General features: G+C 53.5%; 54 protein-coding genes, 1 tRNA gene and 1 riboswitch (1 of these 56 running past the window's edge). Of the genes, 42 read left to right on the plus strand and 13 right to left on the minus strand.

From position 1 onward, the window contains the following. Positions 1 to 31 precede the first annotated feature (31 nt). Positions 32 to 105 (minus strand) — tRNA-Cys (locus TH2_RS13380). 176 nt (positions 106 to 281) lie between these two features. After that, a complete protein-coding gene (locus tag TH2_RS21890; RefSeq protein ID WP_008890968.1) occupies positions 282 to 2,723 on the minus strand; it encodes a methyl-accepting chemotaxis protein in 2,442 nt (813 codons plus the stop codon). A gap of 515 nt (positions 2,724 to 3,238) precedes the next feature. Here TH2_RS21890 and TH2_RS13390 point away from each other — a divergent pair. The 10 genes from TH2_RS13390 (at position 3,239) to ribB (ending at position 14,666) form a co-directional block, all read left to right on the plus strand. Further along, on the plus strand, positions 3,239 to 3,892 hold the full coding sequence (locus tag TH2_RS13390; protein WP_008890969.1) for a protein-L-isoaspartate O-methyltransferase family protein: 654 nt from the start codon (positions 3,239 to 3,241) through the stop codon (positions 3,890 to 3,892). Between the two features lie 13 nt (positions 3,893 to 3,905). Further along, the gene (locus TH2_RS13395; RefSeq protein WP_157194111.1) at positions 3,906 to 4,226 is read left to right on the plus strand and encodes a rhodanese-like domain-containing protein; all 321 of its coding nucleotides are present in this window, start codon (positions 3,906 to 3,908) and stop codon (positions 4,224 to 4,226) included. Positions 4,227 to 4,370: 144 nt separating this feature from the next. After that, entirely contained in the window at positions 4,371 to 5,723 is a 1,353-nt protein-coding gene (locus TH2_RS13400) for a TolC family outer membrane protein (protein ID WP_008890971.1), read from the plus strand. Positions 5,724 to 5,842: 119 nt separating this feature from the next. Further along, positions 5,843 to 6,457, plus strand: a complete 615-nt coding sequence (locus tag TH2_RS13405; protein ID WP_008890972.1) for a DUF2497 domain-containing protein — start codon at positions 5,843 to 5,845, stop codon at positions 6,455 to 6,457. A 90-nt stretch (positions 6,458 to 6,547) separates the two neighbouring features. Beyond that, on the plus strand, positions 6,548 to 9,214 hold the full coding sequence (locus tag TH2_RS13410; RefSeq protein WP_008890973.1) for a valine--tRNA ligase: 2,667 nt from the start codon (positions 6,548 to 6,550) through the stop codon (positions 9,212 to 9,214). A 206-nt stretch (positions 9,215 to 9,420) separates the two neighbouring features. Then, on the plus strand, positions 9,421 to 10,821 hold the full coding sequence (gene pabB / locus TH2_RS13415; protein WP_008890974.1) for an aminodeoxychorismate synthase component I: 1,401 nt from the start codon (positions 9,421 to 9,423) through the stop codon (positions 10,819 to 10,821). Then, on the plus strand, positions 10,818 to 11,405 hold the full coding sequence (locus TH2_RS13420; RefSeq protein ID WP_008890975.1) for an anthranilate synthase component II: 588 nt from the start codon (positions 10,818 to 10,820) through the stop codon (positions 11,403 to 11,405). The genes pabB and TH2_RS13420 overlap by 4 nt, the downstream gene beginning before the upstream one ends. Before the next feature lie 13 nt (positions 11,406 to 11,418). Beyond that, on the plus strand, positions 11,419 to 12,276 hold the full coding sequence (locus tag TH2_RS13425; protein ID WP_008890976.1) for an aminotransferase class IV: 858 nt from the start codon (positions 11,419 to 11,421) through the stop codon (positions 12,274 to 12,276). 56 nt (positions 12,277 to 12,332) lie between these two features. Next, on the plus strand, positions 12,333 to 13,610 hold the full coding sequence (locus TH2_RS13430) for an EAL domain-containing protein (RefSeq protein ID WP_008890977.1): 1,278 nt from the start codon (positions 12,333 to 12,335) through the stop codon (positions 13,608 to 13,610). 104 nt (positions 13,611 to 13,714) lie between these two features. After that, positions 13,715 to 13,865: riboswitch (FMN riboswitch) on the plus strand. Positions 13,866 to 13,997: 132 nt separating this feature from the next. After that, entirely contained in the window at positions 13,998 to 14,666 is a 669-nt protein-coding gene (ribB, locus tag TH2_RS13435; protein WP_008890978.1) for a 3,4-dihydroxy-2-butanone-4-phosphate synthase, read from the plus strand. Between the two features lie 83 nt (positions 14,667 to 14,749). Here the strand turns inward: ribB and xth are convergent, their stop codons facing one another. Both xth and erpA read right to left on the minus strand, forming a co-directional pair. Continuing rightward, on the minus strand, positions 14,750 to 15,529 hold the full coding sequence (xth, locus tag TH2_RS13440) for an exodeoxyribonuclease III (protein WP_008890979.1): 780 nt from the start codon (positions 15,527 to 15,529) through the stop codon (positions 14,750 to 14,752). A gap of 90 nt (positions 15,530 to 15,619) precedes the next feature. Further along, positions 15,620 to 15,961, minus strand: coding sequence for an iron-sulfur cluster insertion protein ErpA (gene erpA / locus TH2_RS13445; protein ID WP_008890980.1), 342 nt, complete (start codon positions 15,959 to 15,961; stop codon positions 15,620 to 15,622). Between the two features lie 233 nt (positions 15,962 to 16,194). On the opposite strand from erpA, the gene argS reads away from it, so the two are divergent. The 14 genes from argS to TH2_RS13515 all read left to right on the plus strand — a co-directional run bounded on the left by argS (position 16,195) and on the right by TH2_RS13515 (position 29,268). Beyond that, complete coding sequence (argS, locus tag TH2_RS13450; protein WP_008890981.1) at positions 16,195 to 17,946, plus strand: arginine--tRNA ligase; 1,752 nt, start codon at positions 16,195 to 16,197, stop codon at positions 17,944 to 17,946. Between the two features lie 3 nt (positions 17,947 to 17,949). Next, the gene (locus TH2_RS13455) at positions 17,950 to 18,834 is read left to right on the plus strand and encodes an SPOR domain-containing protein (RefSeq protein ID WP_008890982.1); all 885 of its coding nucleotides are present in this window, start codon (positions 17,950 to 17,952) and stop codon (positions 18,832 to 18,834) included. Then, positions 18,821 to 19,891 (plus strand): beta-N-acetylhexosaminidase, encoded by a 1,071-nt coding sequence (gene nagZ / locus TH2_RS13460; RefSeq protein WP_040824004.1) that lies wholly within the window; start codon positions 18,821 to 18,823, stop codon positions 19,889 to 19,891. Before TH2_RS13455 ends, nagZ begins: the two co-directional genes overlap by 14 nt. Then, positions 19,888 to 20,571, plus strand: a complete 684-nt coding sequence (locus tag TH2_RS13465) for a site-2 protease family protein (protein WP_008890984.1) — start codon at positions 19,888 to 19,890, stop codon at positions 20,569 to 20,571. The genes nagZ and TH2_RS13465 overlap by 4 nt, the downstream gene beginning before the upstream one ends. Positions 20,572 to 20,604: 33 nt before the next feature. After that, positions 20,605 to 21,474, plus strand: coding sequence for a segregation and condensation protein A (locus TH2_RS13470; RefSeq protein WP_008890985.1), 870 nt, complete (start codon positions 20,605 to 20,607; stop codon positions 21,472 to 21,474). Between the two features lie 18 nt (positions 21,475 to 21,492). After that, entirely contained in the window at positions 21,493 to 22,329 is an 837-nt protein-coding gene (gene scpB / locus TH2_RS13475) for an SMC-Scp complex subunit ScpB (RefSeq protein WP_008890986.1), read from the plus strand. Between the two features lie 105 nt (positions 22,330 to 22,434). Further along, positions 22,435 to 23,478 carry an ABC transporter ATP-binding protein gene (locus tag TH2_RS13480; protein WP_008890987.1) on the plus strand — a complete coding sequence of 348 codons (1,044 nt, stop codon included), beginning with the start codon at positions 22,435 to 22,437 and terminating at the stop codon, positions 23,476 to 23,478. Positions 23,479 to 23,652: 174 nt separating this feature from the next. Then, complete coding sequence (tatA, locus tag TH2_RS13485) at positions 23,653 to 23,889, plus strand: twin-arginine translocase TatA/TatE family subunit (RefSeq protein WP_008890988.1); 237 nt, start codon at positions 23,653 to 23,655, stop codon at positions 23,887 to 23,889. Positions 23,890 to 23,924: 35 nt separating this feature from the next. Continuing rightward, the gene (gene tatB, locus TH2_RS13490; RefSeq protein WP_008890989.1) at positions 23,925 to 24,323 is read left to right on the plus strand and encodes a Sec-independent protein translocase protein TatB; all 399 of its coding nucleotides are present in this window, start codon (positions 23,925 to 23,927) and stop codon (positions 24,321 to 24,323) included. Positions 24,324 to 24,325: 2 nt separating this feature from the next. After that, positions 24,326 to 25,327, plus strand: a complete 1,002-nt coding sequence (gene tatC, locus TH2_RS13495) for a twin-arginine translocase subunit TatC (protein ID WP_202949021.1) — start codon at positions 24,326 to 24,328, stop codon at positions 25,325 to 25,327. A 99-nt stretch (positions 25,328 to 25,426) separates the two neighbouring features. Beyond that, positions 25,427 to 26,701: a serine--tRNA ligase gene (gene serS / locus TH2_RS13500; protein WP_008890991.1), complete on the plus strand. Its 1,275-nt coding sequence runs from the start codon at positions 25,427 to 25,429 to the stop codon at positions 26,699 to 26,701. A 12-nt stretch (positions 26,702 to 26,713) separates the two neighbouring features. Next, entirely contained in the window at positions 26,714 to 27,481 is a 768-nt protein-coding gene (surE, locus tag TH2_RS13505) for a 5'/3'-nucleotidase SurE (RefSeq protein ID WP_008890992.1), read from the plus strand. Next, positions 27,478 to 28,131, plus strand: coding sequence for a protein-L-isoaspartate(D-aspartate) O-methyltransferase (locus TH2_RS13510; RefSeq protein WP_008890993.1), 654 nt, complete (start codon positions 27,478 to 27,480; stop codon positions 28,129 to 28,131). The genes surE and TH2_RS13510 overlap by 4 nt, the downstream gene beginning before the upstream one ends. Positions 28,132 to 28,212: 81 nt before the next feature. Beyond that, positions 28,213 to 29,268 carry a peptidoglycan DD-metalloendopeptidase family protein gene (locus tag TH2_RS13515; protein WP_238538704.1) on the plus strand — a complete coding sequence of 352 codons (1,056 nt, stop codon included), beginning with the start codon at positions 28,213 to 28,215 and terminating at the stop codon, positions 29,266 to 29,268. Between the two features lie 59 nt (positions 29,269 to 29,327). Here the strand turns inward: TH2_RS13515 and TH2_RS13520 are convergent, their stop codons facing one another. Continuing rightward, entirely contained in the window at positions 29,328 to 30,191 is an 864-nt protein-coding gene (locus tag TH2_RS13520; RefSeq protein ID WP_008890995.1) for an ATP-binding protein, read from the minus strand. Positions 30,192 to 30,426: 235 nt separating this feature from the next. Between TH2_RS13520 and yajC the strand changes: the two genes are divergently transcribed. From yajC to TH2_RS13545, 5 genes are all read left to right on the plus strand, one after another. Beyond that, a complete protein-coding gene (gene yajC / locus TH2_RS13525; protein WP_008890996.1) occupies positions 30,427 to 30,804 on the plus strand; it encodes a preprotein translocase subunit YajC in 378 nt (125 codons plus the stop codon). A gap of 142 nt (positions 30,805 to 30,946) precedes the next feature. After that, the gene (secD, locus tag TH2_RS13530) at positions 30,947 to 32,512 is read left to right on the plus strand and encodes a protein translocase subunit SecD (RefSeq protein WP_008890997.1); all 1,566 of its coding nucleotides are present in this window, start codon (positions 30,947 to 30,949) and stop codon (positions 32,510 to 32,512) included. A gap of 19 nt (positions 32,513 to 32,531) precedes the next feature. Then, positions 32,532 to 33,461, plus strand: a complete 930-nt coding sequence (gene secF / locus TH2_RS13535; protein ID WP_008890998.1) for a protein translocase subunit SecF — start codon at positions 32,532 to 32,534, stop codon at positions 33,459 to 33,461. Between the two features lie 152 nt (positions 33,462 to 33,613). Continuing rightward, a complete protein-coding gene (locus TH2_RS13540) occupies positions 33,614 to 34,525 on the plus strand; it encodes a DMT family transporter (protein WP_008890999.1) in 912 nt (303 codons plus the stop codon). A 53-nt stretch (positions 34,526 to 34,578) separates the two neighbouring features. After that, on the plus strand, positions 34,579 to 34,959 hold the full coding sequence (locus tag TH2_RS13545) for an Mth938-like domain-containing protein (RefSeq protein ID WP_008891000.1): 381 nt from the start codon (positions 34,579 to 34,581) through the stop codon (positions 34,957 to 34,959). A gap of 3 nt (positions 34,960 to 34,962) precedes the next feature. Here the strand turns inward: TH2_RS13545 and TH2_RS13550 are convergent, their stop codons facing one another. After that, a complete protein-coding gene (locus TH2_RS13550) occupies positions 34,963 to 36,312 on the minus strand; it encodes an NAD(P)-binding protein (protein WP_008891001.1) in 1,350 nt (449 codons plus the stop codon). A 108-nt stretch (positions 36,313 to 36,420) separates the two neighbouring features. On the opposite strand from TH2_RS13550, the gene TH2_RS13555 reads away from it, so the two are divergent. The 3 genes from TH2_RS13555 to TH2_RS13565 all read left to right on the plus strand — a co-directional run bounded on the left by TH2_RS13555 (position 36,421) and on the right by TH2_RS13565 (position 39,172). Then, a complete protein-coding gene (locus TH2_RS13555; protein WP_008891002.1) occupies positions 36,421 to 37,593 on the plus strand; it encodes a mechanosensitive ion channel family protein in 1,173 nt (390 codons plus the stop codon). 5 nt (positions 37,594 to 37,598) lie between these two features. Beyond that, positions 37,599 to 38,444, plus strand: coding sequence for a phytoene/squalene synthase family protein (locus TH2_RS13560; protein ID WP_008891003.1), 846 nt, complete (start codon positions 37,599 to 37,601; stop codon positions 38,442 to 38,444). A gap of 146 nt (positions 38,445 to 38,590) precedes the next feature. Then, a complete protein-coding gene (locus TH2_RS13565; RefSeq protein WP_193386507.1) occupies positions 38,591 to 39,172 on the plus strand; it encodes a hypothetical protein in 582 nt (193 codons plus the stop codon). Positions 39,173 to 39,232: 60 nt separating this feature from the next. On the opposite strand, the gene trmFO is transcribed toward TH2_RS13565, so the two are convergent. After that, positions 39,233 to 40,579, minus strand: a complete 1,347-nt coding sequence (gene trmFO / locus TH2_RS13570) for a methylenetetrahydrofolate--tRNA-(uracil(54)-C(5))-methyltransferase (FADH(2)-oxidizing) TrmFO (RefSeq protein ID WP_008891005.1) — start codon at positions 40,577 to 40,579, stop codon at positions 39,233 to 39,235. 203 nt (positions 40,580 to 40,782) lie between these two features. Here trmFO and TH2_RS13575 point away from each other — a divergent pair, with 203 nt between their 5' ends. Further along, positions 40,783 to 41,763: a hypothetical protein gene (locus tag TH2_RS13575; protein ID WP_008891006.1), complete on the plus strand. Its 981-nt coding sequence runs from the start codon at positions 40,783 to 40,785 to the stop codon at positions 41,761 to 41,763. Positions 41,764 to 41,802: 39 nt separating this feature from the next. On the opposite strand, the gene uvrA is transcribed toward TH2_RS13575, so the two are convergent. From uvrA to nagA, 3 genes are all read right to left on the minus strand, one after another. Beyond that, the gene (gene uvrA / locus TH2_RS13580; protein ID WP_008891007.1) at positions 41,803 to 44,631 is read right to left on the minus strand and encodes an excinuclease ABC subunit UvrA; all 2,829 of its coding nucleotides are present in this window, start codon (positions 44,629 to 44,631) and stop codon (positions 41,803 to 41,805) included. Between the two features lie 206 nt (positions 44,632 to 44,837). Beyond that, positions 44,838 to 45,917 (minus strand): class II fructose-bisphosphate aldolase, encoded by a 1,080-nt coding sequence (fbaA, locus tag TH2_RS13585; RefSeq protein WP_008891008.1) that lies wholly within the window; start codon positions 45,915 to 45,917, stop codon positions 44,838 to 44,840. A gap of 156 nt (positions 45,918 to 46,073) precedes the next feature. Further along, positions 46,074 to 47,222, minus strand: a complete 1,149-nt coding sequence (nagA, locus tag TH2_RS13590) for an N-acetylglucosamine-6-phosphate deacetylase (RefSeq protein WP_008891009.1) — start codon at positions 47,220 to 47,222, stop codon at positions 46,074 to 46,076. 574 nt (positions 47,223 to 47,796) lie between these two features. Here nagA and TH2_RS13600 point away from each other — a divergent pair. From TH2_RS13600 to TH2_RS13630, 7 genes are all read left to right on the plus strand, one after another. Beyond that, positions 47,797 to 49,095, plus strand: coding sequence for an extracellular solute-binding protein (locus tag TH2_RS13600; protein ID WP_008891010.1), 1,299 nt, complete (start codon positions 47,797 to 47,799; stop codon positions 49,093 to 49,095). 84 nt (positions 49,096 to 49,179) lie between these two features. Next, a complete protein-coding gene (locus TH2_RS13605) occupies positions 49,180 to 50,058 on the plus strand; it encodes an ABC transporter permease (protein ID WP_008891011.1) in 879 nt (292 codons plus the stop codon). 14 nt (positions 50,059 to 50,072) lie between these two features. Beyond that, positions 50,073 to 50,927, plus strand: a complete 855-nt coding sequence (gene ugpE, locus TH2_RS13610) for a sn-glycerol-3-phosphate ABC transporter permease UgpE (protein ID WP_008891012.1) — start codon at positions 50,073 to 50,075, stop codon at positions 50,925 to 50,927. A gap of 58 nt (positions 50,928 to 50,985) precedes the next feature. Then, entirely contained in the window at positions 50,986 to 52,056 is a 1,071-nt protein-coding gene (locus TH2_RS13615; protein ID WP_008891013.1) for a sn-glycerol-3-phosphate import ATP-binding protein UgpC, read from the plus strand. Positions 52,057 to 52,200: 144 nt separating this feature from the next. Further along, positions 52,201 to 52,674, plus strand: a complete 474-nt coding sequence (locus TH2_RS13620) for a GAF domain-containing protein (protein ID WP_008891014.1) — start codon at positions 52,201 to 52,203, stop codon at positions 52,672 to 52,674. A 59-nt stretch (positions 52,675 to 52,733) separates the two neighbouring features. Beyond that, entirely contained in the window at positions 52,734 to 53,261 is a 528-nt protein-coding gene (ssb, locus tag TH2_RS13625; protein ID WP_008891015.1) for a single-stranded DNA-binding protein, read from the plus strand. A gap of 201 nt (positions 53,262 to 53,462) precedes the next feature. Further along, complete coding sequence (locus tag TH2_RS13630; RefSeq protein WP_008891016.1) at positions 53,463 to 53,891, plus strand: NUDIX hydrolase; 429 nt, start codon at positions 53,463 to 53,465, stop codon at positions 53,889 to 53,891. Here the strand turns inward: TH2_RS13630 and TH2_RS13635 are convergent. Beyond that, positions 53,888 to 54,385 carry a YchJ family protein gene (locus TH2_RS13635; RefSeq protein ID WP_008891017.1) on the minus strand — a complete coding sequence of 166 codons (498 nt, stop codon included), beginning with the start codon at positions 54,383 to 54,385 and terminating at the stop codon, positions 53,888 to 53,890. The two genes, TH2_RS13630 and TH2_RS13635, sit on opposite strands and share 4 nt — an antisense overlap. 581 nt (positions 54,386 to 54,966) lie before the next feature. On the opposite strand from TH2_RS13635, the gene rpoH reads away from it, so the two are divergent. Continuing rightward, positions 54,967 to 55,836: an RNA polymerase sigma factor RpoH gene (gene rpoH, locus TH2_RS13640; RefSeq protein WP_008891018.1), complete on the plus strand. Its 870-nt coding sequence runs from the start codon at positions 54,967 to 54,969 to the stop codon at positions 55,834 to 55,836. Positions 55,837 to 55,926: 90 nt separating this feature from the next. Here rpoH and TH2_RS13645 read toward each other — a convergent pair whose 3' ends face one another. Next, positions 55,927 to 56,379 carry an NUDIX hydrolase gene (locus tag TH2_RS13645; protein ID WP_008891019.1) on the minus strand — a complete coding sequence of 151 codons (453 nt, stop codon included), beginning with the start codon at positions 56,377 to 56,379 and terminating at the stop codon, positions 55,927 to 55,929. Continuing rightward, complete coding sequence (locus TH2_RS13650) at positions 56,366 to 56,635, minus strand: hypothetical protein (RefSeq protein WP_008891020.1); 270 nt, start codon at positions 56,633 to 56,635, stop codon at positions 56,366 to 56,368. The genes TH2_RS13645 and TH2_RS13650 overlap by 14 nt, the downstream gene beginning before the upstream one ends. A 201-nt stretch (positions 56,636 to 56,836) precedes the next feature. Here TH2_RS13650 and TH2_RS13655 point away from each other — a divergent pair, with 201 nt between their 5' ends. Continuing rightward, a protein-coding gene (locus tag TH2_RS13655; RefSeq protein WP_008891021.1) for a DUF502 domain-containing protein crosses the window boundary here: on the plus strand, positions 56,837 to 57,671 show its 5' portion. It continues 38 nt past the right edge of the window; only the first 835 of its 873 coding nucleotides appear in the window; its start codon is at positions 56,837 to 56,839; its stop codon lies off the right edge, out of view.

Genomic DNA, 57,671 nt, shown 5'->3' on the forward strand with positions numbered 1-57,671 from the left:
TTGCTCTACCAACTGAGCTATGCCGGATCAGTGGAGGCGCGAGCCGGAATCGAACCGGCGTGCAAGGATTTGCAGTCCTCTGCGTAACCACTCCGCCATCGCGCCTTCGCGTTGGCTGGAGCGGTGTATAGCCTCAACAAACGCACCCCGTCAAGCACCCAATTTTACATTTTTCTGAAGGCTTGGGGATTAGTGCTAAGAAAAAGAACAAACCACCCGGGAAAACGTCCCGGGTGGTCGTAAAAGCTTATGGGAATGTCATCCCACAGTTGGTCGAAGGGCTAACCTTTGGCTTTGCCAAAGCGGTTTTCAAGCCACGGTTTCAATCGTTCCTCGCGGATCTTACTCGGTGCGAAATCGAGGTTTGCGATGGTATCGAGACTGTTTTCAACCTCAAACGGAATAGTGGTGTTCGGGCCTTCGATGGTGATCTCGCCCTTTGTGCCTTCCTTGATCGCCTCAACGAGCGAGACCTTTACACCGCCCGCCGATATATCGATGGTCTGACCACGGATGGACTTCCCGTTGACCTTCACTGTTACGGCGAGTTGAGCTTCGTACCGGGGATCCTTACGACGGTTTACTTCCGGGGTGGCAGTACGAACGATTCGAACGAGGCTTTTACGAAGTTCAGCGATGCTTTCATCAACTTCTTCGGCGATCTTGTTCATATCAGCCGCACGGGTGAGGTTGTCTTGCGCCTCGGAGGCAACATGGCCGATCTTTTCGGTCACTTCGTTCGATGCTTCTGCTGTCTGAACCACGTTACGGGCGATTTCCTGGGTTGCATCGTCCTGCTGGCGCACGCTGACCGCAACGTTGGAGGCGACTTCGTCAACGCGACGGATGCTTGAAGTCATTTGCTGGACAGTTTCAACCACCGAACCGGTCACATTCTGGATTTCTCCAAGTTGACGTGTGATTTCCTCGGTGGATTTGGCGGTCTGATTGGCAAGGTTTTTAACCTCCTGGGCGACAACCGCGAAACCTTTGCCCGCATCTCCGGCGCGGGCGGCCTCAATGGTTGCGTTCAACGCAAGAAGGTTGGTTTGAGCTGCAATATCACCGATCAGTTCGGCAACCTCGCCAATGCGATCGACGCTATCTTTCAGTGATTTGACCGTGTTTTCTGCGCTTTCACCAGCCCGGTTGGCTTCTGCTGTCAGGCTTGTTGCTTCTTCGATTTGTCGCGTAATTTCGCGGATTGATGCTGCCAGCTCTTCGGATGCACCAGAGACGGTTTCCGCGTTCGCCAAGGCTTCGTGTGCGGCAGCAGCAACACTCTCAGAGTTTTCGGAAACACGCTCTGAAGAGCCTGCCATATCAACAGCGGCCGCATTCAAACGCCCTGTTTGATCAATAATTGACTGAACAACCTTTTGCAGTTCTTGCTCGACGGTCTCGGCTAGGCCACGCAGCGCGCCAACGCGTTGCAGGTTGGACCTTGATTCATTCTCTTCGCGCTCGAGCTTGGCGTAGCAAAGCTTGGCGTGCAAAGCGCGCAATTGCTGTATCGCCGGTTTGAAATCGGAAACGGATGGCAATTCGATCAAATAGCTAGAATCATTGGTTTCGATGGCTTCGAAATGATTTTCCATCTGTGCAAGTGGCCGTCTGAGCTTTTTGATCAACCATCCACCGTAAATCACTGTCAAGATAATTGCGAGTGCAAGGAGAACGAGTTCAATAATCAGGGTCCGAACGAAATCTGCGCGCGCCTGTTCAACCCGTTCGCCAGCGATCAGGTTTTGAAGAACAGACAGATTGCCGATGAGCTCGGTCAGCGGATCGATTTTCTGGTAAAGCTCTTCCCTGATCAGGGCATCAAGGGCTGCGCTATCCTCGGCGACTAAAATCTGTCGCAGGCGGTCGACCAGTTCATCGGCAACGGGCAGCATGCCACGTACTTCCTGAACGATTGGCGTTTCCCGGCGGCCCAATTCACGATTGAGGTAAAGGTCAAGGTTCTCCTTGATGCGTGTCCTTGCCACATCAACGCTTTCAATACCTTCCTGCCACGAAAAGTTGCCATTACGAACCTTGTGAGAGGCATCAACAACGAAAACAGCGTAATCATCGGATATCTGTTTGAGCAGGTTCAGCGGTTTTACCCGATTGTCATAGAGGCTTATCAGCGCCTTCTCAGTGTTGTATTGGCCCCACAGTCCATATCCACCGATCAGCATCATCAGAATGACCATGGTGCCAAATGCAACGGTCAGGCTGCCTTTGATACTGGACAGGAAGTTGCCCAATTTTGCCTTGGTGCTGGTATCTACAATCTCACCATATTCAAGGCCGACATTTTTTGCCTGTCCCTTGCGCAAGTCGGCATAAATGCTCTCAGCACGCTTTTTTTCTGCGTCCGTCGGTTTGGTGCGGATCGATACATAACCTGTGACCTCACCCTTTTCCAGGGTTGGGGTAACGGTTGCGCGAACCCAGTAATGGTCACCATTTTTGGAGCGGTTCTTGACCAGACCTTGCCAGGGAAGTCCGGCTTTGATCGTTTCCCAAAGGTTTGCGAAGGCTTCTTTGGGCATATCGCTGTGGCGTACAACATTGTGCGGCGACCCGATCAGTTCGTCGTCTGTAAAGCCGCTAATATCCACAAAGGATTTGTTGGCGAACTTGATGCGTCCACCCGTATCCGTCCCGGAGACGAGAATATCATCGTCATTCATCAGGACTTCACGATTGGTTACAGGACCATTATCACGCATTATTTTCCCCTAAATCTCATGCCGAGACAATTTGCGTCAGTCACCCCAAGCGCGACAGCAGAACCCGCTGTACGAAATTAATTCGTTTTGTCGGTGTTACTGCGTGCAATGCGCGCCAAAGACTATACGTTGGGTTATGTTTAGCGCGACGGAGGTCGTTTCAAGTGACGGTTGCATAATTTTTGTTGTGTTTTGATGGACGGATTGCTGTGTAACGATCTGACAACGCAGAAACATATTTCATGTGAGTACGGAGGAGGGGACTTCGTATAGGGCTGAGTTCCCGGCATAAACAGGTGCGCAGTTGCCTTATCAAAAGAAGCTTTGCGCGGACATGCGCGCGCAAAGGTCAATCTTTTAGTGCCCTCAATGTGTTAAAATCGAAGCCACACATTGATCCGATGTTGTCAGTTGCTTATGTGCTGACTATAAACAGGGCAATTGCCGCAGCCGTCTTTGGGGACAACAAGAGGACTGTGGTCTGTTTCTCGCGAGAATTTTCAGGTCAGATAATCATGGATTACCAAATCGCGCGCCATAACATGGTGGAAAATCAGGTTCGGACCAACAAGGTTACCGATCCGCTGGTCATTGCAGCGATGGAAGGGGTTCCGCGCGAACTGTTCCTGCCGGAAGGCAAGCGCGGCGTTGCCTATATCGACGAGGATATCGCCGTGGGCGCCGGGCGTTTTGCCATGGAGCCGATGGTGATTGCGCGCCTTATGCAAAATGCCGAGATTGCTGAAACGGATGTTGCCCTGGTGATTGGTGCCGGGTACGGCTATTCCAGCGCGCTGATCTCGCGCGTGGCAGAAACCGTGGTATCTGTCGAAAGCGACAAGGATATGGCTGCCGCTGCCGAGGCGACCTTCCAGAAGCTAAACTATGACAATGTCATTGTTGTCGAAGGTGATCTTGCATCAGGGTATGCCAAACAGGCTCCTTACAACGTCATCGTCTTCGATGGTGCTGTTGCAGAAGTTCCGGCGGGTATCCTTGAACAGGTTTCCGAAGGTGGTCGTTTGCTCGCCGTGGTGCGTGAACCGGGCAAGGTAGGCGTTGCACGCCTTTACGAGCGCGAAAATGGTGTCATCGGGCATCGCGATCTGTTTGATGCGAACATTCCGTATCTTCCGGGATTTGAGCCGGCAGAAAGCTTTGTATTCTGATTGAGGTTTGACGGTGCTCGACATCAGTTGTGCTGAACTTGCGTCACGGCTTGATGCGAATGCACCGATTGCCTTGCTTGATGTCCGCGAAGATTGGGAACTTGAAATCTGCGCGATAGATCGGGCGCTCCATATTCCGCTTTCCCAACTATCGGGAAGGTTGGATGAATTGGCGCCTGATATGCCTTTGGCGATCATTTGTCATCATGGCGTTCGCAGTCGCCATGCGGGCCTGTTGCTTGAGGATCATGGATTTAAAGAGCTTTTTAATGTTCGCGGCGGTATAGATGCATGGGCGCTTGAAGTTGAGCGCGATATGAGCCGCTACGATTGAAAACGGCGATGACGGAGAAACGGGGCAAATTACTTTTTTTTGATGCAAATGCCTCTTTTCTTGGAAAATTTTCCTTCCGTCGTTACCATACGTGAAACTGCGCCGGGGTCGGGACTTGGTGTAGGATTTTACAAGGGTAGATAAATGATCAAACGGTTCTTGCTGACCTGCAGTATTCTGGCGACCGGCGGCATTGTTGCCAGCGGCGCTTCTGCAGAAAGCCTGGAAGACGCACTTATCAAGGCGTACCAGAGCAACCCGACACTCGAAGCCGGTCGTGCGGCACTTCGTTCGACCGATGAAGAAATTTCCTCGGCATTGTCAAACTGGCGGCCGAGTGTAAGCCTTTCTGGTAGCGCAGGTGTTCGTGATACCGAAACAGAAACCAACGGTACGAAAACAGATAACAGCCTGACGCCCTATACGGTTGGCCTCAACGTCACGCAGCCGCTTTATCGTGGCGGCCGTACCACGGCAGAAACCGAACGTGCAGAGGCCCGCATCAAGGCTGCCCGCGCGTCGCTGCGCTCGACCGAGCAGGATGTAATGCTTCAGGTAGCAACGGCGTATTTCAACGTTCTGCGTGATACTGCGGTTGTTGAGCTTAATCAGAACAACGTTCGTGTTCTGGAGCGTCAGCTTGAAGCGACCCGTGATCGTTTCGATGTTGGCGAGGTAACCCGTACGGACGTCTCCCAGGCCGAAGCACGCCTTGCAGGTGCAAAGGCCAATTTGATCTCGGCACAGGGTGCCTTGGCCAATACCCGGGCGCAATACGAGCGCCTTGTCGGGAATCCGCCAAGCGATCTTGAAATTCCCAATGCGCTGTCGGGACTTCCGACAAGCATTTCCGATGTTCTGACGATTGCACAGGGTCAGCACCCTGACGTCTTGCAGGCAATTTACAGCGAAGAAGCTGCTCAGTCTGACATTCGTCTGAGCGAAGGTTCGCTTTATCCGGAAGTAAGCCTTGCTGCCGGGGTTGAGCGTCAGCATGAAGCGTCAAACGATGATTTCACGTCTGATACGGCGGACATTATCGCGTCAGTCTCGATACCGCTGTACCAGCAGGGTGCTGTGTTCTCGAACGTGCGTTCTGCGAAGCAGACCGCCGGTCAGGCCCGGATCCAGATTGATGAAGCGCGCCGTTCAGTAATCGAAAACGCAACCAGTGCCTGGGAGACGCTTGTCACAGCACGTGCAAGCATCGAATCGCAGCAGGCACAGGTATCATCGGCTGAAGTCGCCCTTGATGGCGTTCAGCGTGAAGCATCGGTTGGTTCGCGTACCGTTCTTGATGTTCTTGATCAGGAACAGGAACTGTTGCAGGCACGTGTGGATCTTGTGGGTTCGCGCCGTGACGCTGCGGTTGCCGAGTTTCAGGTTAAGGCTGCCATGGGGGCGCTTAATGCGCAGGTCCTTGGTCTGCCGGTCGAAATTTATGACACTGAGTCCAACTATAACAAGGTCAAGGACCAGTGGTGGGGAACGGATTGATTGGTTGATGGTCGGGGCAGGGTGGCGACATCCTGCCTTCGAACTTGGGTCGGATCGGTCTGGTTAAATGACACTAGTGCGGAAGTTTAATTATGAGTGACGGGCAACAAGAACCTTCCATGGAGGATATCCTCCAGTCCATCCGCAAGATTCTTGCCGATGAGGGGGATGAAGAAAAACAGGAAGCTGCTCCTGAACCCGAACCGACGCCGGAACCGGAGCCAGAACCTGAGCCCGAGCCGGAACCAGAACCCGAGCCTGAAGAAGAAATCGACGAACTTGTGCTTGACGAAGAGCCTGAGGAACTTGAGTTCGAGGAAGAACCCGAGGAACTGGAGCTCGACGAGCCGGAAGAAGAGGAAGAACTCGAACTCGACGATATGCTCGATTTCGATGAAACGCCTCTGGAAGAAGAATTCGACGAGCCGGAACCGGAACCAGAGCCCGAACCGGCAATGCCAGCCCTTTACGATGATGAAGACGACGAACCGCTGATTTCGAATTTGACGGAATCGACGGCCACCGGAACCATCTCGGAACTGGCGCAAGCTGTTGCAAAGAAACGCGCAGTTGCCCTTGGCGTCAACGCGGGCCACGCAACCCTTGAGGATCTGGTGCGTGATATGCTGCGTCCGTTGCTTAAGGAATGGCTTGACGAAAACCTTCCCTATATGATCGAACGCCTTGTGAAAAAGGAAATCGAGCGGATTGTGAACCGCGCCGAAGACCTGTAGGCGAGCCGATTTTGACATTCGAGCGGCGCGCCAACGGTGCGCCGCTTTTTCTTTGGATAAACAATTAAACCCGCAGCGGATCAAAAGACCATGTTGGAGAAGACCTACAACCCGGCCGATGTTGAAGGCAGACTTTACGATAAATGGGAAAAAGCAGGGGCATTTGCCGCTGATCCGGCATCCAGTGCCGATCCCTATGTCATCATGATGCCGCCGCCCAACGTGACCGGTAGCCTCCACATGGGGCATGCACTGACCTTCACGCTTCAGGATATCCTGGTCCGCTATAACCGGATGAAGGGCAAGGATACCCTTTGGCAACCTGGTACCGACCATGCCGGCATCGCGACCCAGATGGTCGTTGAACGCCAGCTTGGCGAACAGAATGTCACGCGCCATGACCTTGGCCGTGAAAAGTTTGTCGAGAAGGTCTGGGAGTGGAAAGAAAAGTCTGGTGGCACCATCACCAATCAGCTGCGCCGTCTGGGAGCGTCGCCCGATTGGCCGCGCGAACGCTTTACCATGGATGATGGCCTGTCGGCTGCGGTGCGCAAGGTGTTCGTTAAACTGCACAAGGATGGCCTGATTTACCGTGACAAGCGTCTGGTGAACTGGGATCCGAAACTTCTGACCGCGATTTCCGACCTTGAAGTCGTTCAGAAAGAAGTCAAAGGCCATTACTGGCACTTCAAATATCCGATCGAAGGCCGTGACGGTGAGTTCATTATTATTGCGACAACGCGCCCTGAGACGCTTCTGGGGGATACTGCTGTTGCTGTTCACCCGGAAGATGACCGCTACAAGCATCTGATTGGGAAGCACTGCATTCTTCCAATCGTTGGGCGCCGCATCAAAATTGTAGCGGACGAATATGCAGACCCTGAGAAAGGTACGGGCGCAGTTAAGGTTACACCGGCCCATGACTTCAATGACTTTGAGGTCGGCAAACGTGCTGGTCTGGAAAAGATCAACATCCTTGATGATTATGCGCGCATCAATGATGAAGCGCCCGAGGAATACCGTGGCCTTGATCGCTTTGAGGCTCGCAAACTGATCGTTGAAAAGATGGACGAGCTTGGTCTGCTTGAGAAGATCGAGGATACCGTTCACATGGTTCCATACGGCGATCGTTCGAACGTCGTGATAGAGCCGTATCTGACCGATCAGTGGTTTGTAAATGCCGAGGTTCTTGCCAAACCCGCCACCGAGGCGGTTGAAGATGGCCGCATTCGCTTTGTGCCGAAGAACTGGGAAAACACCTATTTCGAATGGATGCGCAACATCCAGCCATGGTGTATCTCCCGTCAGCTTTGGTGGGGACATCGTATTCCGGCATGGTTTGGCCCCGACGGGGAATTCTTCGTTGAAGAAACCGAAGAAGAAGCCATGGCCGCCGCCAAGGCCCATTATGGCAAGGATGTCGAACTGACCCAGGAAACCGACGTTCTTGATACCTGGTTCTCATCCGGTCTGTGGCCCTATTCGACGCTGGGCTGGCCGGAAAAGACCCCGGAACTTGCCAAATACTATCCGGGCGATGTTCTCGTCACCGGGTTTGACATCATCTTCTTCTGGGTTGCCCGGATGATCATGATGAGCATGTATTTCATGGACGGCAAAGTCCCGTTCCGTGACGTGTATATTCATGCGCTGGTGCGTGACGAACACGGCCAGAAGATGTCAAAATCCAAGGGTAACGTCATTGATCCGCTTGAGATCATTGACGAATATGGCTGTGATGCGCTGCGCTTTACCCTGACGGCATTGGCAGCCCAGGGGCGCGACATCAAGCTTGCTGCCTCCCGTGTTGAGGGCTACCGCAACTTCGCGACCAAGCTTTGGAATGCGGCCCGCTTTGCCGAAATGAATGAATGCAAACCGGTTGATGGCTTTGATCCGGCAGGCGTGAAATCGACCCTTGGTCGCTGGATCGTTGGCAAAACGGTCGAAGCGGCCAAGGCCGTTGGCACTGGCATTGAAACCTATCGGTTCAACGATGCCGCCAGCAGCGCCTATCAGTTCGTTTGGGGTTCGTTCTGTGACTGGTATCTGGAACTGGCGAAACCGGTTCTGATGGGTAATGACGAGGAAGCCAAGGCGGAAATTCGCGCGGTTACCGCATGGGTTCTTGATCAGATCCTGTTGATCTTGCATCCGGTCATGCCGTTCATCACCGAGGAACTTTGGGAAAAGACCGCCGATAGTCGTGCAAAAATGCTGATCGCCGAAGGGTATCCGCAGTTTGACGAAGCCCTGATTGATCGTGAAGCAGAAGCCGAGGTCGATCTGGCCATCCGCCTGATTGGTGACATCCGTGGTGTCCGTTCTGAAATGAATGTGCCGCCGGCGGCCGAAGTTCCGATCTATCTGGTTGATGCCACCGACGCGATGAAAGCGGCTGTCACGGCACAGGAAGCACAGGTCAAGCGCCTCGCGCGCGTTGCCGATGTTTCCTTTAAGGGGCAGGGCGATGTCGAGGCGATTGCCAAAGGTGCGATCCAGACTGTGGTTGATGGCGTGACGGTCTTTGTTTCGGTTGCCGATTTCATTGATGTTGCCGCTGAGAAGGCGCGTCTTGAAAAGGAAATTCAGGACAAGACGAAATACATCAAGGCCCAGGAAGGCAAGCTTTCCAACGAGAAGTTCGTCAGCCGCGCACCTGAGCACATCGTCACAGCCGAAAAAGCCAAGCTTGAAGAAGCACGTGATACCCTTGCCAAGCTTAACGAAGCTTTCGCGCGCATTGCAGCGATGTAGGGTTTCGGACCAATCTGCGAGAAAGGCCAGCCGTCTTTGGTTGGCCTTTTTTGTTTTGGGTTCAATTGAACTGTCTTAATGTCGCAAAAATCTTCACCCGATCATGCAGAATCGCTTAGATTGGCGTCGCCCGTTCCTGTGAGCGACAAGAACCCCCATGGAATGACGATTTTCGTCGCGTCCAGTCGATAAGAATGCGCCGGCCCATGCTGATTGAAGAATGCCCCTATATCGAGCCCGTTGATGCTTATGGCGCGTTTGCGCCATTTGCCGATAGCCATTTTTTGGATTCTGGTGACCGTGACCGGTTCTCCTACATTGTCGTGTCGCCGCTGCATAAATTGACGGTGAAGAACGGGCAGGCGGTGCTGGATGGCTTTGAAGTTCCGGGAAACCCGTTTGACGTCCTTGGCGATCTGTTGGCGCGCTATCAGATTGAAGCGAAGCCAGACCTGCCGCCGTTTCAGGGCGGTGCTGTCGGCTATTTTGGCTATGAGTTGGCGCATCAGACAGAATTGTTGCCCACAGCACCGGACGACTGGCTTTCAATGCCAGACATGGCCGTCGGGATTTATGATCTGGTGATCGCATTTGATCAGATTGACCGGCGGATGTGGCTTATTTCAACCGGCATTCCAGAGACCGAAGGTCCAAAGCGCGACCAGCGCGCAAACGACCGTATGGCGTTGATCCGCAAGTATTTAAGACTTGCGCGGCCGCTGATTGATACGCCCGTTGTTCCTCATGTGCCAAACGTTTCGAACTGGCAGTCAAACTTTGATCGCGCCAGCTACGAGGCCGCCGTGCAGCGGGTAATTGATTACATATTTGCCGGTGACATCTTTCAGGCCAACCTGTCACAAAGCTTCCGCGCAGAGTACGCAAGCGATGGCATCCCAAAGCGGTTCGACCTTTATCGCCGGTTGCGTGATATCAGTTCCGCTCCCTTCGGCGCATTCCTGAATTTCGGGGATGTGGCGGTGCTGTCAAATTCGCCGGAACGGTTCCTTAGGGTCAGAAACCGCCAGATCGAAACCAAGCCGATCAAGGGCACAAGACCGCGTGGCGAAACACCGTTAAGCGATGCCGAACTGGCACAGGAATTAATGTTATCGCCAAAGGATCGCGCAGAAAACGTTATGATCGTTGATCTTTTGCGCAACGACCTGTCAAAGGTGAGTAATCCTCACAGCGTGAAAACACCGGTGATCTGCGCGTTGGAAAGCTATGCCAATGTGCATCATCTGGTGTCCACCGTGACAGGCGAACTGCGAGAAGACAAAACGGCTGTTGATGCATTGCGCGCATGCTTCCCCGGTGGGTCGATCACTGGCGCGCCCAAAATTCGCGCGATGGAGATTATTACCGAGCTCGAAAAAACAACGCGCGGTGCGTATTGCGGTGCCATTGGCTATATCGGATTTGACGGTGCGATGGACACAAACATTGCCATCAGAACGCTTAGCGTAAATGGCGGCAAGATGGCCTTCAATGTGGGCGGCGGGATTGTTGCTGACAGCGACCCGGCAGCGGAATACGAGGAAACGCTGGTTAAAGCCACCAAGATGTTTGAGTTGTTCGGATTAAGTGCCGGGGATCTGCTATGATCCTGCTGATTGATAATTATGATTCGTTCGTTTTCAATCTTGCCCGCTATCTTGAGGAACTGGGACATGTGGTCAAGGTTGTTCGAAACGATGAGGTCACGGTTGCGGGTGTGCGTGCCCTAAATCCTTTGGCGATAGTCTTTTCGCCAGGCCCCTGCGGACCGGATGAGGCGGGAAACAGTCTGGAACTGATCGACGCGCTAAAAACCGAGTTTCCGATGCTTGGCGTTTGCCTTGGGCATCAGTCTATCGCCCAAGCATTCGGTGGAACGGTCAAGCGCGCAAAACGGCCGGTTCACGGGATGACATCATCGATCCGGCATAGCGGGGAGGATTTGTTTGCCGGATTAAACAATCCTTTGCAAGTCACGCGATATCACTCGTTAATCGTTGATTTGCCAAATGATGGCACTTTGATCGAAACAGCAACAGGCCCCGACGGAGAAGTCATGGCATTTGCCCATGCGACCTTGCCGATTTACGGTGTTCAGTTCCATCCCGAGGCCGTGCTTACGGAACAGGGCCACGCGCTGTTGGCGAATTTTCTGAAACGTGCTTCCGGGCAGGGAGCCGATAACGATTAAAAGGGACCAGGCTATGCAGGTTTGGATGAATGGCAGTTTTCGTGACCTTGATGAAGCGTCCATTCCGGTAACGGATCGTGGCTTCCTGCTGGGTGATGGTTTCTTTGAAACCATGCGTGCGCACGAAGGGAAAATTGCCTGGCTGGAAGCCCATATGGGACGGCTTGACCATCATGCCGAGCTGATCGAGTTCCCGCTTGACCTGTTGCCCGAGACAGAAGAAGTCGCAGAAATCGTTGCCAAGCTGTTTGAGCAAATTCACCGCAAGGATGCGGTTGTCCGTATGACGGTGTCACGCGGCCCGGGCGAACGTGGATTGCTGCCACCGGGGTCGCCGGATCCAACCATCCTGATTACGGCAGAGCCCTTTGATCCGCTTGACCCGAATATCGGGCTGACCCTGGCGACGTCGCAGAAAGTGCGCCGAAACCCGCATTCGGTCGCGGGCAGCATCAAAAGCACCAACTATATGGACAACATCGCGGCTAAACAGGAAGTACAGAAATACGGTGCTCAAGACGCGCTTATTCTGTCGGCTGATGGCCATGTGGCGGAAACGACGGTTGCCAATCTGTTTGGGATCACCGGGGAAACCCTGTGGACGCCGGATGAGGATAGCGGGATCCTTTGTGGGCTTGCCCGCGATTACGTTCTGCAAGTTGCCGAAGAATCCGAGATTGAAGTGACTTTCGAGCCGAAGGCACCAGAAGAGCTCAAAGAGTTCGATGCCGTGTTTACCGCCAATGCGCTGCAGGGATTGCGTGTTGTTGACCGAATTGATGGCTATGTTGTGGGTGTGCCGGCAAAAACCTTCTTTACCGACCTTGCTCTAAGGGTGGAGGCGGAACTATGCGATGGTATAGTAATTTAGGTTGAATTCACCACTTTAGTGACGTATGTTCAGCTGCAATTCAAACTGGAATGCATATGAACGCGCACACCACCAAACCACCTGTCACGATCAATCGCTTTGTCGAAAGCCTGCGTAAAAACGCGGCCAAAGGCAAAGCGATTTCGTTTGGAATCCTGAATATTCCGGCCGACTTGCGTCTTGGTACTGATGACTATCAGGCCATTACCCGGGATGCTTTCCACAATCTCCCCGAGAACACCAAGGTCCATCGCCTGGAAAACGGCATGGTGGCTTTTGTGCATGCAGGATCGTGGACAAACGACGACAACACCTTTGTCGAGCACATCCGAGAAATTTTGACCGACGTGCTGGACCGTCAGGGTCTTGGCCATATTCCAACCAATCTCTGGAACCGCTTTGAATGGCCCAAAGATCAGGAGAAGTTGGCCGATTTACTCGGCATCACACTTGCAGAAAGACCAAGCAGTGACGTTTCCGTGCGCTTTGATATGGCTGATATGCTGCGTGGCGCGATCACCACAGAGGCTGTGTTTGACTCTTGCCGGCGCCAGGCCATCGTCTGTTTTGATGACACCCGACGCGAGGTGTTAGGCCACGAGATCTATTGTTCGCTTGATTACCTGCGCCAAAACCATCTTGCCAGTTTCCTGTTGGAAGGGCCGGGCGAGATTGAGATCCTGTCGCGTGTTCTCGATGAAAAAGTCATGGATGTTACGGCAGCATTGGCACCGTCCATTTTGCCAGACCGACTGCATTTGAACATGCAAATCCAGACAGTTCACAGCGACAAGTTTACCGATTTCATCGCCGAACATGACGGCAAGCTGATCGAAAACATGGCCATCGAGTTTTCCATGGAGAACGCGATCGCAAACTGGTGGGAATTTGAAGACGCGTGCGAATTCCTGCATTCCTTGGGAATACAGGTTGGTCTGGACCGTATCACGTTGCCAGCACTCGAATTTTTGTCGCCGCGCAAGATGAATGTCGATTTCATCAAGGTCATATGGGACCAGAACATTGTCGGATCGCGTCGGGCGGAAGTAGCCGAAAGACTGCGGGAGTTTGCTGTCTTGTTTGCCGACCGCAGCCTGATCCTTACACGGTGCGACAGCAGAACGGCGTTACGCATGGGCCGCAGTTTGGGGGTGGATGTCTTTGAAGGCAGCTATATTGACGCGATGCTTGGGGGCTATCTTCATCGGGAATGCAAATCCAAAAGCAGATCATCGGACAAAAAATGTGCCGTTTGCCAATGGGCGCCGCGCGAAGCCCGCAATAACGGATGTGACTTCCATTTCCGTGCAGGCAAACTTCTTTCGGATATTTAAACCACAAGGTTTTAAAGGTTTTATGGCGTTTGACAACACTGGCGCGCTTTCATAAAGTGCGCGTGTTGATCATTTGTGGTTAACGTTTGTCGTTGAAACACGGCGCTTATTCTCAGGGCAGGGTGAAAATCCCGACCGGCGGTAAACCAGTTTTGGTAAGCCCGCGAGCGCCCATAGGTCGCAAGACTTTTGGGGTCAGCAGATCCGGTGAGATTCCGGAGCCGACGGTGACAGTCCGGATGGGAGAGGATAAAGCGTGACGGTCGTGACAGGAACGCCTTGGCGTGACTGGTATGCCGTCTGCCTGCGACCGCATTGTGACATTTGTCGCAAAGCGGGCCTTTCTTTGTTGCCCTGGTTCGTAAGCCCCATCCGTAGAGGACGGTTATGAATCAGAGTATTGAAAAACAATCCGATCTTTCGATCTTTGGCGATCCGCATGCGCGCATGGAACGTGCGCTTGATGATCTGCGCCAGGGAAAAGGCGTTCTGGTTGTTGACGATGAAGATCGCGAAAATGAAGGCGATCTGATCTTTTCAGCAGAAAATCTGACCAATGAACAAATGGCGATGCTCATCCGCGATTGTAGCGGTATCGTCTGCCTTTGCCTGACCGACGAGAAGGCAACTGAACTTGAACTGCCGCCCATGGTTGCTGACAACACATCCAGCATGGGAACGGGGTTCACCGTCACCATCGAAGCCAAGGTTGGTGTCACAACCGGTGTATCGGCCGCAGATCGTGTCACCACGGTAAAAACGGCCATCGCCGATGATGCAAAACCGGACGATCTGGCGCGTCCGGGCCATGTCTTCCCGCTGCGCGCTCGCCCGGGCGGTGTTCTTGAACGTCGTGGCCATACCGAAGGCACGGTTGATCTGATGCGCCTGGCAGGGTTCAAGCCCGCTGGTGTGCTGTGTGAAGTCACCAATCCGGATGGCACAATGGCGCGGCTGCCGGAACTGATCGAATATGCCAAGACCCATGATATGGTCGTGACCAGCATCGAAGATATCGTCGCCTATCGCATGGCGATGAAGCAGGCGGCAGAATAAAGCCAATCTGTTGCCATTGATAAAAGAAAAGGGCCGCATCCTGATAGGTGCGGCCCTTTTGCTGTTTTGGTGATCGAACGCGATCAGTCGTCAATCATGCACCAGACCGGTGTGTGATCAGATGCCTTTTCCTTGCCGCGTGGCTCACGGTCGATATCCGATGCGCTCAGCCGGTCTGCCGCCGCCGGGGTCAGAAGGAGGTGGTCAATACGAAGACCGTTATCCTTGTTCCACGCACCGGCACGATAGTCCCACCAGCTATATTGATGACCTTTCGGGTTGAAGGTCCGGAACGCGTCGGTAAAGCCCATATTCATCATGGTGCGCAAACGTTTGCGTTCAACCGTCGTGCACAGCACCGTTTCACGCAGTTTCACCGGGTCATAAACGTCCATGTCGTCGGGCGCGATGTTGTAATCCCCGCCCATGACAGCGGCGTCACCACTGGCACGAATTTTCTCAAACCGGGTGATCAGGCGATCCAGGAAGTTCAGTTTGTAATCAAACTTTTCGTCGCCAACGGCTGTTCCCATTGGAACATAGATCGATGCAACCCGGACTGGACGATTTGAGCCGATGGTTGCCTCGATATAGCGGGCTTGTTCGTCATCATCATTGCCGGGCAGGCCGCGTTCGACATCTTCGATCGGGAATTTGGAAAGGATCGCAACGCCGTTATAGGTCTTTTGCCCGTGAATGGCGATGTTGTAGCCAAGGTCCTCGATCTCCATTGCCGGAAACGCATCATCAACCGTCTTGGTTTCCTGTAACAGGACCACATCGGGTTTCCCGTCCTGCAGCCAGTCAAGAATGTTTGGCAGGCGTGCCTTGATCGAGTTGACATTCCAGGTGGCGATTTTCATTCGGGCCTCGGCTTTTTGGGGTGTTTGGTCAAACAAAACGGGGTTCGCCAATAACGAACCCCGTTTTATAAATCGGTTTGTCGATCCGGATCAAATCGAGAAACTTGATCCGCAGCCACATGAAGAGGTGGCATTCGGATTGTTTACACGAAAGGCCGAGCCAACCAACTCACGCACGAAATCGATCTCTGCACCGCCGAGAAGATCCAGCGATACTTCGTCGATCACCATTTTCGCACCGTGGTTTTCAAAGATACGATCTTCGTCAGTGGTGTCTGAATCGAGCGAGAACTCATACTGGAACCCACTGCAACCGCCGCCAGACACCTGCAAACGCAGCATGGTGTTCGCAGCACCTTCGCTGGCAATCAGTTCCTGAATGCGTTTTGCAGCACTTTCAGTCATTTGAACTTGCCGAGAAGAATCGGTCATTCAACACTCCTTGGTCTTGTCCTGCCGGGGCAGGTGTGTTTGCGATCCTTGATCACATCATAGCATGATCCGAACGCAGTATTTGAGTCAGTATTTAGCGCGCATGGCTGAAATGTCAAAACCTGTAATGTCTCTAAATACGGGTGACTTGCGTTTTGAGGTGAAATGGCTCAAAACAGGCGCCAGTCAATTGACCGGTCCGGTCAGAACCAGAAATTACAAAGTTCCAAGTCATGAATGTTTTCAGCCTGTTGAAAAGCGACATCGAGAACCAGATTCTCGCCCTTGAAAAAGACGGTGTTCTCCCTGCGGGAACCGACACTTCGCGTGTCGCGGTGGAGCCGCCGCGCGATGCGTCTCATGGGGATGCCGCAACAAATGCGGCGATGTTGCTTTCAAAGGCTGCTGGCATGAAGCCACGTGATCTGGCGGAAAAGCTCGCTGAAAAACTGCGTGGCCTTGATCACATCGAAGAAGTCGAAATTGCTGGTCCGGGTTTCATCAATCTGCGTATGGCCGAGCGGTTCTGGCTTTCACAGATCAGCCAGATCCTTGAAGTCGGCACTGCCTATGGCAATAGCGACCTTGGCAAAGGCGAAAAGATCAACGTCGAATATGTTTCGGCAAACCCGACCGGCCCGATGCATGTCGGCCATTGCCGTGGTGCGGTTGTTGGTGACGTGCTTGCCAACTTGCTTGCAAAGGCGGGCTACGCCGTTACCAAGGAATATTACACCAATGATGCCGGTGCGCAGGTAGATGTCCTCGCACGGTCGCTTCATTTGCGCTATCGCGAAGCTCTTGGCGAAGAGATCAGCGAAATTCCGCAAGGCCTGTATCCAGGGGATTATCTTGTCGCGCCGGGCAAAAAGCTTGCGGAACGCGATGGTGACAAGTGGCAGAATGCCCCGGAAGATGAATGGCTTGAAGAGTTTCGTGCTTTCGCCATCGTCGAGATGATGGCCCTGATCAAGGAAGACCTTCGTCTTCTTGGCGTTTCCCATGATGTCTTCACCTCCGAAGACGGCTTGGTAAAGGCGGGCAAGGTCCAGTCGGCCTTTGAACATCTTGAGAAAAAAGGTGACATCTATGTCGGCGTTCTAGAGCCGCCAAAAGGCAAGAAGCCTGATGACTGGGAACCGCGCCCGCAAACCTTGTTCCGTGCAACAGAATTTGGCGATGATGTCGATCGGCCTTTGAAGAAGTCGGATGGCAGCTGGACCTATTTTGCGTCCGACATCGCCTATCACTTTGATAAGTATGAACGCGGCTTTAACCTGATGATCGACATCTTTGGCGCCGACCATGGTGGCTATGTCAAACGCATGAAGGCCGCAACCAAAGCGATCACACACGGCGAGGGCGACCTTGATGTCAAGCTTTGCCAGCTGGTCAGCCTGTTTGACAATGGCGAGCCGGTCAAAATGTCGAAACGTGCCGGAACGTTCGTGACATTGCGTGACGTGGTTGAACGCGTTGGCAAGGATGTCGTGCGTTTCATCATGCTGACCCGCAAGAATGACGCAGCACTTGAATTCGATTTCGCCAAGGTGACCGAACAGTCCAAGGACAACCCGGTTTTCTATGTTCAGTATGCGCATGCACGCGTGAATTCAGTCTTCCGTCAGGCGGCAGAAGCCTTCCCGGGACAGGACCTGTCGGAGAAGACGCTGGCGACCGCGGACCTGTCACTGCTGAGTTCGGAAGATGAAAAGCTTCTGGTGCGCCGCATGGCTGAATGGCCGCGGATTATCGAACAGGCGGCCGTTGCCCATGAGCCGCATCGCATTGCCTTTTTCCTGACAGAAATTGCCGCAGAATTCCATGCATTGTGGAACAAGGGACGTGACAACACCGCGCTGCGCTTCATCATTGCCGATGATTTGCCTGCGACTCTGGCACGTCTTGCGATGATCCGTGCCGTTGCCACGGTCATTGCGTCCGGTCTTGAGGTTGTGGGCGTTAAGCCTGTCGAGGAGATGTAAGAGATGAGCGAAGAACACGGTGCCGACCTTCATGCAGAGCGTGCAGATCACTATGGATCAGAAAAGCCCGCCAGCAAGAGCATGATCAAAGGGCTGGCTACCGTGTTTCTTGGCGTTGTCGTTGTTGGTGGCGCGTTGGGCGGGGCAGGTTACTGGTTTTATAATCAGGGCCAACCCATTCAGGACGATGGCAATTTGCCGATCCTGCTTCCTGATCCATCACCAATCAAAATTCGCCCGGAAGATCCGGGGGGGATGGAAGTTCCCCACCGTGAGACGACAGTCTACGACCAGCTAAGCGACGTTGATCCGGATGCAAATGTCGTGTTGCAGGAACTTCCCGATATGCCGCGTGCACCGGAAGTCTCGGCAACGCCCAAGGCAGCCCAGCCAAATCCAACGGCCGAGGCACCGGCAGGTGCGGGCGCAACCGAAACAGCGGATGCACCGCAAGCGACCGAAGCTGAAAGCAATGCAGAGCCTGCTGTTAAAGCACCGGAAATTGCAGCTCCTGAATTGACGGACGCCGAGAAAGCGGTTGCCGCCGCTGAAAACCGCACGGCCGAAGCCCCGGCCAAGGAGCAAGCATCAGCAGAACCGGCGCCAGCACCGCAAGCGACGACCGCACCAGCCGCGTCTGGCGCATTCCGTGTGCAACTGGCCTCGGTCCGCGAAGAAAGCGGCGCGGCTGCCGAATGGAAACGGTTATCTTCGAGAAACAAAGACTTGCTTGGCAATCTTGAGATGTTTGTGCAACGTATTGAGATCGAAGACAAAGGTGTCTTCTATCGGTTGCAAGCTGGTCCCCTTGGTGACGCCGGGGCTGCCGAAAAGCTTTGTGCGGATTTGAAAGAACGCAATGTGGGGTGCCTCATTGTCCGGCCTTGAAGTCAAAAAGCCACGTGCCTGCATTCTTGGTATCTCGGGAACGGAACTCAGCAATTGGGAAAAGGGCTTCTTGCGTGAAGCCGATCCGTTCGGGTTTATCCTGTTTGCCCGCAACATCGAAAACCGTAATCAGGTCCGTGCCCTGACCAACGCACTGCGCGAAACCGTTGGCAACACCAATGTGCCGATTCTGGTCGATCAGGAAGGCGGCCGCGTGATGCGTTTAAAACCGCCACATTGGCGCAGCATTGCGCCGGCAGGTGTGTTTGGTGATCTGTTTGATCGAAACCCGGATGATGCACGCGAGGCGGCCTATACCAGTGCGCGGTTGATGGCGATGGACCTGCGCGAAGCCGGTTTTAATACAACCTGCGCCCCTGTTCTTGATCTTCGTCTGCCGGGTATGAGTGACGTGATCGGTGACCGGTCATACGGGGCAGAGGTCGGCAAGGTCGTGATGCTGGCCAGTGCCGTGGCCGCAGGCCTTCTGGATGGCGGTATTGCACCGATCATCAAGCATATCCCGGGACATGGCCGCGCGACGGTAGACAGTCACAAGGACCTGCCGATTGTCACCGTCTCGCACGAGACACTGTCCGAGTTCGATTTTGCACCCTTTGCCCAAATGAAGGACGTGCTGGCGGCAATGTCGGCCCACCTGCTGTTTACCGCCATCGATGATCAACGGCCCGGCACAGTTTCCTCGACTGTTATTCAGGACATTATTCGTGGCGAGATCGGCTTTGAGAACCTGCTGATCAGTGATGATCTGTCCATGGAGGCGCTGGGTGGCTCTATCGCCAGCCGGACGCATGAATGTCTGCGTGCCGGGTGTGATATTGCGCTTCATTGCAATGGCAAACGCACCGAAATGGAAGAGGTGGTCTCAATGGCAACGCTTTTGACCGGTACGTCCTTGCAGCGCGCACAGAGCTTTACCAATCAAATTGCCACGTTCAAACACGACGCGCCAAGCAGCACCCAGATTACCGATTGGCAGGCCCGGCTTGCCGATCTTCTGGCACCGGTTTGGTCAGCAGGAGATGATCAGAAGTGAATGACACCATTGACCTGATCGTTTCGGCGACAACCTGGATCATTCCGGTGCTGCTGGCCGTGACGTTACATGAGGCTGCACACGGTTTCGCCGCCAAGCTGTTTGGTGATGATACGGCCCAACGCATGGGGCGGCTGAGCCTTAACCCGATCCGCCATATTGATCCGGTTGGTACCATCCTGATCCCGGGATTACTTTTGATAACAGCCGCACCGTTTCTGTTTGGCTATGCCAAGCCGGTGCCCGTGGCGTTTCATCGCCTGCATCCGCAGCGTTTGGGCGTGATTGGTGTTGCGATTGCAGGTCCGGCGACCAACGTGGCACTCGCCATTGTATCAATCCTGCTTCTGGTGTGGCTGCCAAGCTTCTCGCCAGCGGTAAATGACTGGCTTGCGACCATGCTTAATCAGTCACTTTGGCTGAATTGCATTCTGGCGGTGTTTAACATGTTGCCCATCCCGCCACTTGACGGTGGGCGGGTTCTGACCGCAATTTCACCGATGCCGATTGCACGGGTCTTGGCGCGTATGGAAAAAACCGGCATGATCATATTGATCGGATTGGTCTTTCTGTTGCCCTATGTCACGACGCAACTTGGTATAGACCTGCCGGTGTTCCAGTGGTTGGTGCTTGAACCGGCCAATGCACTGGTCAGGCTTCTGGCAGATATCTTTGCCTGAACGCCGACAGACGCGGGGGATAGTCGGGGATAGATGGCAGACCAGTTCGAATTCGAAATTCCAGATGATGTGTTTGACAAGAAACCGGTCGACGAAGAACCGAGCCTTGCCGAACGCCTGATTCTTGATCTGGACGGGTTCGAGGGGCCACTTGATGTGTTGCTTGAACTGGCACGCGACCAAAAGGTCGATATCATCAAGATTTCCATTCTCGATCTTGCCGAACAATATCTTGAGTTCATTAATACCGCACAGGGTTTGCGCCTTGAACTGGCGGCTGATTATCTGGTGATGGCAGCCTGGCTCGCCTACCTTAAATCGCGCCTGTTGCTTCCAAAACAGGAAAGTGACGAGGAAGAACTCAGTGCCGAGGAAATGGCAGAACTTCTTGCCTTCCAGCTGAAACGCCTTGAGGCGATGAAAGCGGCCGGTGAGAAACTTCTGGAACGCCCCAATTTGGGACGTGATTTCTTTGGTCGCGGCGATCCTGAGGAAGTCCGGGTTACAACGGCGTCTGTCTATGACGCATCGCTTTATGACCTGCTGAAGGCTTATGCGCGGATCATGCTTACATCGGAAAGCAAAACGCTTGAGATCGAGGCATTTGATCTTTACGCGATGGATGATGCCATCCAACGATTGCGCGATTTGTTTGGTCGTCGCGTGGTGCCGACATGGACAAGGCTGCTTGAATTCATGCCGCGCGGGCTTGGAACGCCGCTTAAGGCGCGCTCGGCATTGGCGGCGCATTTTGTTGCCAGCCTTGAAATGTGCCGCGATGGCGAACTGGAAATTTCACAAGAAGAGACCTTTGGGCCGATTCTGCTGCGATCACCACAGACTGTGCGGGAAGGGGATCTGCCGCGCAATTATGACTACGACGCAGACACGTTTAAGAAATAAGTTGAGCAGGGGCACTCAATGAGCGAAGAAACGCAACTTGAAATCGAAGGCGTCGAATCCGGTCCGGAGATTGACTTTCAACATATTCGTATTGTTGAGGCCGTTTTGTTCGCCTCTGCCGAACCGGTCAGTGAACGGGTGATCGCTGCACGCTTGCCCGAGGGCACTGATGTCAGCGCCATCATGCACGCGCTTGCCGAGACCTATGAGCCGCGTGGCGTGAACCTTAAACAGATTGGCGACAAGTGGGCGTTTCGCACCGCCATGGACTTGGCCGGGGACCTTCATATCGAGGTCGAAAAGGCCAAGAAACTGACGCGTGCGACACTGGAAACCCTTGCCATCATTGCCTATCACGAACCGGTCACAAGATCTGAGATCGAGGAAATCCGTGGTGTTGCGCTGTCCAAGGGGACACTTGATATCCTGCTTGAATCCAAATGGATCCGTCCGCGCGGGCGCAAACGGGTGCCGGGGCGACCGGTTCTCTGGGCGACAACAGATAACTTCCTTGATCACTTTGGTCTTGAAAACCGTGACGACCTGCCGGGGCTGGCGGATCTCAAGGCGGCAGGGCTGCTTGATAGTCGACCGGGTATGGGCCGTTATGGTGCAAGTTCGGATGATGAAGCCTTGCCGGATCTGATTGATGATGGCGAGGTCACCGATTCTGTCGTCGAAGAGGCCCTGACGACCCGCAATCTCGACGATCTGGATGAAACCATCTATTCAGACAACCCGAACCTGTATGACGATGATGAACAGGTACCGGGCAGGGCACGCGAAAGCGACGCTGAGGACTTCGAGGACGACGCAGACACGCCAATGAGCGATCACGATTCTGAAACCAGTTGATCCATCTTCTTGCATCACACGGGCGCTGACCTTAAGTTCCACGAAAGATTTCGCAAATCATTTGCACCTGCGGGTGCCCGATCCCTGTTGTAAGAAGAGTTTTCGATGACCGACGGCCTGAAGATGTCGCATGTTTCTCACCTTTTCGGCGAGAACCGCGTTTTGCGCGATATCAGCTTTGATGTCGCCCCCGGCGAGTTGGTGTGTTTGCTTGGCCCGTCGGGTTGCGGCAAGACCACAGCACTTCGTTTGGCTGCGGGCCTTGAAAAGCTTCAGGTTGGTGCGATTTCCGTCGATGATCAGATTGTCGCCCAGCCGGGTGGCTATGTAGAGCCCGAAAAGCGCGGTGTTGGCATGGTCTTTCAGGACTATGCCCTGTTCCCGCATTTGAATGTGGCGAAGAATATCGGCTTTGGCCTGCGTCATTTCAGCGAAACCGATCGCATGAGTGCAATCAAGGCCGCACTCGAACAGGTCGGCATGTCCGAATACCTGAATGCTTATCCGCACGAACTTTCTGGCGGTCAGCAGCAGCGTATTGCCTTGGCGCGCGCGCTTGCGCCGAAGCCGCGGATCATGCTGCTTGATGAACCGTTTTCCGGTCTTGATGTCGCACGACGTGCAGATTTGCGCGATACCACCTTGCACGTTCTTAAGGATGCCGGGATCGCCACTGTGATGGTCACCCACGATCCGCAGGAAGCCATGTATATGGCCGATAGGATCATCATCATGAATGAAGGGCAGATCATGCAGGACGGATCGCCGGAAACACTGTATTTCCGGCCTGAAAACCGGTTTGTTGCTTCGTTCTTTGGCGAGGTTAACCGTTTCCCGGGGACAGTTGTGGATGGCAAGGTTGCAACACCGTTTGGCGATGTCGATAGCCAAAGCATCGAAAATGGCACTGAGGTGGAAGTCCTGATCAGGCCAGAAGGCCTGCATATCGGCGATGCGATGAACGGGCATGACGTTCTGGCGCATGTCGATGCGGTGCGTGTCCTTGGTGAAGTCAATCTTGTTCACCTGACACTTGAGGCCGGTGCGCACATCCACGCGCGTGTCCCACGACGCTTTTCACCGATTAATCAGCCATCTGTCGCTATTACGCTTGATCCCGACATGGCCTTCGTGTTTCCTATGACCTGATGCGTCGTCGCGGACCGGGTTTTGGCCTGGTTCAACAGACAGAAAGGCGCACATTAAACAGGTATTTTGCACTGCATGGTTATTAACCAACCGTCGCATTGCACAGTGGGGGGCTTTCTGCCATTATCCGGGCAAGTCGCCGGCAGGCAGAATGGATCTTTGGAGATTTAAATTATGGGTATTGGCGTTTGGCAAATCGTTCTGATTCTTGCGATTGTCCTGATCATCTTCGGCGCAGGTAAGCTTCCGAAAGTGATGGGTGACATGGGCAAAGGCATCAAGAGCTTCAAAGCGGGCATCAACGAAAAAGAAGAAGATGCAGGCGCTTCGGCCAAGACCATCGAAAACACGACCTCTGCTTCGGTTTCATCCGAGAGGAAGGACAATGAAAAGGATTCTGTGAAATCCTGATCGTCTGTCGGATTTCCTTCAGATAGGCGTGTCATATGTTTGATATCGGCTGGACCGAAATGGCTCTTGTGGCCGTCGTCGCACTGTTTGTCGTCGGCCCCAAAGAGTTACCGCATCTGCTGTACAAATTGGCGGGCTACTGGAAAAAAGTGCGCGGTATGGCGCGTGAATTCCAGAGCGGAATTGATGACATCATCCGCGAAGCGGAACTTGATGATCTGCGCAAGCAGGTCAACAGTTCGCATAGCAATCCGACCGATTTTCTGGAAAACAAAATCTCAAGTCCCAAAAGCGACGGCAAAAAGACCGAGTCCAAGCCGAAAGCAGAGAAACCGGCCGAAAAGGTTGATACTCCTGCTGCAAAACCGGCAACGACAACGGGTGCGCCCGCAGATGACAGCAAGAAAAAAGATCAGCCGGAGAGCCAGGCGTGAACATGCAATCGCATGACAAACAGATGCCGATCATGGAGCATCTGATCGAGCTGAGAAACCGCCTGACTTGGGCGGTTCTTGCTTTGTTTATTACCTTTGGTGTCTGCTATTACTTTGTCGAGGATATCTACGGTTTCCTCGTCCAGCCACTTGCAGAAATCATGGGGCCCGACAGGCGCATGATTTATACCGCCCTGACCGAAGTGTTTTTCACTTACGTCAAGGTATCGTTCTTTGCGGCCTGTTTTGTCTCTGCACCAGTGTTCCTCGGACAGTTTTGGGCGTTCGTCGCGCCGGGTCTTTATAAGAACGAACGTTCGGCATTCATGCCATTCATCTTTGCGACCCCGATCCTGTTCCTGATGGGCGGTGCGCTGGTCTATTACCTGATCATGCCGTTGGCCTGGAAGTTCTTCCTCAGTTTCGAGCAAGCCGGTGGCGCTTCAAACCTTGCGATCCAGCTTGAAGCCAAGGTGGGTGAATACCTGTCGCTGGTCATGAAGCTGATCTTCGCGTTCGGGCTGTGCTTCCAGTTGCCGGTGCTGCTGACGTTGATGGCGCGTGCCGGCATCGTCACCGCGGATGGCCTTGCACGTCGCCGGAAATACGCAATCGTCATTGCATTCGGGTTTGCCGCCGTTCTGACCCCGCCGGATCTGATTTCCCAGATCGGGTTGGGCATTCCGATTATCATTCTTTATGAAATCTCGATCATCATGGCGCGCATTTCCGAGCGCAAGCGTGCGAAAGCCGCAGCGGACGATGACGCGGATGAGGATGACGAGACGGACTCAGATGATGACGACGGTGAGGTAGAGGCCGCAACCGGAACCGCAGTTGCAACGGCGCAAGACGATGTCGACGCACAAGGTGAGGCGGCTGCATCCTATGATGACGGTCAGACTTCCTTGACCCGATCCTCTGACGACGAGGGGGATGCGCCCAAGCTGTCCGGACCGTCGAACAATGATGACGGCGAGGATGATTTCAACAACGCCCGTTGATTGAAATCCCCCGCCTAAACCGTCCGATTTGACGGGGTGGACCTTGTGTCCACCCCATCGTATAAAGCACAAACAGATAGACTGACAGGGTGCTCTTCGATGCACGACATTAAATGGATTCGGGACAATCCCGAGGCTTTTGACGCAGCGATGACTGCGCGCAAACAGGACGTTACCGCACAGCGTCTGATCGATATCGACGTTGAACGCCGTAAACTGATGACCGAACATCAGGAAATGCTTGCCCGCCGCAAGACGATCTCAGGTGAAATCGGCAAATTGCGCAAGAACGGCGAGAATGCCGACGACCTGATGGCCGAAATGGGCACACTCAAGGACAAGATCAAGGAAGCAGAAGACGGTCAGGCATCCCTGAATGACCAGCTTGATCTTTTGCTGTCGTCTTTCCCGAACATTCTTGATCCCGAAGTCCCGGTTGGCGAAGACGAAAACGACAATGTCGAAGTCAATCGTTGGGGGACGCCGGGTGAGTTTGATTTCCAGCCGCTCGAACATTTCGAGATCGGCGAGAAACTTGGCATGATGGATTTCGAAACAGCAGCCAAACTGTCTGGTTCGCGGTTCGTCATTCTGCGTGGCGGCCTGGCGAAGCTCGAACGTGCGCTTGCTCAGTTCATGCTGGATCTGCACACTGGCGAACATGGTTATCAGGAAACCATCACGCCGATGCTGGTCCGCGATGATGCCATGTTTGGTACCGGCCAGTTGCCGAAATTCGCCGAGGATTCGTTTAAAACCACCAATGACTATTGGCTGATCCCGACGTCAGAAGTGACCCTGACCAACCAGGTTGCCGGTGACATTATCGATCAGGCAAAACTGCCACTGCGCTATACAGCACTGACCCAGTGCTTCCGCTCCGAAGCCGGTTCGGCAGGGCGTGATACACGCGGCATGATCCGCCAGCACCAGTTTTCCAAGGTGGAAATGGTTTCGGTGGTCGAAGCAGAGAAATCTGACGAGGAGCTGACCCGCAAGACGCGCTGTGCGGAAACAGTCCTTGAACGTCTTGGCCTGCCGTATCGCACGGTTATTCTTTGCACCGGCGATATCGGGTTTTCGGCAGCAAAAACCTATGACATCGAAGTCTGGTTACCGGGGCAGGACAAGTATCGCGAAATCTCGTCTTGCTCGAACACGCGTGATTTCCAGGCGCGCCGCATGAATGCACGGTATCGTGCTGCCGGTGACAAAAAGACCCAGTTTGTTCACACCCTGAATGGGTCAGGCCTTGCCGTTGGTCGTTGCCTGATTGCCGTGATGGAAAACTATCAGCAGGCGGATGGCTCGATCCGTGTTCCTGATGCGCTCAAACCCTATATGGGCGGGTTAGAGGTAATCTCGGCGGGCTAGGACGATACTGACATGATGGATCTCACCAAAGCACGCATCCTGATCAGTAATGATGATGGCATTGACGCGCCCGGGATCAAGATATTGGAACAGCTCGCACGCGAGTTTTCCGATGATGTGTGGGTGATTGCACCGTCGATGGAACAAAGCGGGGCGGGGCATTCCCTGACCCTGCGCCGTCCATTGCGTATTCATAAACGCGATGAACGGCACTTTGCTGTGGATGGTACGCCAACCGATTGCATTCTGCTTGGCTTGCAGCAGGTCATGCGCGACAACCCGCCAGATATCGTACTTTCGGGGATCAACCGGGGTGGAAACCTTGGCGAAGACGTGACCTATTCAGGGACGGTTGCCGCCGCCATGGAGGCAACATTGCTTAATGTGCCTGCGGTCGCGTTTTCACAGTATTTCTCTGGTGACATGATTGACTGGACGATTGCCGAGAAATACCTCAAGGATGTTCTGGCAACTTTGGTCACGACAACTTGGCCCAAAGGCGTTCTGATCAACGTCAATTTCCCGGATCATGAGGCCAATGGCGGTGCAGAGATAAAAATCTCAAGACAAGGGCAGCGCAAGATCGGTGATCACATCGCCGAACGTCTTGATCCGCGCGGCGAGCCCTATTACTGGATCGGCGCTATTCAGTCTGAACTGCCAGAAGACAAAAAGTCTGATCTGCGCGTGATCGAGCAGGGCAATGTTTCTGTCACCCCGATCAGCCTTGATTTTACCCACTACGATACGTTTGAAAAACTGACGAAGGCCCTTCCGTGAACGAGCCGGTGATTACGCGCGAAACCGCCATAGCCAATCTGTTGCAGATCCTTCGTGATGATGGCATTCACGATGAAGCCGTGCTGTCTGCACTGGCCGACATCCCGCGCGAGATTTTTGTCGCCGATCCGTTCGTCAGTCGGGCCTGGGAAAACGTCGCGTTGCCGATCAGCAAGGGTCAAACGATTTCACAGCCTTATATCGTGGCCCTGATGACACAGGCGCTTGAGCTTAATGATCGTATGAAGGTGCTCGAGGTCGGCACCGGTTCTGGTTATCAGGCAGCGATCCTGGCCAAGCTCGCCCGGCGTGTTTATACCTTGGAACGTCACAAGCCGCTCCTGCGCGAGGCAGAGGACAAGTTTCGCGAGTTGGGCCTGCATACCATTTCGACATTGCATGCCGATGGCGGCCTTGGGTGGAAAGCACAGGCACCGTTTGATCGCATTATTGTCACGGCCGCAGCACAGGACGTTCCACCGGTGCTTGTCGATCAGCTTGCAGTCGGTGGCATCATGGTCGTGCCGGTGGGGGAAGTATCCCACACACAGCTTTTACTGCGCGTCTTGCGGACGCCCAGTGGTGTCGATGTTACCGAACTTATGCCTGTCCGGTTCGTTCCCATGCTTCCGGGTACCGAGGAATTCTGACACCCGTCAGGCCATTTAAATCCATCCTGAGTCCTTTGATGCTTACTGATTGTTAACCGCTGATCGGAGACAATCAGAAACATGATGGAAAATTGTGTCAAAAGCGCTGTTTATCACGGAAAACGCCTGTTGCTTGTCTGTGCAGCAAGTGCGGCGCTTGGCGGCTGTTTGCTCAATTCCGTGCCGGTGCCGGTGGTTTATGGCGATGGGGCGAGCTACAGCCCCTATAGCATGCCAAAGCTCAAGAACGGGGAACGGGTGATCACGGTCGAGCCGGGCGACACAGTTTCGCAGCTTGCCGTGCGCTATCACATGGACTTTATGCAGTTCACCCGCCGCAATGACCTTCGCGAGCCTTATGTGATCTATCCGGGGCAGCGACTTGTCCTGCCGCCGTGGACACCCAATTACGACAGCCTGCCACCAGATACAGCAGTTGCGTCGAGATCTAGCACGCCGACCAAGACCGTCACGATTGGCGGCAAGCGTCAGGTGGTAAGTGTTCCGGCGAAATCGACCAGCGCACCAGTACAGGCTGCGCGGCCCACGACAGCGGTCGCACGGGTTTCACCGCGCAATGGCGGAAGCATTCCGACGCCCGGATTGAAGCCACAGGACTATGCCGCCGCTGCCGAACGTCAGATGGCCTCCGCCCGCAGTTGGCAGACGGATAGCAAATCGACACCGATTGCCGGGCAGGGCAGCTCTGTGCGTCAGAATGTCACCTTGGCAGATCCATCTGCACGTAAAGGGTTCATCTGGCCGGTTCAGGGCAAGGTTGTTCTGAAATACGGTGCTGGGACCGGTGGGCTGTTTAATGACGGCATCAACATTCAGGCCAACCGTGGCACGCCGATTCTTGCCGCCGACAACGGTGTTGTGACCTATGTCGGCAACGAGTTGCGCGGTTTTGGTAACTTGATCCTGATCAAGCATGCCGATAACTTTGTGACCGCCTATGCACACACCGAAAGCCCGCTGGTCGCCCGTGGTGATGTTGTGACGCGTGGTCAAAAGATTTCGACGGTTGGCACGACCGGGGCCGTGACGTTCCCGCAGCTTCACTTTGAAGTCCGCCAGGGTCGCAAATCATCAGACCCGATCAAGTTCCTGCCAAGCGTCATGGTATCTCGCTAACAAAAACACCCGGACAATCGGCCCGGGTGTTTTCCGTTTTTGCGCTGTTTCAGTGTTGGCTAATCGATCGATTTGCCAAGTTCGCCTGCAACTTCCTGAATAAACTGCCAGGCAACACGGCCCGAACGGCTGCCGCGTGTAACGGTCCACTCCTTGGCACGGGCATGCAGTTCGTCGGTCGGGATATCGATCCCGAATTCCTTGGCATAGCCTTCGATGATCTCGAAATAGACGTCTTGCGAAATATTGTGGAAGCCAAGCCAAAGACCGAACCTGTCTGATAGGGATACTTTTTCTTCAACCGCCTCGGACGGGTTGATCGCCGTGGAGCGTTCATTTTCAATCATGTCACGCGCCATAAGATGACGGCGGTTAGAGGTCGCATAGAAAATCACATTCTTTGGACGGCCTTCAATGCCGCCATCCAGAACCGCCTTGAGCGACTTGTAGCTTTCGTCATGCATGTCAAAAGACAGGTCATCGCAGAACAAAATCGTGCGGCGACCGCCTTCTTGCAGGATGTGCAAAAGGTCGGGCAGGGTCGGAATATCTTCACGATGAATTTCGACCAGTGCCAGCGATGCCGGGCTTTCGGCATTGATTTTGGCATGCATTGCCTTGACGATCGAGCTTTTGCCGGTACCACGCGCGCCCCAAAGCAATGCGTTGTTAGCCGGCAGGCCATCGGCAAAGCGCTTGGTGTTGTTATACAGGATTTCCTTTTGCTGCCCGATACCCTGAAGAAGCCCGATATCGACGCGGTTCACGTTCCGAACCGGTTGCAAGTAGCCTGTGCGTGCCTGCCAGACAAAGGCGTCGGCAGCGCTCAGATCATTTTTGGCGCGCGCAGGCGGTGCCATGCGTTCAAGTGCTGTGGCAATTCGTTCGAGTGTGGGCAAAATTTTATCGAAATCGCTACTCATCGGGGCCTCTTGGGTGTTTCTTTTTTCCGGTGACGTTTTTTGTTGGCCGGAAAGCTAGCACATTAGGATGCCAATGGAAGTGTTTGTTCTAAGGGCCTTCGTGCAACACAAGGTGAACAAAAGCACACAAGTGCCGATTTTACCGCTTTGAAACCGGTTCTCCCTTGCTTTGGCGTAACACCCCGTTATATTCCGGCAGTTGATATTTTTTGTTCTGAGGAATTAGGAGTTCCTAATGTTTATTTCGACGGCTTACGCTCAGGCCGCTGGTGGTGCAGATGGTGCTGGTGCACTGATGCAGTTTGCGCCGCTGATCCTGATTTTTGTTGTTTTCTATTTCCTGCTTATTCGTCCTCAGCAGAAGAAGCAGAAAGAACATAAGGCAATGCTTGAGGCGATCCGTCGTGGCGACAAGATCGTCACCGCCGGTGGCCTGATTGGTACCGTTGCCAAGGTTGTTGGCGACGATGAACTGTCGGTCGAGATCGCCGAAGGTGTGAAAGTCAAAGTCGCACGTGGCATGGTTTCAACGGTTCTTTCAAAAACCGAACCGGCCAAAGGCGATGCCAAAGACGAAAAAGAAGAAAAAGCAGAAGAGACCAAGAAAGACTAATCTCTTCGTATCAAGTGAGGCGGGGCAGTTGGCTCCGCCTTCTTGCATTTTGCCGGTGGCCTGAAGCGGTACCAAATACCCGTTGTTCCAAGAACCTTGGAACCAGACCAAGGTTGACCCTGACAGATCCGGTCACAAACACATGCTTTATTTTACCAAATGGAAAGCAGCACTGGTCCTTCTGGTGTGTGCTTTGGGCGTAATCTACGCTGCGCCAAACTTCCTGCCGGCGGGCACTCTGGCGACTGAATCCAGTTACCTGCCGGGCAAGCAGATCAATCTCGGCCTCGATCTTCGTGGCGGCTCGCACATGCTGCTTGAAGTCGACACCGACAGCGTCCTGCGCGAACGTTATGACGCGCTTGCCGATGCGATCCGCACTGAACTGCGTCAGGAACAAATCCGTAACCGTCCGCGTGAAGCCACGGCCAACGGTGCCGAGATTACCATTCTGCGGGCCGATGACGTTGAAAAGGCGCGTGAAATCGCGCGCACCGCGGAACCGAATACCGAACTGAGCGGCGAGGGGAACAACATCGTTGTGACCTATAACGAAGTCGCTTATCGCGAACTGATTGACCGTGCGATTGCACAGTCGCTGGAAGTTGTTCGTCGTCGTGTTGACGAACTGGGCACCACCGAACCATCCATCCAGCGCCAGGGCGAAAACCGCATTGTTGTTCAGGTGCCAGGTCTTGATGATCCGTCGCGCCTGCGTGATATCCTGGGCCGTACGGCAAAGATGAACTTCCATCTTGTGAATAACGAAAAAACGGCCGCCGATGCACGTGCGACCGGCCTTCCGCCGGGAACCATGATCCTGCCGTCGGCAGATGAAGGCGATGGTATCCGCGAATATCTGATTGATCGTCGTATCGTTGTCTCAGGTGACAACCTTGTCGACTCTCAGCCGACCTTCAGTGACGGTCGTCCGGTTGTTTCCTTCCGCTTTGATGCGGCAGGCGGTGCGCGATTTGGCGATATCACCAGCAAAAATGCCGGTCGCGGTCTTGCCATCGTTCTTGATGGTGAAGTGATTTCCGCACCGCGTATCAACGAACCGATCCTTGGCGGTAATGGTATCATTACCGGCCAGTTCAGCGTGCAGGAAGCAAACGATCTTTCGCTGCTTCTGCGTGCCGGAGCATTGCCTGCTCCAATGCAGATTCTCGAAGAACGTTCTGTTGGTCCGGGCCTTGGTCAGGATTCGGTCGAGGCCGGCGAATTTGCTGCCGTTCTTGGTCTGGTCTTTGTCATTGCCTTCATGGTGATCAGTTATGGCCGGTTTGGCGTCTATGCCGACATCGCGCTTATGATGAACCTCATCCTTGTTCTGGCAGTGATGTCTGTTCTTCAGGCGACGCTGACCCTGCCGGGGATTGCGGGTATCGTTCTGACTGTCGGTATGGCGGTTGATGCCAACGTGCTGATCTTTGAACGAATCCGCGAGGAACGCCGCAACGGCCGTACAATCATCAATGCGATCGATGCCGGTTATCGCAGCGCCATGTCGACCATTCTTGATGCCAACATCACGACCCTGATTGCAGCCCTTGTGCTGTTTAGCTTCGGGTCTGGTCCGATCAAGGGCTTCGCCGTGACACTGGCCATCGGCATTATCACCTCAATGTTCTCGGCGATCTGGCTGACCCGACTGCTGATTGCAGCATGGGTAAAACGCAGCCGTCCGACCGAGTTGGTCATTTAAGGAAGGGAACAGGGAAGATATGAAACCTTTACATCTTATCCCGGATGACGTGAATATCCCGTTCCTTAAATTCCGGAAGATATTCTATATCGCGTCTTTGCTGATGGTGCTGGCCTCGGTCGGTTTGTTCTTCACCAAGGGCCTTAACTTCGGGATCGATTTCCGGGGTGGCATTCTGGTCGAAATCAAGACCAACGGCCCGGCCGATATCAATGCACTGCGTGACAATCTTGGCAGTCTCGGCCTTGGCGATGTTTCCATTCAGGAATTCGGCGAGCCGGATGATGTCCTGATCCAGTTGCAGCGTCAGGATGGCGATGAAGAAGCCCAGATGGCGGCCCTTGCGGCTGTCACCAACGCACTTGGTGATGACGTCACCATTCGCCGAAGCGAACTTGTCGGTCCGAAGGTCGGTGGCGAGCTTAAGGAAGCCGGATTCTATTCCGTCGTGATCTCGTTGTTCCTGATCATGGTCTATATCTGGGTTCGGTTCGAATGGCAGTTTGCTGTCGCATCGGTCGCAGCCTTGCTGCATGACGTCCTGATCACCATCGGTTTCTTTGTGATTACCGGTGTCCAGTTTGATCTGGCGACCTTGGCAGCGGTTCTGACGGTGGCGGGTTATTCCATCAACGATACGGTTGTTGTGTTTGACCGTATCCGTGAATATCTGCGCAAGTTCCGTAAGATGGAAATTCCGGATTTGCTGGACCTGTCGATCAACTCGACGCTTTCACGCACGACCATGACGTCGTTTACGACGTTGCTGGCACTCATTGCCTTGTTCGTGTTTGGCGGCGAAGCAATCCGTGGTTTCACCATGGCTTTGATCTTTGGCATCGTGATCGGGACCTATTCCTCGATCTGTGTCGCGTCGCCGTTGCTGATTGTCCTTCGCCTCAAACGTAAAATTCCCGAGGCAGAGGAAGGTCAGGAAGCTGGCGCCTGATCAGCTGGGTTGGATTTATAGACATTTACACTATGGCCGGGTTTGTGAGAAAACAGACCCGGCGATTTCTTTGCGGGATTTGATCGTTTGCGGTCTTTGGTTTCCGTGCCTAGAGAGCCGATAAAAAGTCCATTAAAAACTGGCTGCAACCGATGAAACCCCATATCGCGTCTAACCCCGAACATCGCGCAAATCTGATCGGCAGCATCTGGATGATGGCTGCGATGGTGGCGTTTTCTTTTGAGGATGCGTTTGTTAAGGCTGTCTCAGAAACCCATGCTGTCGGTCAGGTTCTGATTGTATTTGGGGTCGGTGGGGCTCTCCTGTTTGCAGTTGTCGCGCGGATCAACAAACAGCGCTTGCTTAATCCTGATGTACTGTCGCGTGCGATGGGCATACGGATCATTTTTGAAGTTATTGGCCGGTTGTTTTATGTCCTTGCACTGGCATTAACCCCGCTTTCATCAACGACCGCCATTCTTCAGGCAACGCCGATTATTGTCGTTCTTGGAGCCGCCATACTGTTTGGCGAAAAGGTGGGCTGGAGAAGATGGACGGCAATCATCGTCGGATTGATTGGCGTTTTGATTATTTTACGTCCGACCGCTGACAGCTTTTCTGCGTTATCCCTGCTTGCCGTGATTGGGACGATTGGCTTTGCCGGGCGTGATCTTGCCAGCCGTGCCGCGCCGGTATCACTAAGCACGTCCATCCTGGGTTTCTATGGCTTTGTGGCCATTATCGTGGCGGGCATCGTGTTTTCATTGTGGGATGGAAAAGCGTTCACGTGGATGAATACGCAAAGCGTTTTGTATTTCGTCGGCGCAATCCTGATGGGGGCGTTTGCCTATGCCGCCTTAATGAAAGCGATGCGCAGTGGCGATGTTTCCGCAGTTACGCCATTTAGGTACACCCGCTTGTTGTTTGGTATTGCATTGGGCATGATCCTGTTTGGCGAGGAGCCCGACATGTTGATGATGATCGGTTGCGGTATCGTCGTTTTATCCGGGTTGTTCATTCTTTGGCGCAGAAAAATTACCGAAGAGCACCTCGACACTCCGTGAAATCCAGACTAAGTCCAATTCATATTAATCGAACAACCGCAAATGGGGCCAACATGTCTCTTGAAGTAAGTACCTTGGTCGCCGAAGGCAGTAAAATGGTCACCAGTTATGGCGACGGCATTTTTCGATTTGGCGAAGAAACGGTTACAGGATCGATCCTGCTGTTTCCTGAAGCCGTCTATTCATGGAACGTTACGACAAAAGACGACATCACGCCGGACTCTTTTTCACGGGTGATCGAAAAGGCCGACGAAATCGAGATCCTGTTGCTTGGCATGGGGACACGTCTAACACCTGTCCCGCTTGAGTGGCGCCAGGCGCTTAAGCCGCACGGTATTGTCATCGAGCCAATGGATACTGGTGCCGCTTGCCGGACATACAATGTGCTGGTGTCCGAGGCACGCCGCGTCGCCGCGGCGATGATTGCTGTCTGACGATTACGCAAAGAACTTTTGAAGTTCATGGCGGATATCAAGCACGCTTGAAAAAAGTGCCGCCGGTCCTGGGGCCTGATCAATCGGGAACACATCACCACACAGAAATACGTTCTTCCATGGTGCTCGTAGTTGCTGTCGGCTGGCAGCCATTCCCGGCGTCATTTCAGGAAACGGAGCTTCGGCGTTGATGAACAAGTGGTTGGGATGCAGTGCATTTTCCGCATTGTCCGATCGCGTTTGCAAATCAAGATTAAGGTACTGGTCACAGAGCCAAACACAACGTTGCCAGACAAGCTGTGCAAATTGATCGGCGTTCTGGGTATCTTGCAGCTGCAAGCTGCTGTTCAGGCTTACCTGAAGATGACGACGATTACAGTAGATCGCACGGACGATATCATCACTGACCAACAGGGCTTGTGGCTCTGCAAATGGTTTGCGCATTTCAAACGTCATGCAGCGCCGATGTGCGGGTGCGGGTGATATCCCGATATCGGGCACCGCATCGCATAATGGTTTGGGGTGCAGGGCCAGAACAACGGCATCATCAGGCTTAAGAACAATCTGGCTGTCATCTTCGAACAGCAAATCGGTCGCGTAGTCGGAAGTGCTGTCGATATCGCCGAGTTTTGTTCGACTTTTGATGGTCCCGCCCGCAGCAAGGAACCGTTCACGCAGGGCAGGCAGGGCGATATCGTTGAGGATAATCGGATCAATCGCCACAAACACCGGTTCATGATGGCGCGCCAGCATCCCGCGTAACCTTGGCACCAGAACCCGTGCCAACAGGGACTTTGAACATCGGTGGGCAGGCATGGAAAACAGCACTTCGGCCAGAACAGTAAGCGCATCACGATGATAGGTGCCGGGCTGATGGGCGTTGTCGTCAGACTCAAATGCACCCGATGAGAACGAGCTGTCGAGCCGGTTTTCTTCACTGGCAGATCGTTGTTGCCAAAGTGTCAGTGCGGTGTAGGCACGCGCCGCAATGCTTATCCGCCTCGAAATCAGTGCCCGCGATATACCTTGATCAAGCGACACAATGGCGGGTTTGCGACGCCCGCGTTTCAATCCCATCACACAATGGGCAGGTCTGATCAGTTTTGCGGGGATTTCCGGGTAGCCCGCAAAGAAGTCGGCAACCAGCCCCGACGGATCATAAAAGATCTCTGGTTCTGCTGTTTTGTGGCTTTCGGGTGCTGTATGCATGCCGCGCGTCCAGCGGCTTTCAAATGGTTCGGCTTCGTCATACAGCGTTACGTCAAAGCCGTCCTCGGCCATGCAGGTGGCAAGTGCCGAACCGGCCAGACCGCCGCCAATAATGTGTAAGCTTCCGGACGCGAATGATGCCATATGCCTGAGCCAATTTAGTTGTTATACAGAGGCCAGAGAACGATGTGCTACATAGTCGTACCAAGTCAGAAGTCGTAATAACCTTAACATCAGAACAGCTTACAAGCCATGGATGAAATCACGACCGAACTGGACAACCTGAACGAAGAGGTGATCGGCCACATGAATTCGTGGGTCGATATGCTTGGCGGCGGAGAGATCGGAAGGCTTGTCGGTGCTGCTTTGGTGCTGCTTGTTTTCTTTATCTTCAAGCGGGTCCTGGTGCGTGGTGCACTTGCTATCTTGCGTCGGATCGCACAGCAGCGCTCAGAAAGCATGATGGGCAATGTGCTTGATGCCTTTGCCTTGCCTTTGCAGGCTTTGTTCATGCTGCTTGGGGTTTATTTCGCAACCGAGGTGCTGACACTCCCCGAAGAAATTGATGCCTTTGCCGTTGAGGCTATTTCCATTGCGGCTGGTTTCTGTGTCTTTTGGGCGCTGTTTCGCGCTGTTGAACCGTTGGGTGTATCGTTAAATCGGCTGGTCGGCCGGTTTGGTGCCGGCCTTGGCGATGATCTCAGGCAATTCTTCATTCGTGGTGTAAAGACTCTGATCGTCGTTATTGGCGGCGTTATCATTCTGGAAAACTGGGGTATTGATGTTTCAGCGTTCCTGGGTGGTCTTGGTCTTGCCGGGATGGCAGTTGCGTTGGCGGCAAAGGATTCCGTGGCCAATATCTTTGGTGGCCTGACGATTTTCGCCGACAATCTGTATAAGCGCGGCGACTGGATCGAAACACCGCACTTCGAAGGAACGGTCGAGGTTGTGGGCCTGCGGGCGACCAAGGTACGGACCTTTGCCAAGGCATTGGTAACGATGCCGAACGCCCAGATCGTTGATTCGCCCGTGATCAACTGGTCGCGCATGACCCACCGTCGGATCAAGATGGTGATTGGTCTGGAATACCGAACGACCGCCAAACAAATGGAGGCGATCGTCGACAAGCTGCGCGATTTTCTGAAAAACGATGAAGATGTCGCCCAGACCGATGTCGCCCAAATGGTGCATTTGTCTGACTTTGGTGCCAGTTCGATCAATATTGATCTTTATTACTTCACCACAACCACTGACTGGGTGACGTGGCGAGATATCCGCAATCGTCACATCATCGCTTTCAAACGTATTGTCGAGGAAGAGGACGCAGCTTTCGCATTCCCCTCGCAATCGCTATATGTCGAAAGCATGCCGGAAATCATCAACAGCCCAAAAGACGATCAGCGTTCAGAACGTAAGATCGGATAGGACAAATGCCCGATACGCCAAAGCTTTCCCACTGTGCCGACTATGTCAGGCGCCATGACCGGGACCGTTTCCTGTGTGCGCTGTTTGCTACACCGGAAAAACGTGAATCGCTGTTCACCCTGTATGCCTTTAATCAGGAAGTCTCCAAAACGCGCGAGATGGTCAGTGAAGTCATGCTGGGCCATATCCGCTTGCAATGGTGGCGTGACACCCTGACCGAACTGGGCGACGGGCAGGTGCGCAAGCACGAAGTTGTCGAGCCACTGGCTGATCTGGTGAGGGACGGGCATCTTGCGATTGCCGACCTTGAGGCGATTGTTGCCGCACGCGAGTTTGATCTTGAAGACCGCCAACCTGCCACGCAGCAGGAACTCGATCGCTATATTGATCAAACGTCCGGGCAGATCAGTGTTCTGGCGTCAAGGCTGCTTGGGGCAGGTAGCGACGATGCAGACCATGCGGCACGCCTTGCCGGCAATGCGTATGGCCTGGTCGGCATTATGCGGGCCATCGTTTTCCATGGCCGGTCAAAGCGCCTTTATCTGCCCAAGGATCGGATGGAACATCACGAAGTCGCGCAAGGTGACGTTTTCGAGTTCCGTAAAAAACAGGAAATTCGTGAGTTCATTCGCGAACTGGCTGAATTGGCGCGTGCCCGCATTGCCGAAGCCCGCAAACATCGCAGCGCGTTGCCAAAACAGGCCCACGCCGCCGCATTGCCGGTTGTTCTAGCCGACGGATACCTCCGCAAGCTTGCCAAGTCCGGATATGATCCGTTTTCTGCCGAATTCGGTTTGGCACGACCGGCCAGTCTGCGGTTGACCCTTAACGGGATGTTCAAGAGATATTGATCCGTTATGGCTTGTCACATGACCATTGTATAAATATCTCTTAGAGTGACAACAAAGGTCAGGACAGCACTGAACTCTACGTGGTAGCGTTGGTAACCCTTTGATATCTGGCGCAAGATGCGGGCATGCCCGACATGAGGACCAAGATGGCACATTTGATAAAAAAGACCCGGGAACGGTGGTTTAGCGGCCTGATGTTTGTCGGGATGCTGTGCCTGTCGGTCGTGACTCTTTCGCAGGCCCGTGCTGCAAGCATTGAACCGTTCGTGGGTTCCTATCATGGCACAACCATCGAGCATGCCGAAAACGAGCTTCAAGCCCGTGATCTTGATGTAGTCATCAAGGAGACCGAACGCGGCTTTATCGTCGATTGGTCAACGGTCATCCACAAGCCAGACGGACGTGAAAAAACCGTCTCTCTGGATGTCGAGTTTTACGCTACCGAGCGCGCAGACATCTATGGCAGCGCCATGCGTTCGGGGCTGTTCGGGAAACGTATTCCCAATGACCCGCTCAAAGGCGAACCATTTTTCTGGGCACGGATTGTTGATAAGACCCTTACCATTCACGCGCTTTATATCAATGATGAAGGCGGGTATGAAATGCAGGTGTACAAGCGCACGCTCGACGACGACGGCAATCTTGATCTGATCTTTCGCCGGTTCCGCGACGGGGAACAAATCCGCGATGTTACGGGCAAGCTGACGCGCCAACCTGATCGCTATTGATCGCGCGCCTGTCTGGTCAAAGAAAAAAGCCGCATCGAAAGTGATGCGGCTTTTGATTTTTCAGGCTGCGTTCACGGTGCTGAGCCACTCATCAAAAAGCGGAATGGCACGATCGCTATAAAGCTTTTTACGATCACGGCCCTTGACCCGTTTCTTGAGATCAAGATCCGGGAAGAGACCGAAATTCACATTCATCGGCTGGAAGGTGCTTTCATCGGCACCGCCGGTGATGTGGTTCAATAGGGCCCCCATGGCGGTTGCAAGCGGCGGCGTCGGGATGGTTTTCCCTGCTTTTTCGGCTGCGGTAAACCGCCCAACCATCAGACCGACGGCTGCACTTTCAACATATCCTTCGCAGCCTGTAATCTGACCGGCAAAGCGAAGATCAGGACGTGATTTAAGACGCAGATTCCCATCCAAAAGTCGTGGCGAGTTCAGGAAGGTATTGCGGTGAATGCCGCCAAGACGGGCGAATTCGGCATTTTCCAGCCCCGGAATGGTGCGGAACACTTCGACCTGCGCGCCGTATTTCAGTTTGGTCTGGAACCCAACCATATTGTAAAGCGTGCCAAGCGCATTATCCTGACGCAGCTGAACAATTGCGCGCGGCTTTTCTTTCGGATTATGCGGGTTGGTCAGGCCAACCGGTTTCATCGGGCCGTGACGCAGCGTTTCGCGCCCACGTTCCGCCATGACTTCGATCGGAAGGCATCCATCGAAATAGGGGGTGTCTTTTTCCCAGTCCTTGAATTCGGTTTTTTCGCCTTCGATCAGGGCATCGATAAAGCGGTTATACTCATCTTCATACATCGGGCAGTTGATGTAATCCTTGCCGTCGCCCTTGTCATACCGCGACTGGAACCATGCCTTATCGAAATCAATGCTGTCCTTATAGACAATCGGTGCGATCGCATCAAAGAAGGCAAGGCTTTCCTCGCCAGTTGCCTTGCGAATGGCATCGGCAAGCGCACCGGATGTCAGCGGCCCGGTCGCAATGATGGTATGTTCCCATTCTTCTGGTGGCAGACCATCAATTTCACCGCGCTCCATCGTAATCAAAGGATGGTTTTCAAGCGCGTTTGTGACGGCCTCGGAAAAACCTTCGCGGTCAACGGCCAGTGCACCACCGGCGGGTACCTTGTGCTGATCAGCGCACCGCATGATGATCGAACCGGCACGGCGCATTTCATCATGGATCAGGCCGACAGCATTGTATTCCTTGTCATCGGACCGGAATGAATTCGAACAGACCAGCTCAGCACATTTGTCGGTATGGTGTGCGTCGGTCGGGCGCGTCGGGCGCATTTCATGCAGGATGACGGGCACACCGGCTTCTGCCAACTGCCAGGCGGCTTCGCTGCCCGCCAGACCGGCGCCAATAATATGAACAGGCTTGACCGTATTCACGTGTGCGAACTCCTTGCCAGAGTGGGTTTTGATAACGTGGCACACACATAGCGGTGCATGGGGGCAGATTTCAAGTCAATTGCACCGCAAGCAGAGCAAACCTGTTCACATTGTTCTGCATAACCGAAATTTTCACACCACCACATCCCAACCGTCTTACAGGACAGAGCCGTTCTGTCCCGATAACGTGAAGATGGCATTCCATGAGCTACCCGCATCATCCCTATGGCTACGAACCTACCCATTGTCCGGTGATCGGCCTTGTGCCGCGTCGGCGGCACGTCATGGATGCAGAGTTTGTCGAGGGCACAAAAGAGCCCGAGAGCAGCGATGGTGACGCGCACAGCGATCACAAGGAAAGACGTCTTGGATTTCCATTCGGCGGCGCGGGCGAGGGCGCATTTGGCCCCGCCGATATCGAAGGCATGATCGAATATGTGGTTGCAACCCGTCAGGGATGGCGATCCTCGATGGTGATCCGGTCTTTCCTGCGTTGGTGGCGCGAAGATGATGATGCCGATACCAGGGCCGCACAGGATAGAAAGCAATCAGATGCCATCATCATGCTTTTGGCATTGAACCAGGGCCGAGATGGTTTCGTGCAGGGATATCTAAACGATCTCAAACACGAACAGCTTGATCGGCCCAGGTTGGTGCCACCGGCAAATCCGGTTGAGGTGGCCTTTAACAAAAGTCTGCGTATCGCCGCCCTTGCCTTGGCACTTTCGCCGATTGTCCTTGTCTTCGCGGTCCTGTTTTTTGTGCAGGTCGACAACCTTATCAGCACCGGCAACGGAAAACTGTTTGGTTTCAGCTACGACCTGTTGTTCGTGGTCGGCAGTTTCGGTGCCATCGGTGCCCTGACCAGCATGATGATGCGACTTGGCAAGGATGTGCCGTGGGGGGAAATGGAACCGGCTTCGGTATTCTTTAATTTCTTGTTCCGACCGTGCATGGGATTCTGCTTTGCGATCATCGTCCTATTGGCTCTCAGGGCTGGGATGTTGCCAATCCCCCTTGATGAGCTGCACAAGATTGACGATCTTGACCAAATCAGCCAGTCAGCCGACGCTGGTCAGCAGATTTCTATCGTGCTTGTCTTCGCCTTCCTGTCCGGATTTAGCGAACGGCTGAGTACTGCGCTGGTCAAGCGGGTTGAAGACAGGGTCACGAATTCCGGATAAGCCAAAACAAAAAGGGCAGCTTCATGCTGCCCTTATGTCTTATTCCAGTCCGAGATGGCGTTTCAGGTAGCGTCCTGTGTAACTGCGTTCATTGCCCATAATGTCTTCCGGTGTTCCGGCACCGACCAACTGGCCGCCGCCATCACCCCCCTCGGGGCCGATATCAATGATCCAGTCTGCGGTCTTGATAACATCAAGGTTGTGTTCGATCACGACAACCGTATTGCCCTGATCGACAAGCGTATGCAGCACTTCCAGAAGTTTGCGGATATCGTGGAAATGAAGCCCTGTTGTCGGCTCATCAAGGATATAGATCGTCCGGCCAGTCGCCCGTTTGGACAGTTCCTTGGCAAGCTTTACACGTTGGGCTTCGCCACCCGACAGGGTGGTGGCCTGCTGCCCCAGATGGATATAGGAAAGCCCGACCTGTTTAAGGGTTTCCATTTTGTCGCGAATGGACGGAACAGCCTTGAAGAAATCAGCACCTTCTTCGACTGTCATATCAAGGACGTCGGATATCGACTTGCCTTTAAACGATATTTCCAATGTCTCGCGGTTATAGCGATGGCCTTTGCATTGGTCACATTCAACATAAACGTCGGGCAGGAAGTGCATTTCAATTTTGATGACGCCATCGCCCTGGCATGCTTCACAGCGTCCGCCCTTGACGTTGAAGGAAAAACGACCGGGCTTGTAGCCGCGTGTTTTTGCCTCTGGCAATTGGGCGAACCATTCACGGATGGGTGTGAACGCACCGGTATAGGTCACCGGGTTGGAGCGCGGCGTTCGGCCAATCGGGCTCTGGTCGATATCAATGATCTTGTCGATCAGCTCGACACCCGTGATCTCGTCATGTGCGCCGGGGTGATGGCGGGCATTATGCATCCGCTTGGCCAGCGCCTTATACAGCGTCTCAATCACAAGGCTTGATTTACCGCCGCCCGAAACCCCGGTCACACAGATGAACTTGCCGAGTGGGAAATCGACATCAATGCCCTGCAGGTTGTTGGCAGTTGCCCCTTTGATGGTAATCGCCTTGCCATTGCCCTTGCGGCGTTCTTTTGGAACCGCAATCTGTTCAACGCCGACAAGGTATTTGCCCGTCAGGCTGTCTGGGTTTTGCTGGATCTGTTCAGGGGTTCCTTCGGCAACGATACGGCCGCCATGAATACCGGCACCCGGGCCCATATCAACAACATAGTCGGCCGCCCGAATGGCGTCTTCATCATGTTCTACCACGAGCACCGTATTGCCAAGGTCGCGCAGACGTTTTAGCGTTTCAAGCAAGCGGTCGTTGTCGCGTTGATGCAGGCCGATGGATGGTTCATCAAGCACATACAAAACACCTGTCAGACCCGAACCAATCTGGGACGCCAGCCGGATACGCTGGCTTTCGCCGCCGGAAAGGGTGCCCGATGTGCGCGACATCGATAAGTAATCCAGACCGACATCGCGCAGGAACCGCAGACGATCATTGATTTCGCGAAGGATGCGACGGGCAATCTCGGTTTCTTTTGCATTCAGCTTATCTTCCAGTGCCAAGAACCAGTCGGCGGCCTTGGCAATCGAAAGATCGGTGACCTGTGAAATGTCGCAGCCATCAACCTTTACCGCCAATGCTTCGGGTTTCAGGCGTTTGCCCGCACAGGTCGGGCAGTGCGATACCATCTGGTATTTGGACAGTTCATCACGGGCCCACTGGCTGTCGGTTTCACGCCAGCGGCGCGACATATTGGGAATGACACCTTCAAACGGACGCGAAACCTTATAGCTACGTGATCCGTCATCATAGGTCACCGTGACTTCTTCGTCGCCTGATCCATGCAGGATGATGTCCTGTGCTTTCTTGGGCAGTTTTTCCCACGGAACATTGGTTTTGAAGTCGAAGTGCTTGGCGACCGATTTCAGAGTCTGGAGATAGTATTTCGAGGTTGTGCTTGCCCATGGGGCGACGGCGCCGGCTTCAAGTGTTTTGCTTTCATCCGGGACGACCAGCATCGGGTCGAATTCCATTTGGGTTCCGAGGCCATCACAGGCCGGGCAGGCACCAAACGGGTTGTTGAATGAAAACAGGCGCGGTTCGATTTCCTCGATGGTGAAGCCGGAAACCGGGCAGGCGAACTTTGCCGAAAATACCGTGGTTTCGCCGGTTTTGGCATCTTCGGTCAAAACGATGCCATCGGTAAGCTCAAGCGCTGTTTCGAAACTGTCCGCCAGACGGGTAGAAATGCCATCCTTGACGATCAGGCGATCGACCACGACTGAAATATCGTGTTTGAGCTTCTTGTTCAGTTCCGGTGCTGCGTCGATGTCATACATTTCGCCATCGATCTTGACACGCTGGAAGCCGCGCGCACGAAGTTCACGCAGTTCTTTTTTGTATTCACCTTTACGGCCACGCACGATCGGAGCCAGAAGGTAAAGACGCGTACCTTCCTCCATCTCCATCACGCGGTCGACCATTTGCGAAACGGTCTGACTGACAATCGGAAGACCTGTGGCAGGCGAATAGGGGATACCGACACGCGCCCACAACAGACGCATATAGTCATAAATCTCCGTCACGGTGCCCACGGTCGAACGCGGGTTTTTCGAGGTCGTCTTTTGTTCGATGGAAATGGCTGGTGACAGCCCGTCGATATATTCGACATCGGGCTTTTGCATCAGTTCAAGGAACTGGCGGGCATAAGCCGACAGGCTCTCGACATAGCGGCGCTGACCTTCGGCATAGATCGTATCAAAGGCCAGAGAACTTTTGCCTGATCCCGACAGACCGGTAATCACCACAAGGGAATCGCGCGGCAGTTCAACATCAATGTTCTGGAGGTTGTGTTCTTTCGCACCGCGAACCGAAATTTTCGTCAGCATGTCGGGCCTTTTGTTCCTGAATTGTTCGGAAAGTGTATAGAGGAGCCGTAAGCTATACGCAAGCGCACCCCTGACAGTTCCTGTCAGTATTTGTCAGGTCCGCAATTAACAACCCGATGCATGACAGAGCCACGAAAAAGCCCGCCGAACAAGACCGGCGGGCTTCATAAATCCTGTGACCGGAACGGTCAGATGTTTGATCAGGCTCAGCCTTTGGTAACTGTACGGCCGGTTGCACCGAGATCCTTGAAAGCTTCTTCGAGGCGTGCTGCCATCGACAGTTCGGCTTCGCGGATCCAGACACGCGGGTCATACTGCTTTTTGTAAGGCTGATCGGTTTCCGGATCGACCTGATACTTGAACGCACGTGCGTTGGTTTCGACATACTCGCCAACCGGGCGGGCATAGGCGAACTGGGTATCGGTATCGATATTCATCTTGAAGCAGCCGTAGCTGACAGCTTCTTCGATTTTCTCTTTTTCCGAACCGGAACCGCCATGGAACACGAAGTCGAGCGGGCGATCACCCAGACCGTGCTTTTCGGCCACGTATTTCTGGCTTTCCAGAAGGATCTCCGGGCGGAGCTTCACGTTGCCGGGCTTGTAAACACCATGCACGTTGCCGAATGCGGCCGCGACCGAGAAGTGACCAAGCGGCGAAAGACGACGATAAGCTTCTTCGACTTCTTCCGGCCGGGTGTAAAGACGCGGATCGATTTCCTCAACCGAGGTATCAAGCTCATGACCGATACCGTCTTCTTCACCACCGGTGACGCCCAGTTCGATCTCAAGGCTCATTTCGATGGCGGACATCCGTTTCAGGAAGGTCTCGCAGGTCGCGAGGTTGTCTTCAACGGATTCTTCGGACAGATCCAGCATATGAGAGCTGTAAAGCGCCTTGCCGGTTTCGGCATAGGCCTTTTCGCTCCATTTCAGCATTTCATCGACCCATGGCACAAACTTGCGGTTTGCGTGGTCGGTATGCATGACAACAGCAACACCATAATGTTCGGCCAGAAGCTGTGCATGACGCGCAGCAGATACAGCGCCGAGAACACGGGCCGCAGCAGCGTCCTTGATGCCCTTGCCGGCAAAGAACTGTGCACCACCATTCGAAAGCTGAATGATAATGTCAGAACCAGCATTTGCAGCAGCTTCAAGGGCTGCGTTCATCGTGCTTGAAGACGTAATATTGACGGCGGGAAGGGCGTAACCGTCCTGCTTGCAGGCAGAAACGAGTTCGCGATAGGCAGCACCGGTTACAACACCGGGTTTAACGGAAGGCATGTGGGTACTCCTCCTGGGGGTCAGAGTAAAAACAGATCAGCAGCAAAATCACCTGAAGACCCTGCATACAAACTGTTACAGAGCCCAATGCATCTTCGAAATGCTGTCTCAGGTCAAGGCTTTCCGTCATAGACTTTCGGAAAATATTGCGTTTGCTCAGGCGTAACTCTCTTGCACGCCCTTTATCCAGCTTCGCGTCACATTGAACTGATCATCAAACAAAATCATATCGGCCTGATAGCCCGGTGCCAAGCGACCAAGAACATCTCCAAGCCCCAGGAACTCCGCTGGATAAAGCGACGCCATGCGAAGTGCTTCACCGAGCCCGATTTCGGCCATTTCCATGCAATTGCGCACAGCTGAAATCATATCCAGATCCGAACCCGCCAACGTCCCATCGGCAAGCGCGCAGCGCCCATTAACCGCAATGATTTCCTCATCGCCCAGCTTGAAGCGTTTATCGGTGGCACCAACTGTTGGCATGGCGTCGGTGACCAACATCATCTTGCCCTTGGCTTTGGCACGTACGGCGGTTTTGATCACAGCTGGATGGACGTGAAACCCATCCGCAATCAGGCCACACCATGTACGATCATCAGAAAGTGCGGCTCCGACGACCCCCGGCTCCCGATGGGTAAGGGGGCTCATGGCATTAAACAGATGCGTAAAGCCCTGCATGCCCTCATCGATTGCCGACATGATATCGTCGTAGGTGCCCGCTGTATGTCCGGCGCAAACACGGACATTGCGGGCAACGAGCTTTGCGATCACACCTTTATCAAGCAATTCCGGCGCAAGGGTTACCAAAGTGCAGCCGTTGGGAAGCCGGCAGACGAGTTCGATTGCATCAGGTTCCATCGGCCTGATCTGGTCCGCTGGATGTACGCCACGGCGCTTGAGATTGAGATACGGTCCCTCAAGGTGAATACCCACGACACCGGTAATGCCGCTATCCAGCGCGTCCTGAACGGCGGCAATCGCCGCCTCCATCTTGGCCCGTGAATCGGTAATCAGGGTTGGCAGCATGGATGTCGTGCCAAACCGGCGATGCGCAGCGACCATGGTTTTAATGGTCTCAATATCCGGTGCATCATTCAGCAAGACGCCGCCACCACCATTAACCTGCACATCAACCAGACCGGGGGCGAGGATTTGGCCACTGCCATCTATTGTTTTGATACCAGATGGTAGATCCTTATCCGCAACAACGGCGTCGATCTTGTCATCCGTGACCAAAACGGAATGCCCGGACAGGAAGCGTGTTCCATCAAAGAGTCGGGCATTTAATATGGCAAAGTCACTCACGCCTTGGTCTCCGGTTGTTACGCGTCCAAGTTCGGTGGTCGCAGGATCAGCCCTGCGGTCGTGGACGGTCGGGCATCGTAATTGGATGATTTGATAGCGGCAACGACCTTAACGAACAATTGTGAAGAAGTCGTCTGCACCGCCCATTTTAGCGGACGGCCGAAATATTCGAACACGAACATTTCATTCAACAAGGTTAACCATACGCGTCGCGGGACGATCTTCATGATTTGGTCGCAAAACTTTCACTTGTCTGAAACACTTGGCGTCTGCCGCATGTCTCCGTTTCACGGCACTTCTGCTGCCTGATTGCCGAAACACTAGGCAAACACTGGATCTTTGATCCTTTCAAAACTGCGCCCGCGAGGAGATTCATAGTGAACTTATTGGATGTTCACTTGATCATTTATTGGCGAGTTTTGTGTCATTTTGCCGCCCATTCGCACATCAAAAGTAAGTTTCCGAAAACTGTCACTTGAGCGAAATGCCCCTCAAGAACAAAACGAACGCCTAGCCGGTCGCCGAATTACGGGCGGCGTTCCGTGCCAAGTTTTCAATAGGGAGTTACTTGACCATGTTCCGCAAAACACTGATGGCTGCTGCTGCCGTGTTTGCCATTGGCAACACCGCACAGGCTGCAACCGAAATCACCTGGTGGCATGCAATGGACGGCGCACTTGGCGACGTTGTCAACCAGATCACCGAAGACTTCAACGCAAGCCAGGATGAATACAAACTCGTATCCATCAACAAGGGCGGCTACGAAGACACCATGACGGCCGGCATCGCAGCGTTTCGCGCGAAGAACCAGCCGAACATCATCCAGATCTTCGACGCAGGTGCTGCAACCATCATCAACGCCAAAGGCGCTGTTAAGCCGGTTCAGGATTTGCTTGAAGCAAACAACGTCAATTTCGACATCAATGATTACATCCCGGGTGTTCGTTACTTCTATGCCGATTCAGACGGCAAGATGATCGGCATGCCGTTCAACAGCTCGACCCCGCTTCTGTATTACAACAAAGAAGCGCTGGACAAAGCCGGTGTCGACGTTCCGAAAACCTGGCAGGAATTCGAAGCTGCTGCTCCGAAGCTGAAAGAAGCTGGTTACACCGCGCTTGCGCAGTCGCACAGCCCGTGGATCTTCTTCGAAAACTTCATGTCGCGTCACAACCTGCAGATGGCAACCGCCAACAACGGCTATGACAGCACCGACGTTGAAATCCTCTATAACAACGACGCTCTGAAAGATCACTGGCAGCACGTCAAGGATTGGAAAGACGCGGGTTACTATGGCTATTATGGCCGCGCATGGGGTGCGAACCAGGACGCATTCGTCCAGCAGCAGGTCGCAATGTGGATCGGTTCTTCCGGTTCGTTTGGTGGCCTTCGCAAGTCCGCACAGTTTGACTTTGGCGCATCAACCCTTCCGTATTGGGAAGGTACCGGCGATGCACCGAAATCGACCTTTATCGGTGGTGCAGCACTGTTCGCATTCTCCGGTCATGATGCCGCGCAGGATGCCGGCGTTGCCGAATTCTTCAAATTCCTGACCAAGCCGGAAACCCAGTACTACTGGCACAAAGAAACCGGTTATGTCCCGATCACCAATGCCGCCTATGAGCTGGCCAAAGAAGATGGCTACTACAAGGAAAGCCCGGATGCAGAAGTCGGCATCACCCAGCTTTCTGAAGAAGGTGGCGAGTGGACCAAGGGTTACCGTCTTGGCTTCTATGTTCAGATCCGCGAAGTGATTTATCGTGAAGTCGACAAGATCATGAACGGCGAAGAAACCGTTGATGCTGCCTTTGCGACCATCGAAGAAGAAGCAAACGGTCTGCTGAAGCGCTTCAACGATACCTACTCGAACTAATCTGCTTTTCGCCAAAGCGGGGCGGCCGATGATTTGGCCGCCCTGTTTTGCATTTTCTGATTTTGCTCTGAGGTTGCGTTCCCAATGAAGCGCGTACAATTTGAACACAGCGCGGTGCCATACCTATTTATCGCACCCCAAATTCTTATTATTTCCATATTTTTCCTGTGGCCTGCGGCCCAGGCGCTGTACCAGTCGTTTCTGCTTGAAGACGCCTTTGGCATGTCTTCGCAGTTCGTCTGGTTCCGCAATTTTGAAGATGTGCTGACAAGCAGCTCGTGGACGCGATCTGCCATCTTTACCGTCGTATTTTCCGTTCTTGTCTCCGTGCTTTCGATCGCGATTTCACTGTTTCTCGCGGTTCGCGCCGATGAGGTCATCCGCGGGGCAAAATCCTATAAAACGCTTCTGATGTGGGGCTATGCCATTGCGCCGCCGGTGGCGGGCCTTCTTGGCATCATGATGTTCAACCCGCTGATGGGGGACCTCTATAAGGCCTTCAACAGTTTCGGGTTTGAGTTCAACCACATCGAAAACGCCAATGACGCAGCCTTCATCGTCATTCTGATCGCGGTCTGGAAGCAGGTCAGCGTAAACTTCATCTTCTTCCTCTCAGGGCTGCAGGGGATTCCGAAGTCGGTTCAGGAAGCAGCAACCCTTGACTGCAAGAGTCCTGAGCGTCGCTTCTGGACCATCACATTCCCGCTTTTGGCACCGACAACCTTCTTCCTGCTTGTGATCAACCTGACTTACGCCTTTTTCGAGACGTTCGGCATTATCGATGTTTCGACCAAAGGTGCCCCGGGTGGTTCGACCGCGACCCTTGTTTACAAGGTGTATGTCGATGGCTTCCTTGGTGCGGATATGGGCGGCAGTGCCGCGCAGTCAGTCTTGCTGATGATCATGGTCAGTGTCCTGACCGTGTTCCAGTTCCGCTTCATCGAACGCAAAGTGCATTATTAAGGGGGGACGTCATCATGTATCAGTCCAAATGGCGTATTTTTACTAACCACACCATTCTGGTGCTTGGCTCACTTTTCATGATCCTTCCGGTCTGGATCGCCTTTGCGTCATCAACCCACACTCGCGAGTATATCTTCCAGAATGGCCTGCAATTCTTGCCAGGTGGGGAGTTCTTCACCAACTATGGCGCGATCCTGTTTGATGCAGAGGCGACAAAGGGCAGGGTGACTGCGCTTGAGATGCTGTTTAACAGCATGGTGCTTGGTCTTGGCTTTGCGATCGGAAAGGTCATCATTTCGATGATGGCGGCCTATGCGATTGTTTATTTCCGCTTCAAGCTGGCGGTGCCGCTGTTCTGGATCATTTTCTCGACCCTTCTGTTGCCACTCGAAGTGCGCATCGTGCCGTCCTATGAGGTCGTGGCAAACCTTGGCTTGCTCAACACCTATACCGGTCTGATCCTGCCGCTGATTGCGTCAGCCACTGGAACCTTCTTCTTCCGGCAGTTCTATCGGTCGGTCCCGGACGAACTTCTTGAAGCAGCAAGGCTGGACGGGGCAGGGCCGATAAGGTTCTTCATCGACATTCTGGTTCCCCTGTCGGTGACCATGATTGCTGCGATCTTCATCATCATGTTTGTGGTTGGCTGGAACCAGTATCTTTGGCCGCTGCTGATGACCACCGATGATCAGCTCTATACCATCGTGATCGGGATCAAGCAGGTCTACAATTCGCTCTATGAGGGCGGACAGATACCTCAATTCCCCAAGGCATTCGCACTGACAATCATGGCATCGGTTCCGCCCGTACTGGTGGTGGTGATCTTCCAGCGCATGTTCGTCAAGGGTCTGGTTGAGACGGAAAAATAACCCGGTCTTCCCTGATCTCTGAGTTGAAAATAATTGATCCGAATACAGGATAATCAAGATGGCAACTGTTACGCTTAATCAGGCCCAGAAAACCTACCCGAACGGCTTCAAGGCCATTCACGGCATTGACCTTAAAATCGAGCATGGCGAGTTCACGGTTCTTGTAGGGCCGTCTGGCTGTGGCAAATCGACATTGCTGCGCATGATCGCCGGTCTGGAAGGGATTTCGGATGGCGAAATCATCATTGATGACAAGGTCGTCAACACGGTCGCACCCGCAGATCGAGATATCGCCATGGTGTTCCAGAACTACGCGCTTTATCCGCACATGAACAACTACGACAACATGGCCTATGGCCTGAAAAACCGCGGATACAGTAAGGCGGAAATCGATGCCAAGGTCCGCGAAGCCGCCCGCATTCTTCAGCTGGAAGATCATCTTGAGCGCAAACCGCGCCAACTATCTGGTGGTCAGCGCCAGCGCGTCGCCATGGGCCGTGCGATTGTTCGTCAACCCAAAGTCTTCCTGTTTGACGAGCCGCTTTCAAACCTTGATGCCAAATTGCGTGTCGATATGCGCCTTGAAATCAAGAACCTGCAACAGCGTCTTGGCATCACGTCGGTCTATGTCACCCACGACCAGGTCGAAGCCATGACCCTTGCAGATCGTCTGATCGTCATGAATGGCGGCGTTGCGGAGCAGATCGGAACCCCGATTGATATCTACGAAAAGCCTGCCAGCCAGTTTGTCGCAGGTTTCATCGGCTCGCCCGCGATGAACTTCCTGAAGGGCAAGGTGTCTGATGACAAGAAACACGTCACGGTGGGCGACGGTGTGATGCTTGATCTTGATCATGTCGTCGAGGCCGGTCGCGACGTCACGGTTGGCATTCGTCCCGAACATCTGGAACTTCTTAAAGACGGGGAAGGGCAGATTAATGCCGGTGTGCGCATGGTGGAGTCTCTTGGCGCAGAAACGCTGGCTTATCTCGATTTCGGTGCCAATGCAGACAATGTCACGTTGCGTTTGCAGGGAACACACAAGTTCGAAAAGGGCGAGAAATTAAGCCTTTCGGTTCCGGCGTCGAAAATCCATCTGTTTGATATCGAAAGCGGTCAGCGCATCTGATTAAACCAGATCAGCTAACACCAAACGCCTCTGACAGATTCAGACTGTCAGAGGCGTTTTTGTTTTCGGATTGGGGCACTTTACCCTTGTCTCACACAGGGTGAACGGGGTAGTTCCTATGCGCGAAAGTTAAGGGAGTTCGATGTGCAGACCGACCAGAAAAAGGCGCTTTACGAAGAAGCGCAAAAAGAGCTGATAAGCATCACCGAAGGCGAAACCAACGTTCCCGCCCTGATGGCGACCGTATCGTGCGTCTTATCGCAAAAGTTCGACTATTACTTCTGGACCGGCTTCTATAATGTTGATCCGGAAAAGGAAAACGAACTTGTCGTCGGGCCTTATCAGGGCACGCTTGGCTGTCTTCGTATCCCGTTTGGTCGCGGTGTTTGTGGTGCAGCCGCATCAACCCGCGAAACGCAGGTGGTCGCGGACGTTCACGCTTTTCCTGGTCATATTGCGTGCGACAGCCGGACCAATTCCGAGATCGTTGTGCCGGTGATCAATGCGGATGGACAGTTGATCGCCGTGCTTGACGTCGATAGTGTCGAGCACAATTCGTTCGATGAAACGGATCGCATTGCACTTGAAACTTTAATGCAGCGCATTTTTGCGCAATGATAACCCACAAGTCCCGACCAATCGGGACAGCGGACAACACAAACTTTGGAAGATAACCCATGGCTGGCAGTGTCAATAAAGTCATTCTCGTCGGGAACCTTGGCCGCGATCCTGAAATCCGGTTTACCCAGGCTGGCAAAAAGATCGCCAATTTCAGCATCGCAACCTCCGAACAGTGGCGTGACCGTCAGTCCGGTGAGCGCCGCGAGCGCACCGAATGGCATCGCATCGTTGTTTTCAACGAAGGCCTTGCTGATGTCGTTGAGCGCTTTGTGAAAAAAGGCAGCAAGCTTTATATCGAAGGCCAGCTCCGCACCCGCAAATGGCAGGGGCAGGATGGCAAAGACAACTACACCACTGAAGTTGTTCTTGAAGGCTTCAACTCCAACCTGACCATGCTTGATAACCGCGGTGAAGGCGGCGGCATGGGTGGCGGTTCATCCTCTGGTGGTGGTTATGGCGGTGGCCAGGATAGTGGTGGCGGCTACGGTGGCGGTTCTGACGCTGGTTGGGGCAATGGTGGTTCTTCCGGTGGTGGATCCGCACCGGCTGGTGCCCCGGACCTCGATGACGAGATCCCGTTCTAAGCAATCGCTTAATGATATCGATCTAAATCCCTCCGAAACGCTGGTTGTTTTGGGGGGATTTGTTTTTGTGCGATTTTTCGTGCAACCATCCTGAAGCATCCATCACAAAATCATCCGAAGTTGGTCTACAAGACTATAACCAAGCGATAAAATCTGATTTAAGAACGAAAACTCGGCCAATCGTGAAACAAGGAAGACCTGTTGACCGGTCCAATATTTGGAACCCCGCGTGTGGGGCAAAGCTATAACGTACAGGACTGTGTCTATGCCGTGATCAAACGCGAAAACGGCGACGTTGCCGTTGCGCGCACCCCCAAGGGTATTGTTCTTCTTGGCGGCGGTGTTGAAAACGGTGAAAGCGAACAGGACGCGCTTTGTCGTGAGGCTTATGAAGAATCGGGTTATCGGGCGCGTATCATCTCGCGGCTCGGTTTTGCGTCACAGTATGTCAATAACCCGGCCAAGGATCGATACCGCCTTAAGCGTGCTACCTTTTTCCTGTGCGAATTAACTGAACAGCTTGGCCCGCCTGTGGATCAGGATCACGAACTGGTCTGGATGCCATATAAAGAAGCCCATGAAAGCTTACTTCGGCCATTTCATCAATGGGCACTGGAATTTGTGGGCTAACCACAGCATTTCTTGAATTTTTTGCCCGATCCACACGGGCAGGGATCATTTCGACCGGCTTTGACAGGTGACGCGTTGTTTTGGCTCACGCCCGGAAATAGCCCGTCAACATAGAACCACTTGCCGTCACGACGTTCGAAATTGGATCGTTCGTGCAGTTGGTGGTGTTTGCCGTTCTCATCAAAATGGGCAACGAATTCCACGATTCCGGTTTGATCAAGAATACCGCCAGCAACGCATTCTATGATGTCCAATCCTGTCCAGTGCGTTGTGTCCTGCGCAATACTTTCTGCATCAAAGCCGGAACGATTTTCCTCTGCCAGCGTTGATAATAGATAGTCCCCATTGCGCAGCACGAAGGCAGAGTAGCGTGATCGCATCAATTTTTCGGCCGTTTCGGCACTTGCGGTCCCGGAATGATACTTCCCACAGCAGACGCCGTAATCTTTCAGGCTACCACAGGGGCATAAAGTGTCTGCTGGCAAGGTTGGCATGATGAACTCCGGTCAAATAGCATTTTGAAGTCACCATACAGCAGGGGCGATTTGCGCGCCACTTTGCCAAGCCCCGGAATTTCACCTTGAACTTTCACAGATGCGCAAATTGCCTTTGTTTCGCCGTATATCGATCCTAGCGTGAAGGATCAGCATTTTACTTACCCGACTGTTTTTGTCGGTTATAATTGCTAGGATGCTGATATTGAGTGATTAATATAACTGAAACACTGGTCAGAAGTTCTTGACGAATTTGGTCGGGTTTAGATATATTAATAAATGCGGGTGGGGGCCCAAAGGCACCGCCGGATCAACGTCCGGCCAATTGGCGGACATGTAAATTGTCGATTTGCTTCGAGTAAGGATGAGACACGATGAATGAACTTCTTATTTGCGTCTACTGTCCTCTTCCATAGGTGACCTTGGAATGAGTTACGACCGGACCACGCTTCTTTTCTGACAAAATCCGGTCGTCCACGTGAATTAATTCACAACCGATAGTGTTTGCACGTCATCTAGCTTCTGACGGACTCCGTACTAAGAATAGATGCCGACGTGTAAACCTCTCAGGAGGACATAGAATGAGCGCCATTAAATTACCTGCTGTTTCCCAGGAAGAGGGTTTCTCGGGCTATCTCCGTGAAGTCTGGAAATTCCCGATGCTTACGGCGGATGAAGAATACATGTTGGCCCACCGTTATCAGGACCATGATGACACTGAGGCCGCCCACAAACTTGTTACCAGTCACCTGCGTCTTGTTGCCAAGATCGCATTTGGTTATCGCGGTTACGGCTTGCCGATGGCAGACCTTGTCGCAGAGGGCAATACCGGCCTGATGCGTGCCGTGCAGAAGTTCGATCCGGAACGTGGTTTCCGCCTGTCGACCTATGCGATGTGGTGGATCCGTGCTGCGGTGACTGAATACATCCTGCAAAGCTGGTCGATGGTTAAACTCGGCACCATGGCAGCGCAGAAGAAACTGTTCTTCAGCCTGCGTAAAGCCAAGCGTCAGCTTAACATTTATGACAATGGCGAACTTTCGCCAGAGGAAGCTGATCAGGTTGCCGAAAAACTTGGTGTGACCGGTCGTGAAGCGCTTGAAATGAACCGCCGTCTTGCAGCACGGGATTTCTCGCTCAACACGCCGATGCCGAAAGACGAGGGGATGGAATATCTCGATACCCTGTCGTCTGACGCACCGAGCCCGGAAGCACTGGTTGCCGATGCCGAAGAACGTGTTCTTCATAACGGCATGCTGAAAAACGCACTTGGCGAATTGCCTGAACGTGAACAGGAAATCATCAAGGCCCGTTTCCTCAGCGATGATCCGATCACGCTGGAAAAGCTTGGTGAACGTTTCGGCGTCAGCCGTGAACGCGTCCGTCAGCTTGAAGCACGCGCCTTCAAGAAAATTCAGGAAAGCGTCCTGACGCAGCATTCAGCAGCGTAACAAAGCTTAAATAGACCAAATCAAAAGGCGGCATCCTAATGGGTGCCGCCTTTTTCTAATTCCGTTGATCTTACTCAGGTTATCAGTGGGTCATCCGGATGAGAGCACATCACGTGATTTCGCAATAACTTCAATGGTCTTGTTCCAAAGTGCGTATTTGGTCACGTCCTTGACACTGACCCACTTGGCATCAGCCGCATCACCGCCAAGCGTGATATCGGGGTTAAGCGCCACCGCGACAAAATCAATCAGCGTGTAGTGATATTCGACCTTGTCGTCATCATTGGTGGAAATCATGTCCACGGCATCGACCAGGATCGGGCTGGAAATTTTGACCCCGGTTTCTTCCAGAACTTCGCGGCAAACGGCATCACGCACCGTTTCACCCAGTTCCTGCGCACCGCCCGGAAGGCTCCAGGTGCCTGCATGCGGTTCCTTGCCCCGCTGGATCAAAAGAACATGATCCTTGTGCCAGACAACGGCACCAACACCTACAAGAGGACGCGGCAAAAAGGTTCGCTGATCAAGTTCAGTAATCGTCATCGTCTTCTTCCAAATCATCGTCCGGGTCAGGGACCTCATGTACGACCTTGCCGGTCATTTCTCGCGCACGAATACCGGGTGTTCCAAGAAACTGTTCTTCTGACTCCGGATGGAGTGACATCACAAAATCTTTCGATGGTGCGTCACCGATGGCGAACTGCCGTGCGGTATCGTAATCAGGAGCACGTACCTTCGCCGTCTTTATCCCGACCGAACCGTCATCATCGTAAATATATTCAACAATCCAGACCTGCAAAACGTCTCCACAACAATTCTGATCTGCAAATTACGGTTTGTTGGTTGCACCGCAAACTTGAATACTGCTATCACTTTAATAAGCGGGAATAACCCGGCTTTAAGTCCCAGCTTTGCCATATTCTCACGTACAATGACCAAAAGCCAAAGACTAATCTCAAGTTTCGGCTTTTGACATTTGGCTCTTCTGCACAGGTGCTCAATGAACGCCAAGCGCGACGACAACGATGATCCGGAAAACAAAGGTTCGGAGCACGTCCTCCCAAGCCCAGGTATGTTTGCCCGGATAAGAGCCTATTTCCTTACTGGTGTGCTGGTCAGCGCACCTCTTGCGATTACCTTCGGGCTTGCCTGGTGGTTTATCGAATTCGTCGACAGCAAAGTCATCCCGCTGATCCCGGCGCACTACAATCCGGAATCCTATCTTCCTGTCGGGTATCAGGAATACGGGATCCCCGGATTTGGCCTGTTGGTTATTATCGTTTTCATCACCGTGGTTGGCTGGTTCACGACCAACTTTGCCGGTCGGGCGTTAATTAAGCTTTACGAACGGATTCTTGGCCGTATTCCGGCGGTACGCAGCATTTATGGTGCTGTTAAACAGATCCTCGAAACGGTTCTGGCCAACCAGTCGAATGCTTTTCGTCAGGCGGTTCTTCTGGAATATCCGCGCCGCGGGATGTGGGCGATTGGCTTTATCACCGGCGAGACCACAGGTGAGGTGCAAAACCTGACCGAAGACAAGGTCATCAACATCTTCCTGCCGACCACGCCAAACCCGACATCGGGCTTTTTGCTGTTCGTTCCGCGCCGGGATGTTGTCATCCTTGATATGACGGTCGAAGAGGCCATTAAAATGGTGATGTCAGGCGGTATCGTAACCCCGCCGGATCGTCGCCCGGCCGAACAACGCAATCATCCGCAGGTCGCCGCCAAGACCTACGAGGATGTCGATACGTTGCGTGAAAAGGAAAACGTTCCGATTCTGGTGTCGCGCGACATTCCGGCCCGGATGGAAACATCCAAAACGTCCGAGC

The sequence above is a fragment of the Thalassospira profundimaris WP0211 genome (assembly GCF_000300275.1).
Lineage (GTDB): Bacteria > Pseudomonadota > Alphaproteobacteria > Rhodospirillales > Thalassospiraceae > Thalassospira > Thalassospira profundimaris.

Coding starts and splice junctions, on each gene's coding strand:
- TH2_RS13615 (WP_008891013.1), top strand. CDS start 50,986: ATGGCAACTGTTACGCTTAATCAGGCCCAGAAAACCTACCCGAACGGC.
- TH2_RS13425 (WP_008890976.1), top strand. CDS start 11,419: ATGCAGGTTTGGATGAATGGCAGTTTTCGTGACCTTGATGAAGCGTCC.
- TH2_RS13545 (WP_008891000.1), top strand. CDS start 34,579: ATGTCTCTTGAAGTAAGTACCTTGGTCGCCGAAGGCAGTAAAATGGTC.
- TH2_RS13605 (WP_008891011.1), top strand. CDS start 49,180: ATGAAGCGCGTACAATTTGAACACAGCGCGGTGCCATACCTATTTATC.
- TH2_RS21890 (WP_008890968.1), bottom strand. CDS start 2,723: ATGCGTGATAATGGTCCTGTAACCAATCGTGAAGTCCTGATGAATGAC.
- TH2_RS13455 (WP_008890982.1), top strand. CDS start 17,950: ATGAGCGAAGAACACGGTGCCGACCTTCATGCAGAGCGTGCAGATCAC.
- xth (WP_008890979.1), bottom strand. CDS start 15,529: ATGAAAATCGCCACCTGGAATGTCAACTCGATCAAGGCACGCCTGCCA.
- erpA (WP_008890980.1), bottom strand. CDS start 15,961: ATGACCGATTCTTCTCGGCAAGTTCAAATGACTGAAAGTGCTGCAAAA.
- TH2_RS13515 (WP_238538704.1), top strand. CDS start 28,213: ATGATGGAAAATTGTGTCAAAAGCGCTGTTTATCACGGAAAACGCCTG.
- tatB (WP_008890989.1), top strand. CDS start 23,925: ATGTTTGATATCGGCTGGACCGAAATGGCTCTTGTGGCCGTCGTCGCA.
- argS (WP_008890981.1), top strand. CDS start 16,195: ATGAATGTTTTCAGCCTGTTGAAAAGCGACATCGAGAACCAGATTCTC.
- fbaA (WP_008891008.1), bottom strand. CDS start 45,917: ATGCCTTCCGTTAAACCCGGTGTTGTAACCGGTGCTGCCTATCGCGAA.
- TH2_RS13480 (WP_008890987.1), top strand. CDS start 22,435: ATGACCGACGGCCTGAAGATGTCGCATGTTTCTCACCTTTTCGGCGAG.
- TH2_RS13600 (WP_008891010.1), top strand. CDS start 47,797: ATGTTCCGCAAAACACTGATGGCTGCTGCTGCCGTGTTTGCCATTGGC.
- scpB (WP_008890986.1), top strand. CDS start 21,493: ATGAGCGAAGAAACGCAACTTGAAATCGAAGGCGTCGAATCCGGTCCG.
- TH2_RS13560 (WP_008891003.1), top strand. CDS start 37,599: ATGCCCGATACGCCAAAGCTTTCCCACTGTGCCGACTATGTCAGGCGC.
- TH2_RS13635 (WP_008891017.1), bottom strand. CDS start 54,385: ATGCCAACCTTGCCAGCAGACACTTTATGCCCCTGTGGTAGCCTGAAA.
- TH2_RS13520 (WP_008890995.1), bottom strand. CDS start 30,191: ATGAGTAGCGATTTCGATAAAATTTTGCCCACACTCGAACGAATTGCC.
- ugpE (WP_008891012.1), top strand. CDS start 50,073: ATGTATCAGTCCAAATGGCGTATTTTTACTAACCACACCATTCTGGTG.
- TH2_RS13405 (WP_008890972.1), top strand. CDS start 5,843: ATGGAGGATATCCTCCAGTCCATCCGCAAGATTCTTGCCGATGAGGGG.
- TH2_RS13410 (WP_008890973.1), top strand. CDS start 6,548: ATGTTGGAGAAGACCTACAACCCGGCCGATGTTGAAGGCAGACTTTAC.
- TH2_RS13575 (WP_008891006.1), top strand. CDS start 40,783: ATGAGCTACCCGCATCATCCCTATGGCTACGAACCTACCCATTGTCCG.
- TH2_RS13555 (WP_008891002.1), top strand. CDS start 36,421: ATGGATGAAATCACGACCGAACTGGACAACCTGAACGAAGAGGTGATC.
- rpoH (WP_008891018.1), top strand. CDS start 54,967: ATGAGCGCCATTAAATTACCTGCTGTTTCCCAGGAAGAGGGTTTCTCG.
- TH2_RS13470 (WP_008890985.1), top strand. CDS start 20,605: ATGGCAGACCAGTTCGAATTCGAAATTCCAGATGATGTGTTTGACAAG.
- pabB (WP_008890974.1), top strand. CDS start 9,421: ATGCTGATTGAAGAATGCCCCTATATCGAGCCCGTTGATGCTTATGGC.
- TH2_RS13645 (WP_008891019.1), bottom strand. CDS start 56,379: ATGACGATTACTGAACTTGATCAGCGAACCTTTTTGCCGCGTCCTCTT.
- TH2_RS13430 (WP_008890977.1), top strand. CDS start 12,333: ATGAACGCGCACACCACCAAACCACCTGTCACGATCAATCGCTTTGTC.
- secD (WP_008890997.1), top strand. CDS start 30,947: ATGCTTTATTTTACCAAATGGAAAGCAGCACTGGTCCTTCTGGTGTGT.
- tatA (WP_008890988.1), top strand. CDS start 23,653: ATGGGTATTGGCGTTTGGCAAATCGTTCTGATTCTTGCGATTGTCCTG.
- secF (WP_008890998.1), top strand. CDS start 32,532: ATGAAACCTTTACATCTTATCCCGGATGACGTGAATATCCCGTTCCTT.
- uvrA (WP_008891007.1), bottom strand. CDS start 44,631: ATGCTGACGAAAATTTCGGTTCGCGGTGCGAAAGAACACAACCTCCAG.
- TH2_RS13550 (WP_008891001.1), bottom strand. CDS start 36,312: ATGGCATCATTCGCGTCCGGAAGCTTACACATTATTGGCGGCGGTCTG.
- yajC (WP_008890996.1), top strand. CDS start 30,427: ATGTTTATTTCGACGGCTTACGCTCAGGCCGCTGGTGGTGCAGATGGT.
- TH2_RS13420 (WP_008890975.1), top strand. CDS start 10,818: ATGATCCTGCTGATTGATAATTATGATTCGTTCGTTTTCAATCTTGCC.
- TH2_RS13565 (WP_193386507.1), top strand. CDS start 38,591: ATGGCACATTTGATAAAAAAGACCCGGGAACGGTGGTTTAGCGGCCTG.
- TH2_RS13390 (WP_008890969.1), top strand. CDS start 3,239: ATGGATTACCAAATCGCGCGCCATAACATGGTGGAAAATCAGGTTCGG.
- TH2_RS13540 (WP_008890999.1), top strand. CDS start 33,614: ATGAAACCCCATATCGCGTCTAACCCCGAACATCGCGCAAATCTGATC.
- serS (WP_008890991.1), top strand. CDS start 25,427: ATGCACGACATTAAATGGATTCGGGACAATCCCGAGGCTTTTGACGCA.
- TH2_RS13400 (WP_008890971.1), top strand. CDS start 4,371: ATGATCAAACGGTTCTTGCTGACCTGCAGTATTCTGGCGACCGGCGGC.
- ribB (WP_008890978.1), top strand. CDS start 13,998: ATGAATCAGAGTATTGAAAAACAATCCGATCTTTCGATCTTTGGCGAT.
- surE (WP_008890992.1), top strand. CDS start 26,714: ATGATGGATCTCACCAAAGCACGCATCCTGATCAGTAATGATGATGGC.
- tatC (WP_202949021.1), top strand. CDS start 24,326: ATGCAATCGCATGACAAACAGATGCCGATCATGGAGCATCTGATCGAG.
- ssb (WP_008891015.1), top strand. CDS start 52,734: ATGGCTGGCAGTGTCAATAAAGTCATTCTCGTCGGGAACCTTGGCCGC.